At 73.3% G+C, this 57,671-nt stretch carries 47 protein-coding genes and 1 pseudogene (1 of these 48 running past the window's edge); 19 read left to right on the top strand and 29 right to left on the bottom strand.

Translation table 11 applies throughout. The features are described from left to right. The 15 genes from ACF068_RS10860 to ACF068_RS10930 form a co-directional block, all read right to left on the bottom strand. A partial coding sequence (locus tag ACF068_RS10860; RefSeq protein WP_392273876.1) for a flavodoxin-dependent (E)-4-hydroxy-3-methylbut-2-enyl-diphosphate synthase occupies positions 1-510 on the bottom strand: 510 nt, incomplete at its 3' end. 4 nt (positions 511-514) lie between these two features. Further along, complete coding sequence (hpnH, locus tag ACF068_RS10865) at positions 515-1,537, bottom strand: adenosyl-hopene transferase HpnH (RefSeq protein WP_392273877.1); 1,023 nt, start codon at positions 1,535-1,537, stop codon at positions 515-517. 5 nt (positions 1,538-1,542) lie between these two features. Beyond that, positions 1,543-2,244, bottom strand: a complete 702-nt coding sequence (locus ACF068_RS10870; RefSeq protein WP_392273878.1) for a 1-hydroxy-2-methyl-2-butenyl 4-diphosphate reductase — start codon at positions 2,242-2,244, stop codon at positions 1,543-1,545. After that, positions 2,244-4,253, bottom strand: a complete 2,010-nt coding sequence (shc, locus tag ACF068_RS10875; RefSeq protein WP_392273879.1) for a squalene--hopene cyclase — start codon at positions 4,251-4,253, stop codon at positions 2,244-2,246. The genes ACF068_RS10870 and shc overlap by 1 nt, the downstream gene beginning before the upstream one ends. 117 nt (positions 4,254-4,370) lie before the next feature. Beyond that, complete coding sequence (locus ACF068_RS10880; RefSeq protein ID WP_392273880.1) at positions 4,371-5,471, bottom strand: polyprenyl synthetase family protein; 1,101 nt, start codon at positions 5,469-5,471, stop codon at positions 4,371-4,373. Next, on the bottom strand, positions 5,468-6,868 hold the full coding sequence (gene hpnE, locus ACF068_RS10885; RefSeq protein WP_392273881.1) for a hydroxysqualene dehydroxylase HpnE: 1,401 nt from the start codon (positions 6,866-6,868) through the stop codon (positions 5,468-5,470). Before hpnE ends, ACF068_RS10880 begins: the two co-directional genes overlap by 4 nt. 104 nt (positions 6,869-6,972) lie before the next feature. After that, on the bottom strand, positions 6,973-7,893 hold the full coding sequence (gene hpnD, locus ACF068_RS10890; RefSeq protein ID WP_392273882.1) for a presqualene diphosphate synthase HpnD: 921 nt from the start codon (positions 7,891-7,893) through the stop codon (positions 6,973-6,975). Positions 7,894-7,919: 26 nt separating this feature from the next. Continuing rightward, a complete protein-coding gene (gene hpnC, locus ACF068_RS10895) occupies positions 7,920-8,825 on the bottom strand; it encodes a squalene synthase HpnC (RefSeq protein WP_392273883.1) in 906 nt (301 codons plus the stop codon). Between the two features lie 363 nt (positions 8,826-9,188). Beyond that, positions 9,189-10,001, bottom strand: coding sequence for an ABC transporter ATP-binding protein (locus ACF068_RS10900; RefSeq protein WP_392273884.1), 813 nt, complete (start codon positions 9,999-10,001; stop codon positions 9,189-9,191). After that, a complete protein-coding gene (locus ACF068_RS10905; RefSeq protein ID WP_392273885.1) occupies positions 9,994-10,923 on the bottom strand; it encodes an ABC transporter permease in 930 nt (309 codons plus the stop codon). The genes ACF068_RS10900 and ACF068_RS10905 overlap by 8 nt, the downstream gene beginning before the upstream one ends. Before the next feature lie 116 nt (positions 10,924-11,039). Further along, positions 11,040-11,912: a glycosyltransferase family 2 protein gene (locus ACF068_RS10910; protein WP_392273886.1), complete on the bottom strand. Its 873-nt coding sequence runs from the start codon at positions 11,910-11,912 to the stop codon at positions 11,040-11,042. An 8-nt stretch (positions 11,913-11,920) separates the two neighbouring features. Next, complete coding sequence (locus tag ACF068_RS10915; protein WP_392273887.1) at positions 11,921-12,700, bottom strand: CDP-alcohol phosphatidyltransferase family protein; 780 nt, start codon at positions 12,698-12,700, stop codon at positions 11,921-11,923. After that, positions 12,678-13,739, bottom strand: a complete 1,062-nt coding sequence (locus ACF068_RS10920; protein WP_392273888.1) for an iron-containing alcohol dehydrogenase family protein — start codon at positions 13,737-13,739, stop codon at positions 12,678-12,680. The genes ACF068_RS10915 and ACF068_RS10920 overlap by 23 nt, the downstream gene beginning before the upstream one ends. Then, positions 13,727-14,476, bottom strand: coding sequence for a sugar phosphate nucleotidyltransferase (locus ACF068_RS10925; protein ID WP_392273889.1), 750 nt, complete (start codon positions 14,474-14,476; stop codon positions 13,727-13,729). Before ACF068_RS10925 ends, ACF068_RS10920 begins: the two co-directional genes overlap by 13 nt. Continuing rightward, positions 14,473-16,398, bottom strand: a complete 1,926-nt coding sequence (locus tag ACF068_RS10930) for a DUF5941 domain-containing protein (protein WP_392274357.1) — start codon at positions 16,396-16,398, stop codon at positions 14,473-14,475. The genes ACF068_RS10925 and ACF068_RS10930 overlap by 4 nt, the downstream gene beginning before the upstream one ends. Before the next feature lie 272 nt (positions 16,399-16,670). Here ACF068_RS10930 and galE point away from each other — a divergent pair, with 272 nt between their 5' ends. From galE to idi, 4 genes are all read left to right on the top strand, one after another. Further along, on the top strand, positions 16,671-17,660 hold the full coding sequence (gene galE / locus ACF068_RS10935; RefSeq protein ID WP_392273890.1) for a UDP-glucose 4-epimerase GalE: 990 nt from the start codon (positions 16,671-16,673) through the stop codon (positions 17,658-17,660). Between the two features lie 164 nt (positions 17,661-17,824). Next, a complete protein-coding gene (locus ACF068_RS10940; protein WP_392273891.1) occupies positions 17,825-18,766 on the top strand; it encodes a cation diffusion facilitator family transporter in 942 nt (313 codons plus the stop codon). Between the two features lie 208 nt (positions 18,767-18,974). After that, entirely contained in the window at positions 18,975-20,231 is a 1,257-nt protein-coding gene (locus ACF068_RS10945; RefSeq protein WP_392273892.1) for a GNAT family N-acetyltransferase, read from the top strand. 101 nt (positions 20,232-20,332) lie between these two features. Next, entirely contained in the window at positions 20,333-20,926 is a 594-nt protein-coding gene (gene idi / locus ACF068_RS10950; RefSeq protein ID WP_392273893.1) for an isopentenyl-diphosphate Delta-isomerase, read from the top strand. 121 nt (positions 20,927-21,047) lie between these two features. Here idi and ACF068_RS10955 read toward each other — a convergent pair. Next, positions 21,048-21,500 (bottom strand): annotated as a pseudogene (locus ACF068_RS10955) (ATP-binding protein); the annotation flags it as partial. A gap of 197 nt (positions 21,501-21,697) precedes the next feature. Between ACF068_RS10955 and ACF068_RS10960 the strand changes: the two are divergent. Continuing rightward, a complete protein-coding gene (locus tag ACF068_RS10960) occupies positions 21,698-22,444 on the top strand; it encodes an enoyl-CoA hydratase/isomerase family protein (RefSeq protein WP_392273894.1) in 747 nt (248 codons plus the stop codon). Here the strand turns inward: ACF068_RS10960 and ACF068_RS10965 are convergent. Then, a complete protein-coding gene (locus tag ACF068_RS10965) occupies positions 22,428-23,105 on the bottom strand; it encodes a DJ-1/PfpI family protein (RefSeq protein ID WP_392273895.1) in 678 nt (225 codons plus the stop codon). The two genes, ACF068_RS10960 and ACF068_RS10965, sit on opposite strands and share 17 nt — an antisense overlap. Before the next feature lie 138 nt (positions 23,106-23,243). Continuing rightward, on the bottom strand, positions 23,244-24,212 hold the full coding sequence (locus ACF068_RS10970) for a GlxA family transcriptional regulator (RefSeq protein ID WP_392273896.1): 969 nt from the start codon (positions 24,210-24,212) through the stop codon (positions 23,244-23,246). Between the two features lie 140 nt (positions 24,213-24,352). Here ACF068_RS10970 and ACF068_RS10975 point away from each other — a divergent pair, with 140 nt between their 5' ends. The 3 genes from ACF068_RS10975 (at position 24,353) to ACF068_RS10985 (ending at position 28,054) form a co-directional block, all read left to right on the top strand. Further along, positions 24,353-25,219 carry a hypothetical protein gene (locus tag ACF068_RS10975; RefSeq protein WP_392273897.1) on the top strand — a complete coding sequence of 289 codons (867 nt, stop codon included), beginning with the start codon at positions 24,353-24,355 and terminating at the stop codon, positions 25,217-25,219. 173 nt (positions 25,220-25,392) lie between these two features. Next, complete coding sequence (locus tag ACF068_RS10980) at positions 25,393-25,524, top strand: LPFR motif small protein (protein WP_344362847.1); 132 nt, start codon at positions 25,393-25,395, stop codon at positions 25,522-25,524. Positions 25,525-25,609: 85 nt separating this feature from the next. Continuing rightward, complete coding sequence (locus ACF068_RS10985; RefSeq protein WP_392273898.1) at positions 25,610-28,054, top strand: Tex family protein; 2,445 nt, start codon at positions 25,610-25,612, stop codon at positions 28,052-28,054. Between the two features lie 302 nt (positions 28,055-28,356). Here ACF068_RS10985 and ACF068_RS10990 read toward each other — a convergent pair whose 3' ends face one another. Then, positions 28,357-29,121 carry a helix-turn-helix domain-containing protein gene (locus ACF068_RS10990; protein ID WP_392273899.1) on the bottom strand — a complete coding sequence of 255 codons (765 nt, stop codon included), beginning with the start codon at positions 29,119-29,121 and terminating at the stop codon, positions 28,357-28,359. Between the two features lie 233 nt (positions 29,122-29,354). On the opposite strand from ACF068_RS10990, the gene ACF068_RS10995 reads away from it, so the two are divergent. Further along, positions 29,355-30,026: a DUF4097 family beta strand repeat-containing protein gene (locus ACF068_RS10995; RefSeq protein ID WP_392273900.1), complete on the top strand. Its 672-nt coding sequence runs from the start codon at positions 29,355-29,357 to the stop codon at positions 30,024-30,026. A 9-nt stretch (positions 30,027-30,035) separates the two neighbouring features. On the opposite strand, the gene ACF068_RS11000 is transcribed toward ACF068_RS10995, so the two are convergent. Then, a complete protein-coding gene (locus ACF068_RS11000) occupies positions 30,036-31,676 on the bottom strand; it encodes an ABC-F family ATP-binding cassette domain-containing protein (protein WP_392273901.1) in 1,641 nt (546 codons plus the stop codon). 18 nt (positions 31,677-31,694) lie between these two features. Further along, positions 31,695-32,858, bottom strand: coding sequence for an oxidoreductase (locus ACF068_RS11005; protein ID WP_392273902.1), 1,164 nt, complete (start codon positions 32,856-32,858; stop codon positions 31,695-31,697). A 44-nt stretch (positions 32,859-32,902) separates the two neighbouring features. Between ACF068_RS11005 and ACF068_RS11010 the strand changes: the two genes are divergently transcribed. Continuing rightward, positions 32,903-33,925 carry an FAD-dependent oxidoreductase gene (locus tag ACF068_RS11010; protein WP_392273903.1) on the top strand — a complete coding sequence of 341 codons (1,023 nt, stop codon included), beginning with the start codon at positions 32,903-32,905 and terminating at the stop codon, positions 33,923-33,925. Positions 33,926-34,020: 95 nt separating this feature from the next. Here the strand turns inward: ACF068_RS11010 and ACF068_RS11015 are convergent, their stop codons facing one another. From ACF068_RS11015 to ACF068_RS11025, 3 genes are all read right to left on the bottom strand, one after another. Beyond that, entirely contained in the window at positions 34,021-35,772 is a 1,752-nt protein-coding gene (locus tag ACF068_RS11015; RefSeq protein WP_392274358.1) for a BCCT family transporter, read from the bottom strand. Between the two features lie 109 nt (positions 35,773-35,881). Next, positions 35,882-37,312, bottom strand: coding sequence for a M14 family metallocarboxypeptidase (locus ACF068_RS11020; protein ID WP_392273904.1), 1,431 nt, complete (start codon positions 37,310-37,312; stop codon positions 35,882-35,884). Beyond that, positions 37,309-39,339: a Xaa-Pro dipeptidyl-peptidase gene (locus ACF068_RS11025; RefSeq protein WP_392273905.1), complete on the bottom strand. Its 2,031-nt coding sequence runs from the start codon at positions 39,337-39,339 to the stop codon at positions 37,309-37,311. The genes ACF068_RS11020 and ACF068_RS11025 overlap by 4 nt, the downstream gene beginning before the upstream one ends. Before the next feature lie 211 nt (positions 39,340-39,550). Between ACF068_RS11025 and ACF068_RS11030 the strand changes: the two genes are divergently transcribed. Further along, positions 39,551-41,059, top strand: a complete 1,509-nt coding sequence (locus tag ACF068_RS11030) for a M1 family metallopeptidase (protein ID WP_392273906.1) — start codon at positions 39,551-39,553, stop codon at positions 41,057-41,059. Positions 41,060-41,272: 213 nt separating this feature from the next. Here the strand turns inward: ACF068_RS11030 and ACF068_RS11035 are convergent, their stop codons facing one another. Then, complete coding sequence (locus ACF068_RS11035; protein ID WP_392273907.1) at positions 41,273-41,704, bottom strand: DUF3995 domain-containing protein; 432 nt, start codon at positions 41,702-41,704, stop codon at positions 41,273-41,275. Between the two features lie 312 nt (positions 41,705-42,016). Here ACF068_RS11035 and ACF068_RS11040 point away from each other — a divergent pair, with 312 nt between their 5' ends. Further along, complete coding sequence (locus tag ACF068_RS11040) at positions 42,017-43,066, top strand: LacI family DNA-binding transcriptional regulator (protein ID WP_392274359.1); 1,050 nt, start codon at positions 42,017-42,019, stop codon at positions 43,064-43,066. 10 nt (positions 43,067-43,076) lie between these two features. Here the strand turns inward: ACF068_RS11040 and ACF068_RS11045 are convergent, their stop codons facing one another. Continuing rightward, the gene (locus tag ACF068_RS11045) at positions 43,077-45,875 is read right to left on the bottom strand and encodes a glycosyl hydrolase (protein ID WP_392273908.1); all 2,799 of its coding nucleotides are present in this window, start codon (positions 45,873-45,875) and stop codon (positions 43,077-43,079) included. A 281-nt stretch (positions 45,876-46,156) separates the two neighbouring features. On the opposite strand from ACF068_RS11045, the gene ACF068_RS11050 reads away from it, so the two are divergent. The 4 genes from ACF068_RS11050 to ACF068_RS11065 all read left to right on the top strand — a co-directional run bounded on the left by ACF068_RS11050 (position 46,157) and on the right by ACF068_RS11065 (position 50,885). After that, positions 46,157-47,491 (top strand): extracellular solute-binding protein, encoded by a 1,335-nt coding sequence (locus ACF068_RS11050; RefSeq protein ID WP_392273909.1) that lies wholly within the window; start codon positions 46,157-46,159, stop codon positions 47,489-47,491. Between the two features lie 216 nt (positions 47,492-47,707). Beyond that, positions 47,708-48,634, top strand: a complete 927-nt coding sequence (locus tag ACF068_RS11055; protein WP_392273910.1) for a carbohydrate ABC transporter permease — start codon at positions 47,708-47,710, stop codon at positions 48,632-48,634. Further along, entirely contained in the window at positions 48,631-49,470 is an 840-nt protein-coding gene (locus tag ACF068_RS11060) for a carbohydrate ABC transporter permease (protein WP_392273911.1), read from the top strand. Before ACF068_RS11055 ends, ACF068_RS11060 begins: the two co-directional genes overlap by 4 nt. Before the next feature lie 44 nt (positions 49,471-49,514). After that, positions 49,515-50,885, top strand: a complete 1,371-nt coding sequence (locus tag ACF068_RS11065; protein WP_392273912.1) for a GH1 family beta-glucosidase — start codon at positions 49,515-49,517, stop codon at positions 50,883-50,885. On the opposite strand, the gene ACF068_RS11070 is transcribed toward ACF068_RS11065, so the two are convergent. Continuing rightward, positions 50,857-51,741, bottom strand: coding sequence for an oxygenase MpaB family protein (locus ACF068_RS11070; protein WP_392273913.1), 885 nt, complete (start codon positions 51,739-51,741; stop codon positions 50,857-50,859). The two genes, ACF068_RS11065 and ACF068_RS11070, sit on opposite strands and share 29 nt — an antisense overlap. Before the next feature lie 224 nt (positions 51,742-51,965). On the opposite strand from ACF068_RS11070, the gene sph reads away from it, so the two are divergent. Both sph and ACF068_RS11080 read left to right on the top strand, forming a co-directional pair. Further along, positions 51,966-52,976, top strand: coding sequence for a sphingomyelin phosphodiesterase (sph, locus tag ACF068_RS11075; protein ID WP_392274360.1), 1,011 nt, complete (start codon positions 51,966-51,968; stop codon positions 52,974-52,976). Positions 52,977-53,056: 80 nt separating this feature from the next. Further along, positions 53,057-54,082: a cation diffusion facilitator family transporter gene (locus tag ACF068_RS11080; protein ID WP_392273914.1), complete on the top strand. Its 1,026-nt coding sequence runs from the start codon at positions 53,057-53,059 to the stop codon at positions 54,080-54,082. A 42-nt stretch (positions 54,083-54,124) separates the two neighbouring features. Here the strand turns inward: ACF068_RS11080 and ACF068_RS11085 are convergent, their stop codons facing one another. After that, positions 54,125-54,604 carry a macro domain-containing protein gene (locus ACF068_RS11085; RefSeq protein ID WP_392273915.1) on the bottom strand — a complete coding sequence of 160 codons (480 nt, stop codon included), beginning with the start codon at positions 54,602-54,604 and terminating at the stop codon, positions 54,125-54,127. A 112-nt stretch (positions 54,605-54,716) separates the two neighbouring features. Between ACF068_RS11085 and ACF068_RS11090 the strand changes: the two genes are divergently transcribed. Next, positions 54,717-55,469 carry a MerR family transcriptional regulator gene (locus tag ACF068_RS11090; RefSeq protein WP_392273916.1) on the top strand — a complete coding sequence of 251 codons (753 nt, stop codon included), beginning with the start codon at positions 54,717-54,719 and terminating at the stop codon, positions 55,467-55,469. A 167-nt stretch (positions 55,470-55,636) separates the two neighbouring features. Here ACF068_RS11090 and ACF068_RS11095 read toward each other — a convergent pair whose 3' ends face one another. Beyond that, positions 55,637-57,671, bottom strand: the 3' portion of a protein-coding gene (locus ACF068_RS11095; RefSeq protein WP_392273917.1) for a 3-hydroxyacyl-CoA dehydrogenase NAD-binding domain-containing protein. It continues 140 nt past the right edge of the window; the window shows 2,035 of its 2,175 coding nt (coding positions 141-2,175); its start codon lies off the right edge, out of view; the stop codon is at positions 55,637-55,639.

Genomic DNA, 57,671 nt, shown 5'->3' on the forward strand with positions numbered 1-57,671 from the left:
CTCCACCAGCGCCTCCGGAGTGGCCTTGCCGTACTTCTCCAGCAGCCTCCGGTCCAGCGACCCGGCGTTCACCCCGATACGGATCGGGGTACCCGTCTCACCGGCCGCCTTCGCGATCTCCCTGACCTTGTCGTCGAACTGCTTGATGTTGCCCGGGTTCACCCGCACCGCCGCACACCCCGCGTCGATCGCGGCGAACACGTACTTCGGCTGGAAATGAATGTCCGCGATCACCGGGATCTGCGACTTCTTCGCGATGGTCGCCAGCGCGTCCGCGTCGTCCTGGGTCGGACACGCCACCCGCACGATCTGACAGCCCGACGCCGTCAGCTCGGCGATCTGCTGAAGCGTGGCACCGATGTCCGAGGTCCGCGTCGTCGTCATCGACTGCACCGACACCGGCGCGTCACCACCGACGGCCACCGAACCGACCTGGATCTTGCGACTGACACGGCGGTCGGCCGGCCGGGGCACCGGCACGGGCAGCCCGAGGTCCACGGGTTCCGGCATCACCTCACCCCCGGCTTCCGGAGACCGTCTCGCGGGCGGCGCGCAGGGACTCCTTCAGCGAGCCCATGGTGGCGAGGACGGCGGTCGGCTCGTAGCCGCAGTGCGCCATGCAGTTGGCGCAGCGCGGGTCCTTGCCGCGGCCGTACTTGTTCCAGTCGGTCTCCTCGATGAGCTGCCGGTACGTCGGTACGTAACCGTCGGCCATCAGGTAACAGGGGCGCTGCCAGCCGAAGAGCGAGTAGTTGGGGATCGCCCAGGCGGTGCAGGCGAAGTCGGCCTTGCCCTCCAGGAAGTCCAGGAAGAGCGGGGAGTGGTTCAGCCGCCAGCGCCGGCGGTTGCCGCCGGCGAACGACTTCCGGAACAGTTCGCGGGTCTGCTCGACGCCCAGGAAGTGCTCCTGGTCGGGCGCCTTCTCGTAGGCGTAGGCGGGCGAGATCATCATCTCGTCGACCTTGAGGTCGTCGTTGAGGAAGTTGAGCACCTCGATGACGGTCTGCGGGGTGTCGGTGTTGAAGAAGGTGGAATTGGTGGTGACCCTGAAGCCGCGCCGCTGGGCCTCCTTGATGGCCTCCACCGCCTCGTCGAACACGCCCTCCTTGGCGACCGACTCGTCGTGCCGTTCGCGCAGGCCGTCGATGTGCACGGCGAAGGCGAAGTAGGGCGAGGGCGTGAACAGGTCGATCTTCTTGCGCAGCAGCACGGCGTTGGTGCACAGGAAGACGTACTTCCTCTTGGCGACGAGCTGGCGCACGATCTCGTCGATCTGGGGGTGCATCAGCGGTTCGCCGCCGGCGATGGACACCATCGGGGCGCCGGACTCCAGGACGGCGCCGACCGCCTGGGCGACCGGCATGCGCTGCTTCAGCACCCCGGCCGGGTGCTGGATCTTGCCGCAGCCCTCGCACGCGAGGTTGCAGGCGTAGAGCGGCTCCAGTTCGACGATGAGCGGGAACTTGTCACGCTTGCGCAGCTTCTGTTGGAAGAGATACGTCCCTACCCGGATGGTCTGGCGAAGCGGCATGGCCATCTGGCTCACCTCCTGGGGAGCAGCAAAGAACGGTGCCATTCGAAGAATGCGGGGAGCACGGAGCGAAGAACACGGAAGGCCGATATTCCCCCGCGCACCGTGCCGATGCGGACGAGTTCGTGCTCGGGGGCGTCCACGATCACTCGTACGGCCGCGACGGGGCGGGACCGCACCCCCGTGCTGAGCGCGCTGCGGAGGGTGGCGGCGGACTCCATGTCGACCGCGATCGCCCCCGTGCCGCGCAACTGGACGCGCTCCTGGCCGCGCACCACGTGGTCGGAGCCGGTCAGCGGGCCGGTGTGGACCGTGCGGCCGGGGACCGCCCGCTCCAGGGCCTCGACCAGCAGCTCGGTGCCCGTGCAGGGGGTGGTGCCACCGGGGCCGCGGGTCTCGTCGGCGACCACCAGGTCGCCCGGGTGCATGCCGGGCTCCAGTCCGGCGCAGAAGCCGGACGCGACGACCGCGGCGCCCCGCAGGTCGCCGCCCTCCAGCGCCCGGGTGACGGCCCGCTGGGCGTTCGCGGGGCCCATGCCCGTACGGAGCACGGTGACCGGGCCGGGTGACGCCGAGCCGTGGCGGCGGCGCCCGCTGCGCAGCGCGAGCTGCTCGATGCCGAGCGCGCAGGCGATGAGCATCGGCGCCCCGGCCGGGGCGGGTACGGGGCCGGGCGCGGAGGCGGAACCGGAGGGCTCCCGCCCAGCCGCCATCACGCCCCCTCGCCGAGCCGGCCGACCACCGGTCCGCCGTTGACGTACCGGCCGAGCGCGGTCAGCGGGAACACCTGCCGGTAGAGGTGGTAGTTGATGGAGAAGTCCCAGGGGAAGCCGGTGCCGGTGAAGTACGGCTCGTCCCAGGATCCGTCCTCCCGCTGCGTCGCGGTGAGCCACCGCACGCCGCGCTCCACGGCCCCGGACGCCCGCTCCCCGGCCGCCAGCAGGGCCAGCAGCGCCCACGCCGTCTGCGAGGCGGTGGAGGCGCCGTGCCCGATCCACTCCTGCTCCCGGTAGGACCGCAGGTCCTCGCCCCAGCCGCCGTCCTCGTTCTGGACCGATTCCAGCCAGGTGACGGCGCGCCGGATGGCGGGGTGCGTCGTGGGCAGCCCGGCGGCGGTGAGGGCGGGCACCACGGAGCCGGTGCCGTAGATGTGGTTGACGCCCCAGCGTCCGAACCAGGCGCCGCTGGGCTCCTGTTCGGCCAGCAGCCAGGCGACGCCGCGGCGGGTGCGCGGGTGGTGGGCCTTGCCTTCGTGCGCCAGCATCTCCACCACGTGCGCGGTCACGTCGGCGGACGGTGGGTCGATGACCTCGCCGAAGTCGCAGAACGGGAGCCGGTTGGGGAAGGGGCTGGTGTTGTCGGCGTCGAAGGCGGCCCAGCCGCCGTCCCGTGACTGCATCCCGGCGGTCCAGGTGGCGCCGCGCCGGACGGCGGCCTCGATCTGTTCCGGGTGGGGGTGGCGGACCCGGCGCAGGGCGAGGATGACCTCGGCGGTGTCGTCGATGTCGGGGTAGTTGTCGTTGTGGAACTCGAACGCCCAGCCGCCGGGGGCGAGTCCGGGCCGGCGGACGGCCCAGTCGCCCGGGCGGACGATCTCCTCGCCGAGCATCCAGTCGGCGGCCTTGACCAGGGCGGGGTGGTCGGGGCGCACCCCGGCGTCGGCGAGCGCGATCACGGCCAGGCAGGTGTCCCAGACGGGCGACTGGCAGGCCTCGACCATGCGGGCGCCGTCGTCGCGCCGTACGGCGAACCGGTCGAGCGACTCCAGGCCCGCCCGCATCACCGGGTGCTCCAGGTCGTAGCCGAGCAGGTGGAGGGCGATGAGGGAGTACACGGCGGGTGGCTGGATGCCGCCCCAGCAGCCGTCGTTCTCCTGCCGTTCGACGATCCAGCGGGCGGCGGTGTTCATCGCGGCGCCGCGCAGCCACCGGGGGGCGACGCGGCGGTAGGCGTGCAGTGCCTTGTCCAGCCGCTGGAAGGCCCCTTCCCAGGTGCCCGCCGGGGCGAGCCGCCGGGGCGGGTTGGGGACGCCGGGGTCGGTGTGCAGTTCGTCCAGCGCGAAGGGCGCGGGGCGCACGGGGCGCTTGGCGGAGACGACGGTGAGCGGCACGATCGTCTGCCGGGCCCAGCAGCCGAAGTCGTAGATGTTGAGGGGGAACCACGGGGGCAGGAAGATCAGCTCGGGTGGCAGCTCGGGCAGGTCCTCCCACTTCCACCAGCCGAAGAGCGCCAGCCAGATGCGGGTGAAGACGCGGGCCGCCGCGATGCCGCCGCGCTCCCTGATCCAGGCGGCGGCGCGCGCCATGTGCGGCTCGTCGGGGCGGTCGCCGGCCAGGCGGAGGGCGACGTACGCCTCGACGGTGGCGGACAGGTCGCCGGGGCCGCCGTAGAAGGTGGCCCAGGTGCCGTCGCCGCGCTGCCGGCCGCGGATGTGCAGGGCGGCGGCGTGGGTGGTCGCCTCGTCCTCGATCCCGAGGAACTGCCGCAGCAGGAGGTCCTCGGCGTCCATGGTGACGTTGGTCTCCAGGTCGCCCTTCCACCAGCCCTCGTCGTCCTGGCGGGACAGGAGGTGGTCGATGGAGCGCTGGGCGGCCCGCGCGGCGGCTTCCCGGACGTCGCTCGCGCCGGGGGCGGTGGTGGTGGTCGTTCCGGTGGTGGTCCCGGTGGCCGAGGGTGCGTGGGGGCCCAGGGCCCCGGTGCTTCCGTCGGTCGTCGCTGTCATGGCTTCCCCTTCGTGCAGTGGGCGTGCTGCGGCTGCGGGTGGGCCGTCGGCCGGTGCGCGGAGGCACCGGCCGGCGACTAGCGATTCATATGGTGCGGGTGTGCTTCCTGATGGTGGTCATCGCTTTCGTACGACGACGAAGTCCGCGAGGGCGGTGAGCTGGGCGCGGATCCGTTCCGGCATGTCGACGTGGTGGAGCGCGTCGATCGCGACGCTGTGCTGGCGGCGGGCCTCCTCGGAGGTCCACTCGCGGCCGCCGGCCTCCTCGATGAGGGCGGCGCGCATGGCGAACTCCTCCTCGGAGAAGCTGTCGAGGTCGGGGTTCTTGGCGTCGGCCGCGAGCAGTTCGCCGAGGCGCTCGGAGGCCTCCCCGCCCGCGGCGAGCGCGGCGACGACCGGCAGGGACTTCTTGCGCTGGCGCAGGTCGCTCCAGGTCTGCTTGCCGGTGGTGACCGGGTCGCCCCAGATGCCGAGCAGGTCGTCGACGGCCTGGAAGGCCAGGCCCAGGTGGTAGCCGTAGGCCTCCAGGGCGTCGGCGGTGCGGTCGTCGGCGCCGCCGAGGACCGCGCCGATGGAACAGGCGCAGGCGATGAGGGCGCCGGTCTTGTTGCCCTCCATCATCAGGCACTCCTCGACGGTCACCCGCTCGCGGTGCTCGTAGGAGATGTCCTGGGCCTGGCCGTCGATGAGCTTGCGGGTGGCGGTGGTGAGCCGGCGGGTGGCGCGGCCGGCCTCCACGGTGCCGAGCTCCAGCAGCAGCTCGTTGGCGAGGGCGAACAGCGCGTCGCCGACGAGGATGGCCTGCGCCGGGCCGTGGACCTTCCACACGGTGTCGCGGTGGCGGCGCTGCTCGTCGCCGTCCATCAGGTCGTCGTGCAGCAGCGAGAAGTTGTGCACGAGCTCCACGGCGACCGCGCCGGGGATGCCGACCTCGGGGGCCGCTCCGGCCGCCTCCGCGGACAGCAGGGCGAGGGCGGGGCGGACGGCCTTGCCGCTGTCGCCGTCGGCGGGCCGGCCGTGGGCGTCGATCCAGCCGAAGTGGTAGGCGGCCACGGTGTCCATGGGCGGCGCGAGCCGCTGCACGGCCGTGCGCAGGACAGGGGTGGACATGGTCCGGCCCCGCTCCAGCAGTGCGGTCACGTCCGCGGTGTCGACGGCCGGGTTCGCCGGGGGCACAGTCGGCACGGTCTCTCCTCTGGTTCCAGTACTCAGGCTCATGCCGCCTCCTCGAGCGGATGTACATGGGGGCGGCCGAGGGCCGAGAGGGCCGCGCCCGCGGCGGTGAAGCCGCTGCGTACCGCGCCCTCCATGGTCGCGGGCCAGCCGGTGGCGGTCCACGCACCGGCCAGGTGGAGGCCCGGCGCGTTGGTGCGGGCGCCCGGCCGCAGCCGGCCGACGCCGGGGGCGGGGGCGAACGTCGCTGTCCGCTCCCGGGTGACGAAGAAGTCCCGGACCTTCGCGCCGCGTGCCGCGGGCAGCAGCCGCTCCAGTTCGGGCAGGTAGCGCTCGCGGAGTACGGAGACGGGCTCGTCGATCTCGTCGCCGGCGGCCGACTGGGACAGCGCGAGGTACTGGCCGTCGGTGTAGCCGGAGGCGTCGGTGCGGTCGAAGACCCACTGGACCGGGGAGCCGAGCGCGGCGAAGAACGGGCGGCGCAGCACCGCGCGGTCGTAGAGGACGTGCACGTTGAGGATCGGGGCGGTGCCGATGTCCAGGAGCGCGCCGGGGTCGTCGAGCGCGCCGTGCGGCAGCAGGTCGTGCGCTTCGCGCTGGGGTACGGCGAGGACGACGGTGTCGGCCTCCAGCCGTTCGCCGGGCACGTCGACGGCCCAGCGGCCGTGGGCACTGGGCAGGACGGCGGTGGCCTTGGCGCGCAGTTCGGTGCGGACGCCGGCGGCGTCGAGGGCCTTGCGGGCGAGGGTGTCGTGCAGGTCGCCCAGGGGGACGTGGGCCCAGCCGATGTCGGCGGCGCCGGGCTCGGTGAGCAGGGCGGTCTTGAAGACCATGGCGGCCAGGCCCATGGAGGAGTGCGGGGCGGTGGCGTTGAGGGTGGCGACGCCGATCAGGTCCCACAGGGCTTCGACGGAGCGCGCGGACTGGCCCTGGCGGGTGAGCCAGGTGGCGAAGTCGATGCCGTCGAGGGCGGGGTCGGCCGGGTCGAGCCTCTTGAGGGCGAGGGCGGCGCGGCCGACGGCGGCGCGCTCGGGGAGCGAGAGGTGCGGGTAGCCGGCGAGGCTGGCGGCGAGGTGGAGCGGTACGGGCAGGGCGGTGCGGCGCAGCCGGCCGAGGCGGGGGCCGCGGGGGTGGGCGACGTCGAGGACCGGGACGTCGAGGCGGTCCTGGAGGGGCGCGAGGTGGCTGCCGCCGACGCGGTCGAGGAACCAGCGGTAGGCGGTGCAGCAGCGGAGGTAGACGTGCTGGCCGTTGTCGACGGTGAGGTCGCCGCGCTTGAAGGAGAACGCGAGGCCGCCGAGGCGGGGCCGGCCTTCGAGGAGGGTGACGCGCAGTCCGGAGTCGGCCAGGCGCAGGGCGGCGGTGATGCCGGCGAGGCCGCCGCCGACGACCACGGCGTGCCGCCGCGCGGCAGCGCCCGGTGTCGGGTCGTCGTCGCTCATGCGGTCTCCCGTCGGGTCGTCGCAGTCCGGGACGCGGTGCGGTGGCGGAGGGTTGCGCGCCGATTGTGCCGGTTCGCGCGCCGGGTGTCCGGCATGGTGGCCATCTAGGCGCGCCTCCTGGTCCGCTGCCGGGAGGCGGTGCGGGCGTCGAGGCCGGAGAGGCCGCGGACGGCGACGTACGCCTTCTCGTGTCCGGGCAGGGAGACACGACCGCGCAGCACGGCCCGGGGGTCGCGTTCGATGCGGTCGAGGAGACGGTGGTAGATGCCGGCCATGGCGGCGACGCAGGCGCCGCTGCGCCGGTCGAGCATGGGCAGCAGCCGGTAGCCCTCGGCGAACAGGGCCCGGGCGCGCCGTACTTCGTAGTGGACGAGGCCGGTGAAGTCGGCGCCGGGGGGCGGGGTGGCGGTGCGGAAGCCGTCGGAGCAGCCGAACTTGGCCAGGTCGTCGGCGGGCAGGTAGGTGCGGCCGGTCCCGGCGTCCTCGCGGAGGTCGCGGAGGATGTTGGTGAGCTGGAGGGCGAGGCCGAGCGTATCGGCGTACTCGGGGGCGCGTTCGGCGCCGGGCGCGCCGGGTGTGGTGCCGAAGACGGCGAGGGAGAGGCGGCCGATGGCACCGGCGACGCAGCGGCAGTAGACCTTGAGGTCGTCCCAGGTCTCGTAGGTCTCGCCGCGCACGTCCATCAGGACGCCGTCGATGAGCTCGTCGAGGCTGTCGAGCGGCAGCGGGAAGCGGCGTGCGGCGTCGGCGAGGGCGACGGCGACCGGGTCGGTGTCGTCCTCGCCGACGGCTCCCTTGCGGATCCGGTCGAGCAGGTCGCGGGTGGTGCCGAGCCGGTCGGCCTTGGCCTCGGGGCCGAGGGCCCCGTCGCCGATGTCGTCGACCCGGCGGGAGAAGGCGTACAGCGCCGACATGGCCAGCCGCTTCTCGGCCGGCAGGAGCCGGATGCCGTAGGCGAAGTTGCGGGCCTGCCCGCCGGTGACGGCCTCGCAGTAGCTGTAGGCGGCGGCCACCGGCGCGGACATCCGCGCGTGTCCTTCCACGGTCCCGTTCACCCCTCTCCACGCGCTCTGCGCCATACGGCTCCCACCGCGCGCAGCAGGTTCGGTCCGCCGGCCCTGGGGGGTCCGGGGAGTACGTCGTGTCCGGCGGCCGTGATCGCGTCCAGGGCCGCGTGTCCGCCGCCGACGAAGCCGGCGAGGAGGAGCCGGAGCCTGCCGTGCACGCCGGCGACGAGGGGGATGCCCTCGTCGAGGAGCCGGCGGGCGCGTTCGGCCTCGTGGGCGATGAGGGAGCGGACCGGCGCGCCGGCGGTGGGGCGGGCGAGGTCGGCCTCGGTGACGCCGAACCGTTTCATGTCCTCGGCCGGGAGGTAGATCCGGTCGCGGGCCAGGTCCTCGGCGACGTCCTGGAGGTGCTCGACGATCTGGAGGGCGGTGCAGACGGCGTCGGAGCGGCGCACGCGTTGGGGGCTGGTGGTGCCGGTGACGGCCAGGACGAGGCGGCCGACGGGGTTGGCGGAGAGTTCGCAGTAGGCGACGAGGTCGTCGTAGGTCTCGTAGCGCCGTACGAGCTGGTCCTGGCGGTTGGCCGCGATCAGGCCGAGGAACGGCTCGGGGGTGAGCGCGTGGCGCCGCACGGTGGGTCGCAGGGCGCGCAGCAGCGGGTGGGACGGGGTGCCGTCGAAGACGCGCCGCAGGTCGGCCTCGAAGGCGTCGAGGAGGGCGAGCCGGTCGGTCTCGCCCTCGGCGCCCAGATGGCGGGCGTCGGCGCCGCCGGGGGCGAGGTCGCCGTCGCCGATGTCGTCGACGAGCCGTGCGAAGCCGTAGACGGCCATCAGGTCGCCGCGCCAGGCGCGGGGCAGGAAGAAGGGGGCCACGGGGAAGTTCTCGTGCGCGGCCTTGTCGAGTGTGGTGCGCGAGGAGGCGTCGCGGCGCACCTGCCGGGTACCTGTCACTGCGGACGACCCGGCGCGGGGACGGCGGGACCCTCGTGGACGCGGGGCTGGGGATTCACCGTCATTGCCGTCACGTCTCCCGTTCTACACTGCTGACCCAAAACATCCTATTTCGGACACGCCGCCGGTGCCGCGAGTGAGCCGCCGCCCCGGCCCGGGGACCCCAGGGGGAAATCGCCCCACTTGCCGCGAATCAGCACCGGTACAGCTTACGTTGTACAACGTCCGGGGCCGTGCCGGGGTGTCACACGCACGCGAACTGTCCCGTTCGCGACGCCAACCGCCCCTTCGGGGGCGGTACTTGACCGGAACGGGACGTCCGGGAGCGCGGGTACGACCCGCGCGTGCCCGCGTGCGGCGGGGTTACCTGCCGGTCTCCTTCTCGTACGCCCGCAGGACCTCGTCCGTGGGGCCGTCCATCAGCAGCTCGCCCTTCTCCAGCCACAGGACGCGGTCACAGGTGTCCCTGATCGACTTGTTGCTGTGGCTGACCAGGAAGACCGTGCCGGCCTCCTTGCGCAGCTCGCGGATGCGCTCCTCGGAGCGGATCTGGAACTTGCGGTCACCCGTGGCCAGCGCCTCGTCGATCATCAGGACGTCGTGGTTCTTGGCGGCGGCGATGGCGAAGCGCAGCCGGGCGCCCATGCCGGAGGAGTACGTCCGCATCGGCAGGGTGATGAAGTCGCCCTTCTCGTTGATGCCGGAGAAGTCGACGATGTCTTGGTAGCGCTCCCGGATCTCCTCGCGCGACATGCCCATGGCCAGACCGCCCAGGATCACGTTGCGCTCACCGGTGAGGTCGCCCATCAGCGCCGCGTTGACCCCCAGCAGCGAGGGCTGGCCATCGGTGTAGACCTTGCCCGACTCGGTGGGCAGCAGGCCCGCGATGGCCCTCAGCAGGGTCGACTTCCCCGATCCGTTGGTGCCGATGAGGCCGATGGCCTCGCCCCGGTACGCGGTGAAGGACACACCCCGGACGGCGTGCACCTTGCGCACCCCGCGGGACTCGCCCGTGTCGCGGCGCAGGATCCGGCTGAGCGCCGCGGTGGCGCTGCCCTTCCCGCCCCCGCCGCCGTTGACGCGGTACACGATGTGCACGTCGTCCGCGATGACGGTGGGGATCCGCGCGCCGCCGGCCACGGCCGCCGCGGTGACGTCCTCGGTGTGCTCAGCCACGGCCGTACCGCTCCTCTGCCTTCCAGAAGTACACGAAGCCCGCCGCGCCGACCAGGACGGCCCACAGCAGGGCGGCCGGCCAGACGTGCGCGGGCAGGTTCTCCGAGCCGTACCCGTCGATCAGCGCGAACCGGATGAGGTCCATGTAGATCGCCGCCGGGTTGTACATCAGGACGTCCGCGATCCAGGCCGGCTTGTCCTTGAGCATGATCGGGATGGAGAACATGACGCCCGAGCCGTACATCCAGGTGCGCATGATGAAGGGCATCAACTGCGCGAGGTCGGGCGTCCTGCTGCCGAGCCTGGCCATGATCAGCGACAGGCCGACGTTGAAGAGGAACTGGAGCGCCAGTGCCGGGACGATCAGCAGCCAGGCGAGCGAGGGGTAGCTGCCGAACACCGCCGCGATGACGAACAGCACGATCATCGAGAACAGGAGCTGCTGGAGCTGCTGGAGCGCGAAGGAGACGGGCAGGGAGGCGCGCGGGAAGTGCAGCGCCCGCACCAGCCCCAGGTTCCCGGAGATCGCCCGGACCCCGGACATCACGGAGGTCTGGGTGAACATGAACACGAAGACACCCGTCACCAGGAACGGGATGTAGACCTCCTTGTCCATGCCCCGGCCGGCGTTCAGGATCAGGCCGAAGATGAGGAAGTAGACCGCCGCGTTGAGCAGCGGGGTCGCCACCTGCCAGAGCTGGCCGAGCTTGGCCTGGCTGTACTGCGCCGTGAGCTTCGCCTGGGAGAACGCCAGGATGAAGTGCCGGCGGCCCCACAGCTGACGGACGTACTCGGCCAGGCCGGGCCGGGCACCACTGACCGACAGGCCGTACTTGGCGGCGAGCTCCGCCGGGGACAGGCCCGCGTCCACGGATGGCGGGGCGGTCACGGCGATCGCTCCGTCATGGGTTGTCTCACTCACAGGCTGAAACTTTCGTGTCCAGATGCGCGGCAGATGGGGGGCGGGCGGGTCAGGTGGCGGCCGGGCCCCGGGTGCCCCGTGCTCGTCGGTGACGAGCGTGTCGGATTCCGAGCTTGTCAGATGACGGGCGGGCGGCCCAGTCTCGTCAGGCGCCACACCGTACGCCACCTCATGGGCCGGCGCGGCCCGCACGGAGAGGTCCAGCCCTCCCGGAACCCGCCGAACCAGGCCTTGAGCGCCGGCACCGACGGGCGCCGGGCCAGCGTGAGCAGCAGCCAGACGCCCAGGTACACGGGTACCAGGGGCGCGGGCAGATTGCGGCGGGCCAGCCAGACGCGGTTGCGGGCGATCATGCGGTGGTAGACGGCGTGCCGGGAGGGGGCGGTCGTGGGGTGGAACAGGACCATGTCCGCCCGGTAGTCGATCAGCCAGCCGGCGTCGAGCGCCCGCCAGGCGAGATCGGTCTCCTCGTGCGCGTAGAAGAACTCGTCCGGCAGCCCGCCGACCTCGGCGAACACCTTCGTGCGGACGGCGTTCGCGCCGCCGAGGAAGGTCGTCACCCGCGAGGAGCGCATCGGGTCGGAGGCACGCAGCCGCGGCACGTGCCGGCGCTGGGTGACACCGGTGTCCGGGTCGGCGATGCGGAAGCTGATGATCCCCAGCCGCGGGTCGGCGGTGAACGCCTGGCGGACCAGCTCGGCCGTGTCGGGGTTCGGCAGCAGACCGTCGTCGTCGAGGAACAGCAGGGCGTCCACGTCGGTGCCGCCGGGACCGAAGGCCTCGATGCCGGCGTTGCGGCCGCCGGGGATGCCCAGGTTCTCCGGGAGGTCGACGGTGCGCACGCCGTCGGGGACGCCCGTGACGGGGGCGCCGTTGCCGACGACGACGATCTCGACCGGGTCGCCGTCCTGCTCGCGGACGGACTCGATGAGCGCCCGGAGGTCGTCCGGGCGGTTGCCCATGGTGATGATGACGGCGCCCAGTTTCATCGGCGTCCTCACTTCAGCCTGCTCGACGCGAGGATGGACACGAGGTGCAGCACCGTCTGCAGCAGCGCGATGCCGGCCAGCACGGCGACGCCCAGGCGGGAGAAGTACAGGTCGCCCCGGACCGTGTCCAGGACCGCCAGGACCACGATGAGCAGCGACGCCTCGATGCCGAGGACGAGCCGGTGGAACTTCAGCGCCGCGGCGGCCTTGCGGGCCAGCGCCATGCCGGACGAGCGGGGCTCGGCGGCAGACTCCGCGACCGGCGGCAGGCCGCCCTGGTGCCGGGCGACACCGACCAGGTCGGTCTCGGCCTTGATCAGGATGGCGCCGAGCGCGGCGAGGGTGCCGAGGAAGGCCCACAGCCAGTCGATCCGGCCGCTGCCCCACAGGTCGGCGGCGCGCAGGCCGAAACCGGTCAGCACCGCCGCGTCGCACAGGTAGGCGCCCACCCGGTCCAGGTAGACCCCGCCCAGGGAGAACTGCTTCTTCCAGCGGGCGACCTCACCGTCGACGCAGTCGAGCAGCAGGTAGAGCTGGACCATGAGCGCGCCGAGCAGCGCCCCGGGGATGCCGGGGATCAGCAGGGCGGGGGCGGCGAGGACGCCCGCGAGCGTCATCACGTACGTGAGCTGGTTCGGGGTGACCCGGGTGGTGACCAGGAGACGGGTGATGCGCAGGGAGATCTCGCGCATGTACAGGCGGCCGCCCCAGTGTTCGCCGCTGCGACGGTCCTTCACTCCCGCCGGATGGACGACCGGGCGGAGTTCAGCTACGGATGGTCTGGGCATAGTCGGCGTACGCGTCCCTGATCTGGTCGGTGGACAGGTCGAGGTGCTCGAGGATGGTGAAGCGGCCGGGGCGGGTCTGCGGTGCGTACTCCACCGCCGCGACGAACTCCTCCGGGGTGAACCCGATCTCGTCGGGCAGGACCGGCAGGCCGTGCCGGCGGAGGACCTCGGCGAAGAGCCCGGACTCCTCGTGGGCGCCGCGCAGGTGCATCGCGAAGGCGGCGCCGAGTCCGACCTGCTCGCCGTGGAGCGCGGCGCGCGCCGGGTGCAGCAGGTCGAAGGCGTGGGAGATCTCGTGGCAGGCGCCGGACGCCGGCCGGGTGTCGCCGCTGATCGACATGGCGATACCGGTCAGGACGAGGGCCTCGGCCAGCACGATGAGGAACTCGTCGTCCGCCACGGACCCGGGGTGGCGCAGGACGGCCTCGCCCGCCGTACGGGCCATGGCGGCGGCCAGGCCGTCGACCTGCTCGCCCGTGTGCCGGTGGGAGAGCTCCCAGTCGGCGATGGCGGAGATGTTTGAGATCGCGTCGCCGATGCCGGAGCGGACGAACCGCGCGGGGGCCTCGCGGATCACATCGAGGTCGATGACCATGGCGATCGGCGAGGGGACGCCGTAGGAGCCGCGGCCGTTGTCGTTGTCGAGGGTGGAGACCGGCGAGCAGATGCCGTCGTGCGACAGGTTGGTCGCGACCGACACCATGGGCACGCCGACCCGCGCCGCGGCGTACTTCGCCACGTCGATGATCTTGCCGCCGCCGAGGCCGACCACGGCGTCGTAGCGCTTGCCCTTTATGGCGTCGGCGAGGCGGACGGCGGAGTCGATGCTGCCGTCGGCGACCGGGTACCAGTCGGCGTCCGGCAGCAGCGGCGCGAGCTTCTCGCGCAGCGCCTGGCCGGAGCCGTTGCTGATCGCCATGGCCAGCTTGCCGGAGGCGGAGATCCGCTGGTCGGCCAGGAGGCCGGCCAGGTCGTCCATCGCCCCGCACGCGATGTCGACGACGACGGGTGAGGGGATGAGCCGGGTCAGTACAGGCACGCGATCTCACGGCCCTTCGCGAGGTCGTCGTGGTTGTCGATCTCGACCCACTTGACGTCGCCGATGGGTGCCACGTCGATCTGGAAGCCGCGGTGGACGAGCTCCTGGTAGCCGTCCTCGTAGTAGAGGTCCGGGTCGCGCTCGAAGGTGGCCTTCAGCGCGTCCGCGAGGGCCTCGGCGGCCTCGGGCTCGATGAGGGTGACGCCGATGTACTCGCCGGTGGCGGTGGCGGGGTCCATCAGCTTGGTGATCCGCCGGACACCCTGGCCGTCGGCGGTGATGACCTTCATCTCCTCGTCGGCGAGCTTCTTCACCGTGTCGAGGGCGAGGATGATCCGCCGGCCGTCGCCGCGGGCGGCGAGCAGGGTCCGCTCGACGGAGACCGGGTGCACGGTGTCGCCGTTGGCGAGGATCACGCCGCGCTTCAGCACGTCACGGGCGCACCACAGGGAGTAGGCGTTGTTCCACTCCTCGGCCTTGTCGTTGTCGATGAGCGTGAGCTTCAGCCCGTACGTGGCCTCCAGCTCGGCCTTGCGCGCGTAGACCGCTTCCTTGCGGTAGCCGACGACGACGGCGGCCTCGGTGAGGCCGACGGCGGCGAAGTTGGCGAGGGTGAGGTCGAGGACCGTCTTCTCGCCGGTCCCGGCGGGGTCCACCGGCACGAGGGCCTTCGGGAGCGTGTCGGTGTAGGGGCGCAGACGCCGTCCGGCACCGGCTGCCAGTACAAGGCCGATCATGCGGGTTCTCCTTCGTCGTGTACCGCGGGCGCTCCGGAGGACACCCAGAAGCGGATGGACTCCACGAGCACGACCAGTGCGACGGCCACCGCGAGGGCGGTGAGCGCGAGGGTGAAGCCGTTCCCGGACGCCAGGACCGCGGCGAGGACCGCCACCACCAGCGTGCGGCCCTCGTGGCCGCCGATCGTCCGCACCAGCCACGCGGGCGGCGCGCCGGTGCCCCCGCGGATGCGGTAGACCGTGTCGTAGTGATGGTAGGCGACGGCCGCCACCAGGCCGAATGCGGCGGGGAGGGCCTGCGGGGCGTCCGAGCGGGCGGCCAGGACCAGGACCGTGACGTACTCGGCGGCCCGGAAGACGGGCGGGACGAGCCAGTCGAGGGCGCCCTTGAGGGGGCGGGCGACGGCGATGCCGGACGTCAGCGCGTACCCGAGGGCGGCGACGACGGGCCAGGGGCCGCCGAACGGGGTGAGGGCGGCGGTGGCGACGACGGCCGCGGCGCCGGCCAGGGCGGTGACGGGCACAAGGGTCCGGGGGGCGTTCCGGAACGCCGCGGCGAAGCCCTGGGCCAGCGGGCCCGAGTCGGCGAGGTCGGCCAGGGCGCGGGCGGCCCGGTCGGTGCGGCGGGCCTTGCGGGTGAGGGAGCGCAGCAGGCGGCCGGCGGTGGTGTAGCAGGCGGCGAAGGCGCAGCCGATCAGCAGGGCCCAGAAGACGACGCGGGGGGTGGTGACGGCCGTCAGGACGGCGATCATGGCCCAGCGTTCTCCGATGGGCAGGACTATCATCCGGCGCACCCAGACCGTCCAGCCCCGGCTGTCGAGCTTGTCCGACAGGGCGGCGGTGGGGCTGGTGTTCGCGGTGGCGTCGTGGTTGGCCTCGTTGAAGGAGAAGTCCACGACGTGGCGGCAGGTCTGGAGGACCATCGCGCCGAGGGCCAGGGCCCATACGTCGTCCCCGCCGCGTGCGGCGCCGAGGGCGAGGCCCGCGTAGTAGGCGTACTCCTTGGCCCGGTCGAACGTCGCGTCGAGCCAGGCGCCCATGGTCGAGTACTGGAGCGAGTAGCGGGCGAGCTGCCCGTCGGTGCAGTCCAGGACGAAGGAGAAGAGGAGGAGCAGGCCGGCGGCGACGTACCCGCCGCGGGTGCCGGTCGCCGCGCATCCGGCCGCGACGAGCGCGGTGAGGAGGGAGGCGGTGGTGACCTGGTTGGGCGTGAGGCCCCGGCGGGCGCACCAGCGGGCGATGTAGCGCGAGTAGGGGCTGATGAAGAAGGTGGTGAAGAAGCCGTCGCGTGCCTTCACGGCGGAGCGGAGGCGCACGGCCTCGTCGTCGACGGCCGCGACGGCGTCCCGGGTCTCCTTGCGGCTCTGCGGGTCGGCCGGCACGGCGGCGACCAGCGACCCGAGCTCGGGCCGGTGCACGGCCACGCCCTCGGCGCTCAGGGCGTCGGCCAGGAGGTCGGGCAGCGGCCGCGGCTCCCCGCCGGCCGCCCGTACGGGCGCCGCCCCGGGGGCGGTGGTGCCGGGGGCGGCCTCCGGGCCGGTGGCGTCGGGGCCGGTGGTGCTGGGGGCGGTGGTGCCGGGGGCGGTCTCCGGGCCGGTGGCGTCGGGACCGGTGGGGGTCGCCGGGCCGGTTGCGGCGGTCGCGCCGGTGGCCGGAGTCGGGGCGGACCGGTCCGGGGCGTCCGGGCCGGCCGTGAGCGCGCGGACCAGGGCGGGGCGTGCCTCCGGCTGGGCCGTGAGGGCGCCCGGGGCGGTCGCGGCGGGGAAGCGGGGGTCCGTCAGGGCGAGCCGCAGCGCGTGGACGTGGCCCACGAAGCGCGGGTCGACGACCGCGACGCGCTCCGCGGCCGGGACGGCGGCGAGCAGCGCGGCCGTCTCCCGCTCGTCGGCGGCGATCCGGACGTCGAAGCCCAGCGACCGCAGATCGCCCTCGAGCGGCGATCCGGGTACCGGAGGACCGGTGAGGATGGCGGTCGACAGACGAACTCACTCCTTGGAGCTGAACGGGGCTGGTGCACGGCGGCTCGGCCCGGTCACGGGCGGCGGCACGTCGGCAGAGGCTATCGGATGAACGGAAGCGCGAGTTCACTGAGGTTTCCCGGCACCCGGCGGCCGTCCGCCAGGACGCGATCATCATGGTCGATGGGCACCTCGCCCCACAAACCGCCCTCCGACCACCGCATAGGCTGGCCGCCATGACGTGGTTGATCACAGGCGGTACGGGATACATCGGCGCCCATGTGGCACGGGCGATGACGGAGGCGGGCGAGCGGGTGGTCGTCCTGGACGACGTCTCCTCGGGCGTCCCGGAGCGGCTGCCGGCGGACGTCCCGCTGGTGCGGGGGTCGCTCGGCGACCGCGACCTGGTGGACCGGACGCTGGCCGGGCACGGGGTGACCGGTGTGGTGCATCTCGCGGCGAAGAAGCAGGTCGGGGAGTCGGTCGAGCAGCCGCTGCGCTACTACCGCGAGAACGTGCACGGGCTGACCGTGCTGCTGGAGGCCGTGGTCGCCGCCGGTGTCGAACGGTTCCTCTTCTCCTCCTCGGCCGCCGTCTACGGCGTACCGGACGTGGAGCTGATCGCCGAGGACGCTCCGGCGGTGCCGATCAATCCGTACGGCGAGACCAAGCTGGCCGGCGAGTGGCTGGTCCGGGCGACCGGCCGGGCGCACGGCATGGCGACGGCGTGCCTCCGTTACTTCAACGTGGCCGGGGCCGTGCGGCCGGAGCTGGCGGACGTCGGGGTGTTCAACATCATCCCGATGTTCTTCGACCGGATCACGCGCGGGGAGGCCCCCCGGATCTTCGGTGACGACTATCCGACGCCGGACGGCACCTGCGTACGCGACTACATCCATGTCGCCGACGTCGCGGACGCGCACCTCGCCGTCGCCCGCCGCCTGGGCGAGCGGCGGGGCGACCTGACGCTGAACGTCGGCCGGGGCGAGGGCGTGTCCGTGCGGCAGCTCGCCGACGTGGTGGCCGAGGTCACCGGCCACGGTCTGGAGCCGGTGGTGGAGGCGCGGCGGCCGGGGGACGCGGCGAAGGCGGTCGCGTCGGTCGGGCGGATCAACGGGGAGCTGGGCTGGCGGGCGTCGCTCGGCGTGCGCGAGATGGTGGAGTCGGCGTGGGAGGGCTGGTGCCTCCGCCACCCCGAGGCGCGGGCGGCCGCGGCGCGGCGCTGATCGACGGCTTCCTCCGGCCGACGGTGCCGGCTGTGGCCGCACCGGCCTGACCAGCGGGCATAACCCCAGGTCAGGGCATATGACAACGGTGTTCAGTACCGGCTTGCGGGTACCCCCCTCCCGTAGTTCACTGGCCGGTGTCGTCGATCAGCGGGAGGCGTCCGATGGGGGCAGGGCACGATCATGGGCACACGCACGGAGGTCCGCCGCCGACCGGTACCGCGGCCGCCGCGTACCGGGGGCGGCTGCGGATCGCGCTCACGATCACTCTCGCGGTCATGGTGGCCGAGATCGTGGGCGGGGTCGTCGCCGACTCGCTCGCCCTGATCGCGGACGCCGCCCACATGGCGACCGACGCGGTGGGTCTGGCCATGGCCCTGCTCGCCATCCACTTCGCGGGCCGTCCGGCCGACCAGCGGCGGACGTTCGGGTTCGCGCGGGCCGAGATCCTGGCCGCGCTGGCGAACTGTGTGCTGCTCCTCGGCGTCGGCGGCTACCTGCTGTTCGAGGCGGTGCAGCGGTTCATCACCCCGGCCGACACCAGGGGCGGGGTGGCGATCGCGTTCGCCCTGTTCGGCCTGGTGGCCAACATGGTGTCGCTCTCCCTCCTGGTCCGCGGGCAGAAGGAGAGCCTGAACGTCCGGGGCGCGTACCTGGAGGTGCTGGCGGACGCGCTGGGTTCGGTGACGGTGCTGATCGCGGCCGGGATCATCCTGGCCACCGGGTGGCAGGCGGCCGACCCGATCGCGTCCCTGGTGATCGGGCTGATGATCGTGCCGCGCACCCTGAAGCTGCTGCGCGAGACGCTCGACGTGCTGCTGGAGGCCGCCCCCAAGGGCGTGGACATGGCGGAGGTACGGGCCCACATACTGGCGCTGCCGGGTGTGGAGGACGTCCATGACCTGCACGCGTGGACGATCACGTCCGGGATGCCGGTGCTGTCGGCCCATGTGGTGGTGCACCAGGAGGCGCTCGATTCGGTGGGGCACGAGAAGCTGCTGCACGAACTCCAGGGCTGCCTGGGCGACCACTTCGACGTCGAGCACTGCACGTTCCAGCTGGAGCCGAGCGGTCATGCCGCGCACGAGTCGAAGCTCTGCTACTGACCGCTGCTAGGGTGTTCGTCCGAACGCCGTACCCGCCGGAGCGCGGGACGGCGCGGGCAGCGGTGAGAGGAGCTGAGGTCGATGACCGTCGCGGTGACGGCCGCCCCGTGCGGCACCCGGTCCAGCATCGACTTCGGCTGCCGGGTTCTCGGCTGACCTCTTCGTACGCGTCGGCCGGAACCCGCCCACACCACAAGGGTTTCCCACGTTGTCCGACAACGACCTGTACGACGCTTTCTTCGCCCTGCACCACGGCCTTCCGCGGCAGGGCCCCGGTTCCGACGACACCACCCGCCGGCTCCTCGCCCTGGCGTCCCTCGCCGGTCCGCGGCCGCGGCGGCCGCGCGTGCTCGACCTGGGCTGCGGCCCCGGCCGGTCCGCGCTGCTGCTGGCCGCCGAGGCCGGGGCGGACGTGACGGCCGTCGACCTGCACGAGCCGTTCCTGGCCGAGCTGCGGGCCGCCGCCGGCGCCCGCGGGCTCGGTGACGCCGTCCGCACCCTCAACGCCGACATGGGCCGGCTCCCCCACCCCGACGGGTCGTTCGACCTGGTGTGGGCGGAGAGCTCGGCGTACTCGATCGGCTTCGACCGGGCGCTGCGCTCCTGGCGCCGGCTCCTCGCCCCCGGCGGGACGCTGGTCGTCACCGAGTGCGAGTGGACCACCGACGACCCGAGCCCGGCGGCACGGGCCTTCTGGGACCGGCACTACGCGCTGCGCACCACCGCGGCCAACACCCGGGCGGCCGTCGACGCCGGCTACCACGTCGTCGGGACGTACCCCCAGCCCGAGAGCGACTGGGACGCGTACTACGGTCCGCTCGGCGAACGGGCCGACGCGGCCGACCCCGCCGCACCCGGGATGGCGGAGGCCCTGGCCGCGACCCGGGCGGAGATCGCGGTGCGCCGCGAGCACGGGACCGAGTACGGCTACACCGGGTACGTGCTGCGGCCGGCCGACCCCCGGTGGCGCACCCGGCCGGAGACGGAGGCGGACACCGCCGCCGTACGGGCGGTCGTCGGGGCCGCGTTCGGGTCGGACGAGGAGGCCCGGCTGGTCGACCGGCTGCGCCGGGACCCGACCGCGTGGCTGCCGGGCCTGTCGTACGTCGCCGAGGCGCCGGACGGCACGGTCGCGGCCCACGCGCTGGTCACCCGGTGCCGGGTCGGGGACGCCCCGGCCGCCGCGCTGGCGCCGGTCTCGGTCGCGCCCGGGTACCAGCGGCGGGGCGCCGGGCAGGCGGTGGTGCGGGCGGTGCTGGACGCGGCGCGGCGCGGCGGCGAGCGGCTGGTCCTGGTGCTCGGTCATCCGGAGTACTACCCGAGGTTCGGTTTCGTGCCGGCCTCGCGGTACGGGATCGAACCCTCCTTCGAGGTGCCGGACGAGGCGATGATGGCCCTCGACCTGGAAGGTTCCGGGCGAGTGCCGGTGGGCACGATCCACTACCCACCGGCGTTCGGCGTCTGACCCGACATGACGGGTGCGGGTCGTCGTGTGCCGACAAGCGGCTTTTGTACGGCAGACTGAACGTTGCCCCACAGGGCCGAGAACCGAAGCGAAGGATGGTTATGCCGACCACACCAGCCACCGCGGCGAACAGCTCGTCGAACGGGACCGCGCCGTCGATCATGCTCGAACTGGTCGACGAGAACGGCACCACCATCGGCACCGCGGAGAAGCTGGCCGCCCATCAGGCGCCCGGGCAACTGCACCGGGCGTTCTCGGTGTTCCTCTTCGACGAGGAGGGGCGGCTGCTGCTCCAGCGCCGGGCGCTGGGGAAGTACCACTCCCCCGGTGTCTGGTCGAACACGTGCTGCGGGCACCCCTATCCGGGCGAGGCGCCGTTCGCGGCGGCCGCGCGGCGGGTCCATGAGGAGCTGGGGGTCTCGCCGTCGCTGCTCGCCGAGGCGGGCACCGTCCGGTACAACCACCCGGACCCGGCGTCCGGGCTGGTGGAGCAGGAGTACAACCACCTCTTCGTGGGGATGGTGCAGGCCCCGCTGCGGCCGGACCCCTCGGAGGTGGAGGAGACGGCGTTCGTGACAGCGCGTGAGCTGACCGAGCGGCACGCCTCGAACCCGTTCTCCGCCTGGTTCATGACGGTCCTGGACGCGGCGCGTCCGGCGATCAAGGAGCTGACAGGGGAGACCGGGGGCTGGTGACCCCCGGCCCGCCGGGTCTCTCGTCCGGTCTCCCGTCCGGCCCTCCGGGCCCCGGGAGGCCGGACGGGACGGCGGTCGCGAGCGGTACGACGGAGGGGACGGGCACGGCGGGAGCGGGAGCCGCCGCGGGGCCCAGGGGCAGCGCCGCCCAGATGATCTTGCCGCCGGTCGCGGTGTGCTCGACGTCGCACTCCCCGCCGGCCTCCTTGGTCACCTCCCTCACCAGCAGCAGGCCGCGCCCTCCCGTACGGCCGCAGTCGGCCTCCAGCGCCTTGGGGCGGTACGGGTGGTTGTCCTCCACGGACACCCGGATCCACTCGGCGCCGATCGCGATCTCGACCGCGAGCTCGGGCGACAGCAGGGCCGCGTGCCGCACGGCGTTGGTCACCAGTTCGGACACGATCAGCAGGACGGCGTGCGTCACGTCCTCGCCCATCGGCACGCCTTGACGTTTCAGCAGATCCCGGACGGCACGCCTGGCCTGCGGTACGGAGACGTCGACGGCGGGAGCCGTGAACCGCCAGACCCCTTCGTACGAGGGAGGCCCGGCCGGGACGCTCCCGCGGCTCTCGATGGTCCGGTTTCCACCCTCGTGCTCGATTTTCGCCACGTCTCGAGTGTTGGTACCGCGAGGCAGCCGTCAGGCCTACTGACCAGAAGTCAACAGCTATTCGACGGGTTCCGACCGGATACTTACGGCAGGCCCCTGAGTTCGACCGTTACGGCCCCTTCTTGATCGGTCCTCCCACCCCGCCGGATAGCATCCGGCGCATGGAGCAGCCGCAGCTTGAGCAGTCCGTCGCGGACGGTGTCGCCACCGTCGTCATCAGCAACCCCGCCAAGCGCAACGCCATGACGGCCGGTATGTGGCGCGCGCTGCCCGGGCTGCTCGCCTCGCTGGCCGCCGACCGGAGCGTACGGGCCCTGGTGCTGACCGGCGCGGGGAACACGTTCTGCGCGGGGGCCGACATCGCGACGCTGCGCGAGCCGGGCGACGAACAGCAGTCCCTCGCCGTGCGCGCCGAGGAGGCGCTGGCCGCCTTCCCCAAGCCGACGCTGGCCGCCGTGCGCGGCTACTGCGTGGGGGGCGGCAGCCAGCTCGCCGCCGCCTGCGACCTGCGGTTCGCCGAGGAGGGCGCCCGGTTCGGCATCACCCCGGCGAAGCTCGGCATCGTCTACCCGTCGTCCTCCACCCGGCGGCTGGTGTCGCTGGTGGGCCCGTCGGCCGCGAAGTACCTGCTCTACTCCGGCGAGCTGATCGACAGCGGGCGGGCGTTGCGCACCGGGCTGGTGGACGAGGTCCTGCCGGCGGGCGAACTGGGGCGGCGGGTCGCGGAGTTCACCCGGGTGCTGGTCTCCCGCTCGCTGCTGACGCAGTCGGCGGCCAAGGAGTTCGCGGCGGGCCGGACCGACCGGGACGCGCACTGGACGGAGCAGGCGCGCGGCAGCGGCGACACCGCCGAGGGCATCGCCGCCTTCCTGGAACGGCGGGCACCGCGCTTCACCTACGGGGGGTGACGTCCCCGGCCGCCCCCGCCGGGGAGGTCACCGGCCTTCCCGCCGTCTCGGCGCGCCAGAATGCGACGATTTCGGCCGGGGCCTTGTCCGGGGAACCGGCGTCGTACGGCGGCTGGGGGTCGTACTCGGTGAGGAGCTGGACGATCCGGGCGTGCCGGTCGCCGGCGATCCGGCCGACCAGGTGCAGGCCCATGTCGATGCCGGCCGAGACGCCGGCGGCCGTGACGTACTTGCCGTCGAAGACGACCCGCTCCCCCGTCGGGTCGGCCCCGTGCTTCTCGAGCTCGCCGAGGGCGAGCCAGTGACTGGTGGCGCGGCGGCCCTTCAGAAGGCCGGCGGCGGCCAGGATGAGTGAGCCGGTGCACACGGACGTGGTCCAGGTGCTGGTGGCGTCCGCCGTGCGGAGCCAGTCGAGGGTCTCCCGGTCCCGGGTCACCGGGCCCCAGTCGCCGGTGCCGGGGACGACGACGATGTCGGGCCGGGGCACCTCGGCGAGGGCGCGGTCGGCGACGAGGGCGAGGTTGCCCTGGTCGTTGCGGACGGGTCCGGCCTCCTTGGCGACGAACACGGTCTCGGCGCCGGGCAGCCGGCTGATGATCTCGAAGGGGCCCACGGCGTCGAGGGTGGTGAAGCCGGGGTAGAGCAGGATCGCGATCCGCATGGTGGCGGTGTCCTTCCGTCGGTGGGTGGGCATGACCGGTCGCGGGCGGGCGGGCAGGGCCGCCCGCCCGGCGGTGCGGGTGGGTGGATGGATGGATCGGGGCGCGTGCCCGGCCGCCGCGCGGGCCGGGGGTGGGCGTCAGCGGCCGGGGAGGGGGGCGTGGAAGCGCCGGCGGTAGTCGGCGGGCGAGGTGCCGAGGGCCTTGGCGAACGCCCGGCGCATCGCCTCCGGCGTGCCGTACCCGCACGCGCGGGCGACCTCGTGGACCCCGCCCCCGGTGTCCTCCAGCAGGCGGCGGGCGTGTTCGAGGCGGACCCGCTCGACGTAACGGCCGGGCGTGGTGCCCGTCTCCGCCCGGAAGGCGCGGGCGAAGTGCCGCGGCGAGAGCCGGGCGCGGGTGGCCAGGGCGTCGACGCTCAGATCGGCCCCGGGGTGCTCGGTGATGAACTGCTGCACCTCGCGCAGCGGTCGGCGCGAGGCGGTCTGGGCGGCGAGCTGGGCGCTGAACTGCGCCTGGTTGCCGGGCCGGCGGAGGAAGACCACGAGGTGCCGGGCGATGGTGAGCGCGGCGTCACGGCCGAGGTCCTCCTCCACCAGGGCGAGGGCGAGGTCGATGCCCGCGGTGACCCCGGCGGAGGTGGCGAGCCTGCCGTCCCTGACGAAGATCGGGTCCGGGTCGACCCGTACCTCGGGATGGTGGCGGGCGAGGTGGTCGCAGAACGCCCAGTGGGTGGTGACCCGGTGGCCGTCCAGCAGGCCGGCCGCGGCGAGGAGGACGGCGCCGGTGCAGACCGAGACCAGGCGTTCGACGCGCGGGGCGTGCTCGCGCAGCCACGCGACCAGCCGGGGATCGGGGTCGCGGGTGCCCTCGCCCCCGGGGACCAGCAGGGTGTGCGGCAGGGCCGCGTCGGCCAGCGCGCCGTCGGCGGCCAGCCGCAGGCCGCTCGGGGTGCGCACGGGCCGCCCGTCGAGCGAGGCGGTGCGGATCGGGTACGGGGCGGGACCGCCGCTGAGGTGGTCCGCCCCGGCGAACACCTCCACCGGTCCGGTGACGTCCAGGCTCTGCACGCCGTCGAAGAGGACGACGAGTACGGGTCGTTGCGTCATGTCCTCCATCCTTGGGGCCGCGGCGGATGGCCGCAATGACGAGGACCCCGCCTTTCCTGCCATCCGCGGCCCCGCCCCCCGGGCGAGGGACCGAGACCCCTCCCCCGGACGACGTACCAACCAGTCGGTAGCCTTCGGGCATGACGACGACTCTGCCGCCGCGCGCCGGCCGCCGCTGCCACAACGCCCTGAACCCGCTGCACTCGACCGTCTACTTCTCGCCGGACTTCACGCAGGAGCTGGCCGCGCTCGGCGTCACCGACTCCGACGCCGCCTACTTCGCGGGCCGCGCCGCCGCCATGGGGGCGGTCGGGCCGGGGGCCGTCACGGCGTCCTTCTACAACTTCAACCACGAGCTCGTCGCCCGGCACCTGCCGGCCGTGTGGGACACCGCTTCCCCCGAAGCCGTCCTGGCGGCCCGCTGGCGCGCGGCCGACACCACGCTGCGGCGGCTACTGGGCGACGCGGCGGTCGCGTCCGACGAGATGGCGGAGGCGGCCCGGCTCGCCCTCCGCGCCGCCGAGGCCTGCACCCGGCACGCCCGCCCGCTCTACGCCGCACACGCCGACCTGCCGGTGCCCGAGGAGCCGCACCTCGCCTACTGGCACGCGGCGACCCTGCTGCGCGAGCACCGGGGCGACGGACACCTGGTCGCGCTGCTGTCCGCCGGGCTCGACCCGCTGGAGGCCCTCGTCAGCCACACGGCGACCGGCAAGGGCATGGCGCCCCGCTGGATCCTCGCCACCCGTGGCTGGCGGCGCGCCGACTGGGACGCGGCGGCCGGGCGGCTGCGCGGGCGCGGTCTGCTGGACGGGCGGGGCGAGCTGACGGACGCGGGCTCCGCCCTGCGCGCCGAGCTGGAGGAGCACACCGACCGCCTGGACGCGGCCCCCTACGAGCACCTCGGCGCGGCGGGCGTCGAGCGGCTCACCGAGCTGGGGCGCGGCTTCCTGATGGCCGCCGTGGCGGCGGGCGCGTTCCCGCAGGACCTGGCCGGCAAGGGCTGAGGACCCGCGGCGGGACGGACACCCGGGGGCCGGCCGCCGGGCGGCCGCCGGCGGCGGGGGGCCGCCGGTGGTCGCCGGGGGGCCACCGGCGGCACGGCCCGGGGGCACGGACGTTTCGGCGGGGGCGCGGCGGCAACCCGCACAGCGCAACCGACAGCACACGGAGGTTCCCCTTGCGTACCATCGCCGACTTCTTCCGCATGATCGGCTCGGCCGTCGCCACCGTCGTCACCCTGCCGTTCCGGCTGCTGGCACGGCTCTTCGGCGGCGCCTCGCACGGCGGGGGCCGGGCGCGCCGCGCCTGACGACGGGGCAGACGGACACGTCCCACGGTGACCCGGCAGAATGCAACCTCAAGCTGGCAGGCACGAGAAGGCGAGTCGGGACACCGTGACGACGTCCATCGAAGGCAGGATCGCCGAGGAGCTCGGCGTACGCGAGCGGCAGGTGAAGGCGGCCGTCGAGCTGCTCGACGGCGGGTCGACCGTGCCGTTCATCGCGCGCTACCGCAAGGAAGCGACCGAGATGCTCGACGACGCGCAGCTGCGCACGCTCGAGGAGCGGCTGCGCTACCTGCGGGAGCTGGAGGACCGGCGGGCCGCCGTCCTCGACTCCGTACGCGAGCAGGGCAAGCTCACCGACGAGCTGCGGGAGCGGATCCTCGGCGCCGACACCAAGGCGCGGCTGGAGGACATCTACCTGCCGTTCAAGCCCAAGCGGCGAACCAAGGCCCAGATCGCCCGCGAGGCCGGACTCGAACCGCTGGCCGACGGGCTGCTCGGCGACCCGTCGGTGGACCCGCTCGCCGCGGCCGCCGCGTTCGTGGACGCGGACAAGGGGGTGGCCGATCCGCAGGCCGCCCTCGACGGCGCCCGGGCGATCCTGACCGAGCGGTTCTCCGAGGACGCCGACCTCATCGGCGAGCTGCGCGAACGCATGTGGACGCGCGGGCGGCTGGCCGCGAAGGTGCGGGACGGCAAGCAGGAGGCGGGCGCCAAGTTCGCCGACTACTTCGACTTCGCCGAACCGTTCACCGCCCTGCCCTCGCACCGGGTGCTGGCGATGCTGCGCGGCGAGAAGGAGGAGGTCCTCGACCTGACCCTGGAGCCGGAGGAGCCGCCGGCGGAGGGGCCGTCCTCGTACGAGGCGATCGCCGCCTCCCGGTTCGGGATCGCGCAGCGCGGGCGGCCCGGCGACAAGTGGCTGGCCGACACCGTCCGGTGGGCGTGGCGCACCCGGATCCTCGTCCACCTCGGGATCGACCTGCGGCTGCGGCTGCGCACGGCGGCGGAGGACGAGGCGGTACGGGTCTTCGCCGCGAACCTGCGCGACCTGCTGCTCGCGGCGCCCGCCGGGACGCGCGCGACGCTCGGGCTGGACCCCGGTTTCCGTACCGGGGTGAAGGTGGCGGTCGTGGACGCGACCGGCAAGGTCGTCGCCACCGACACGATCCACCCGCACGTCCCGGCCAACAAGTGGGACCAGTCGCTGGCGACCCTGGCGCGGCTGTGCCGCGAGCACGCCGTCGAACTGGTCGCCATCGGCAACGGCACGGCCTCGCGCGAGACGGACAGGCTGGCCGCCGACCTGATCGCCCGGCACCCGGAGCTGGAGCTCACCAAGGTGATGGTGTCGGAGGCGGGCGCGTCGGTGTACTCGGCGTCCGCGTTCGCCTCCCAGGAACTGCCGGAGCTGGACGTGTCGCTGCGCGGCGCCGTCTCGATCGCGCGCCGCCTCCAGGACCCGCTGGCCGAGCTCGTGAAGATCGACCCCAAGTCGATCGGCGTCGGCCAGTACCAGCACGACCTGTCCGAGGTGAAGCTGTCGCGGTCGCTGGACGCGGTGGTCGAGGACTGTGTGAACGGTGTCGGTGTCGACGTCAACACCGCGTCCGCGCCGCTGCTTTCGCGTGTGTCCGGCATCGGGGCGGGCCTCGCCGAGAACATCGTGGCGCACCGGGACGCCAACGGCCCGTTCCGGTCGCGCAAGGCGCTCAAGGAGGTGCCGCGCCTCGGCCCGAAGGCGTACGAGCAGTGTGCGGGCTTCCTGCGGATCCGGGGCGGTGACGACCCGCTGGACGCCTCCAGCGTGCACCCCGAGGCGTACCCGGTGGTGCGGCGGATGGTGAAGACGACGGGCGGTGAGGTCGCTTCACTGATCGGGAACACCTCGGTCCTGCGGTCGCTGCGCCCGGACGACTTCGTGGACGGGACGTTCGGCCTGCCGACCGTGACCGACATCCTGCGCGAGCTGGAGAAGCCGGGCCGCGACCCGCGTCCGGCGTTCCGGACGGCCACCTTCAAGGAGGGCGTCGAGAAGATCGGCGACCTGGAGCAGGGCATGGTGCTGGAGGGCGTGGTCACGAACGTGGCCGCCTTCGGCGCCTTCGTGGACGTCGGCGTCCACCAGGACGGACTCGTCCACGTGTCGGCGATGTCGCGCACCTACGTCAAGGACCCGCGCGAGGTGGTGAAGCCGAGCGACGTGGTGAAGGTGAAGGTGCTGGACGTCGACGTCCCGCGCAAGCGGATCTCGCTGACCCTCCGGCTGGACGACGCCCCCGCCGACGCGGCCTCCGGCTCCGGCGCGCCGAAGCGCGAGCGGGGCGGGCGGCCGCCGCAGCAGCGGCAGGGCGGCGGTGGCGGTGGCGGTGGCGGTGGGGACCGGCGCGGTGCCGGGGCGGCGAAGGGCGGCGGCCGCCCGTCACAGGGCTCCGCGCCCGCTCCCGGCAACAGCGCCATGGCGGACGCGCTGCGGAAGGCGGGCCTCCTGGGCGGCGGCTCCGGCGGCCCCGGTTCCGGCGCTTCCGGCCGGAGCGGCCGCGGCGGCCGCTGAGGCGGTGTGGCGGCTGGGGCGGCCGGGGCGCTGTAACGCTCAGGCGCTGTGACGGCTGGGTACTCGTGGCCGGTGAGGCGCCGGGGCCGCCGAGGCCCCGTGGCCGGTGAGGCGCTGGGGCCGCCGAGGCCCCGTGGCCGGTGAGGCGCTGGGGCCGCCGAGGCCCCAGCGCCGGTGAGGCCCGGCGGCGTGCGTTCGGCCCGGTGACCGGTCCGGCTCCTGAGAGGGGTGCGGCGGTCACCGGGCCGGGCGGTGCGGCGTGACGGCCCGGCGCCGAAGCCCGGGTGGGCGCCCGGCGGCGGTCACGCGCCCCCGGGGTCCGGGTCGGTGATGCCGTCCCGGGTGGCCGGGGGTGTCGTGGCAGCGGCGTGGAGGACCTCGCGGGCCTGCTGCGCGGCGCGGGTGATGCTCTCGGAGACGAAGGCGACGAAGCGGGCGATGTTCTCCAGGCGGACGGCGGCCGGGGTACCGGGGCCGAGGATGCCGACGCCCTGGCGCGCGGTGTCGACGAGGTGGGCGGTGGCGCGGGCGCTGGCCATCATCGACTGGTACCAGATGTCGTCGTCGACGACGTAACGCTCGCGGCGGCGTTCGTCGCGTTCCCGGCGGACGAGGCCCTGGCTCTCCAGGAACGCGATCGCCTTGGACACGGAGGCCGGACTGACCTGGAGGCGCTGGGCGAGTTCGGACGCCGTGAGGCTGCCGGTGTCCGTGAGGGTCAGGCAGGCCAGTACCCGGGACATCATCTTGGGCATGCCGGAGGCCATGAGGACGGTGGTGAACGTCTCCTCGTACGCCCGGACGGCCTCGGGGTCGCGCCCATGGGGCTGCGCGGGTGCCGCCGGCGCGCGGGGAGCGGTCTGCTTGCGCCGGTGGGCGCGTTGTTCGGTGGCGCGGTGGGCGAGGTCGGCACGGTAGGCGGTGGGGCCGCCGTTGCGCATCACCTCACGGGTGACCGTGGAGGTCGGGCGGTCGAGCCGTCGGGCGATCTCCGCGTAGGCGAGGCCGTCGGCCAGCCCCAGCGCGATCTGCTGACGTTCCTGCTGGGTGAGCCTGCCTCCCGGCATCGCGGTCTCCTTCGGCTGTGCGTGGATGGCGTCACTGTAGCGTTCACCCGCACCCCGTTGCAACAGACGCACGACACTCTGTTGCGTTACCTTCTGGCCTGTTGCAACGATTTTACGCGTCTGAACTGCGCAAACGTTGCTTGTACGCAACGAACTCATTGCCGGAACCTCGAATGCAACGTAGCGTTTCTGTTGTTCGAAACGAAGAGTCCACGAGTTGCAGGAGAAACATCATGCTGACGTTCGACACCCCCGCCCCGGTCTCCGCCGTCCTGGACGTCCCGGCCGGCCACATCCGCTTCATCGCCGCCGACCGGACCGACACCACGGTGGAGATCCTGCCCGCGGACGCCTCCAGGAGCCGGGACGTCAAGGCCGCGGAGCGGACCACGGTCGACCATGCCGACGGGGTCCTGCGGATCACCGGCCCGACGGCCACGAAGCAGCTCCTGGGCCCCTCGGGAGCGGTGGAGATCACCGTCCGGCTGCCCGCCGGCTCCCGCGTCCGGGCCACGGCGTCCAGCGCCGAGTTCCGCGGCGTCGGCCGCCTGGGCACCGTCATCCTCGACGCCGCCCACGGCACCGTCACGCTCGACGAGACCGCCGACGCCACGCTCACCCTCATGGCCGGCGACATCACGGTCGGCCGCCTGGGCGGCCCCGCCGACATCTCCACCACCAAGGGCCACATCAGTGTCGCCGAGGCCACCCACGGCGCCCTCACCCTGCGCACCGAGCACGGCGACATCAGCGTCGGCGCCGCCCGCGGCACCTCCGCCACCCTGGACGCTGGCACCTCCTACGGCCGCGTCCACAACGCGCTCAGCAACACCGACGGCCCCGACGCCGGCCTGACCATCCACGCCACCACCGCCTACGGCGACATCACCGCCCGCAGCGTGTGAGGCCTCCGCTCACAGCTCGGTCACCTTGCCGCCGGCGACCTCGACGCGCCGGGTGGTGCGCACCGCGTCGAGCATCCGCCGGTCGTGGGTGACCAGCAGCAGCGTTCCGGTGTACGAGTCGAGGGCGGACTCGAGCTGTTCGATGGCCGGCAGGTCCAGGTGGTTGGTCGGCTCGTCCAGGACGAGCAGGTTCACGCCACGCCCCTGGAGCAGGGCGAGCGCGGCCCGGGTGCGCTCACCCGGTGAGAGCGAGGTGGCTGAGCGGGTGACGTGCTGGGCCTTGAGGCCGAACTTGGCCAGCAGGGTGCGGACGTCGGCCGGCTCGGTGTCCGGTACGGCCGCGCAGAACGCGTCCAGCAGGGATTCCTGCCCGTGGAACAGCTTGCGCGCCTGGTCGACCTCCCCCACGACGACGCCCGAGCCGAGCGAGGCGTGCCCCGCGTCCAGCGGGAGGCGGCCGAGCAGGGCGGCCAGCAGGGTCGACTTGCCCGCGCCGTTCGCGCCGGTGATGGCGACCCGGTCGGCCCAGTCGATCTGGAGGGAGGCCGGGCCGAAGCGGAAGTCGCCGCGCACGGCTTCGGCGTCGCGCAGGGTCGCCACGACCGAGCCGGAGCGCGGAGCGGCGGCGATCTCCATCCGCAGCTCCCACTCCTTGCGGGGCTCCTCGACGGCGTCGAGCCGCTCGATCATGCGCTGGGTCTGGCGGGCCTTGGCGGCCTGCTTCTCGCTCGCCTCGCTGCGGAACTTGCGGCCGAGCTTGTCGTTGTCGTCGCCGGCCTTGCGGCGGGCGTTCTTGACGCCCTTGTCCATCCAGGAGCGCTGCATCTGGGCGCGGCCTTCGAGGGCGGCCTTCTTGTCGGCGTACTCCTCGAAGTCCTCGCGGGCGTGCCGGCGGGCGGTCTCCCGCTCCTCCAGGTACGCCTCGTAGCCGCCTCCGTAGAGCCGGATCCGCTGCTGGGCCAGGTCCAGTTCGAGGACCTTGGTGACGGTCCGGGCGAGGAACTCGCGGTCGTGGCTGATGACGACGGTCCCGGCGCGCAGGCCCTGGACGAAGCGCTCCAGTCGTTCGAGGCCGTCCAGGTCGAGGTCGTTGGTCGGCTCGTCGAGCAGGAAGACGTCGTAGCGGGACAGCAGCAGGGAGGCGAGCCCCGCGCGGGCGGCCTGGCCGCCGGACAGGGAGGTCATCGGCCGGTCGAGCCCGACGGTGAGGCCGAGGGTTCCGGCGACCTCCTCGGCGCGCTCGTCGAGGTCGGCGCCGCCGAGGCCGAGCCAGCGCTCCAGGGCGGTGGCGTACGCGTCGTCGGCGCCGGGAACACCGTCGACCAGGCCCTGGGTGGCGTCGTCCATCGCGGTCTGGGCGGCGGCCACACCGGTGCGGCGGGCGAGGAAGCCGCGCACGGTCTCGCCCTCGCGGCGCTCCGGCTCCTGCGGGAGGTGGCCGACGGTGGCGGTGGGCGGCGACAGCCGCAGCTCACCGTCCTCGGGGGTGTCGAGCCCGGCGAGCAGCCGCAGCAGGGTCGACTTGCCGGCCCCGTTGACGCCGACGAGGCCGATCACGTCACCGGGGGCGACGACGAGGTCCAGACCGGAGAAGAGGGAGCGTTCGCCGTGGCCGGCGGCGAGGTCCTTGGCGACGAGGGTTGCAGTCATCAGGGGGTCGATCCTAGGTCACGGCCGGTGCGGCGGTGGCCCCACCGGGACGACGAGCACGCCCCCCGAGGTGCGGGCCACGAGGCAGGAGCGTCCGGCCGCCGTCCGGGCGTCCAGCGGGACGCGGTGGGTGCCCGGTTCCAGCAGGCCGTCGTACAGCTCCCGGGCGCGGGTGCGGTGGAGGCGGTCCAGCCGGTACGCGACGACCTGGACCCGGCACGTGGAGGTGACCTCCACGATCGCCTCGCCGCCGGAGACGGCCAGGCCGGTCAGACGTCGCCGCTCCGGCGGGGTACGGTCCAGGGCCTGCTCGACCTGGGCGACGAGCACGGGGACGACGGGCGCGAGCCCCTCGACGTACACGACGTCCGCGCCGGCCCGCTCGAACGCCTCCCGCACGGCCGCGCGCCGCTCCTCCCCCACCGCCCGGCCGAAGGCCACCGCCCCGTACGCGCGCAGTTCCTCGCCGGTCACGGTGGTGGTCTCCTCGGCGATGTCGGCGCCGACGCCGATGCCGCGCAGCGCGGCGGCCAGCCTGGCGAGGACGGCGACCCGGGCGCCGACGAGCAGGACGCGGCGGCGGGCGGGGGCGCTGGGGAGCAGGCGCTCCAGCTCGGCGCGGTACTCGGCGGCGCGGAAGCGGAACGGGCCTATGCCGTGGTAGCCGTTCAGGGCGAGGTCGGCGGACTCGTCGGTCTGCCAGGCGAAGTCGCGCCAGACGACGTCGTCGCCGTCCCGCTCGATCACGGCGGTGACGGCGCCGCAGCCCAGGCTCTCGCACTCGGGGCAGCCGTAGACGACGTACCGCCCGTCGGGCAGGGGCGGTTCGGCCTCCAGCAGCAGGCTGCGTACATGACCGGTGAAGACGGCGGGCGGTACGTCGGAGGCCAGCGGGGAGACGGCGTCGAGGTCGGACAGCCGGTGCAGCAGGGAGCGGCCGTCGACGACGAAGTCGACGTAGTCGCGGTGCGCCTGGTACGCGCCGTCGGCGAGGACGGCACCGGTCCGGGTCGCGGGCGCGAGGACGAAGGACACGTGGGCGGGGTGGCCGGGGCCGGCGGCGGGGTGGCCGGGACCGGCGGCGGGGTGGCCGGGGCCGGCGGGAAGACCGGCGGGGTCGCGTACGGCGTCGTGTTCGGGCACGGGCGCGGTCTCGGGCTCGGGCTCGGGCTCGGGAGGCATGTCGGGTGTATTCCCGTCCGTGGGGTCTCCGCTACCGTCCCGGCATGAGCGGTGACGTGATCGTGGTGGGCGGCGGGGTCATCGGGCTGACGACGGCGGTCACGCTGGCCGAGCGGGGCCGTCGCGTGCGCGTCTGGGCGCGGGACGCGCCGGGCCGCACCACATCGGCGGTGGCGGGCGCGCTCTGGTGGCCGTACCGCATCGAACCGGCGAAGCGGGTGGGCACGTGGGCGCTGGAGTCGCTGCGCGTGTACGAGCGGCTCGCCGCCGCTCCGGAAGCCACCGGCGTGCGGTTGGTGGCGGGTGTCCACGCGGGCACCGAGCGGGGGGCGCTGGGCGCGTGGGCCGGCGAGGTGCCGGGGCTGCGGCAGCTACCGTCGGGCGGCCTCGCGGCGGTGCTGCCGCTGATCGACATGCCCGTCCATCTGGAGTGGCTGGCTGCCCGCCTGGAGGCGGCGGGCGGGGTGATCGAGACGAGGACGGTGCGGTCCCTGGCGGAGGTGCCCGCGCCGGTGGTGGTCAACTGCGCCGGGCTGGGCGCGCGGGACCTCGTGCCGGACGGGGCCGTGCGACCGGTGCGCGGCCAGTTGGTGCTGGTGGAGAACCCGGGCGTGGAGGAGTGGTTCACCGCGCCGGACACCCCGGGGAGCGGGTCGACCTACTTCTTCCCGCAGCCGGGGCGGTTGGTCCTGGGCGGTACGGCGGAGGAGGACGACTGGCGGACCGCGCCGGACGCGGGGACGGCCGCCGCGATCGTCGCCCGGTGCGCCCGGGTCCGGCCCGAGATCGGCCGCGCCCGCGTGCTCGGCCACCGGGTGGGCCTGCGCCCGGTGCGTACGGGCGGGGTGCGCCTGGCGGCGGAGCCGCTGCCGGGCGGCAGGCTGCTGGTCCACAACTACGGTCACGGAGGCGCGGGAGTGACCGTCGCCTGGGGTTGCGCCGGGGAAGTGGCCCGTGCGCTGCCGCCCGCATCCGCCTCCGGCCCGGGCGGCGGACCCGGCCCGAGTGACGGTCCCGGCCCCAGTGACGGTCCCGGCCCGGGCGGCGGCCGACCCGGGGCGGACTGAGCGGCGGCGCCTCCCGTGGCCGGGGCACGAGGGCCGGGGCGCACCCAGGGGGCGCGTGCCCCGGCGCCCGGGAAGCCCCGGGCGCCGGGGGGGCGTCAGCCGGCCGGCGGCGGGTTCCCGGGGTCGTCGCGGTACCGGTCGTCACGGTGCCGGTCGTCAGGGTCCCCGGCGTGTCCGGACGGTTCGTCCTGGGCCGGGCCGATGCGGATCTCGAACTCGCCCGCGTACTTCTCGTGGCCCGCGATCACCGCCTCCTCCACGGCCTCCTCGGCGAGTTCACCGCGCACGATCAGCGGGTCACGGCGGAGGTCCCGCATCAGGGACCAGCACATGCCGATCATCACCAGCACGAACGGCGCCGCGACCAGGATGGTCAGGTGCTGGAGGCCGGCGAGCGCGTCGCCCTTGCCCTCGCCGACCAGCAGCATCACGGCCGCCACGCCGCCGGTCACCACGCCCCAGAAGACGACCACGAACCGGGCCGGTTCGAAGGTGCCCTTCTGGGAGAGGGTGCCCATCACGATCGAGGCGGCGTCCGCACCGGAGACGAAGAAGATGCCGACCAGGATCATCACCAGCAGGCTCATCACGCCGGCGATCGGGAACTCCTGGAGCACTCCGAAGAGCTGGGCCTCGGGCGTGGTCGCGCCGCCGAGGTCGCCGCGCTCCTTCAGGTGCATGGCGGTGCCGCCGAAGACCGCGAACCAGATCAGGCTGACGGTGCTGGGCACGAGGATGACGCCGCCGATGAACTGGCGGATCGTCCGGCCCCGGCTGATGCGGGCGATGAACATGCCGACGAACGGCGTCCAGGAGATCCACCAGGCCCAGTAGAAGACCGTCCAGCTACTCAGCCAGTCGGCGACGTCACCGCCGCCGGTGGCCGCCTCGGTGCGGCCGGCGAGCTGCGGCAGCTCGTCGAGGTACGCGGCGAGCGAGGTCGGGACCAGGTCGAGGACGAGGATCGTGGGGCCGGCGACGAAGACGAAGACGGCGAGGACGACGGCCAGCACCATGTTGGTGTTGGACAGCCACTGGATGCCCCGCTCCACGCCGGAGACGGCGGAGAAGACGAAGCACACCGTCAGGACGCCGATGATGCTGACGAGCAGCCCGGTGCCGGCCTTGTCCAGCCAGCCGACCTCGTGCATGCCGCTGCCGATCTGGAGCGCGCCGAGCCCCAGGGACGTGGCGGAGCCGAAGAGCGTGGCGAAGATCGCCAGGATGTCGATCACCCGGCCGACGACTCCGTCGGCGTGCTTCTTGCCGATGAGCGGGATGAAGACGGCGCTGATCGTCTGCCGCCTGCGGCGGCGGAAGGTGCTGTACGCGATGGCCAGTCCGACCACCGCGTAGATCGCCCAGGGGTGCAGGGTCCAGTGGAAGAGGGTGGTGGCGAGCGCCGTCTGCATGGCGTCCGCCGAGTCGGCGGGGTCGGTGCCCGGCGGCGGGGTGGTGTAGTGCGCGAGCGGTTCGCTGACGCCGTAGAACATCAGGCCGATGCCCATGCCGGCGCTGAACATCATGGCGACCCAGGAGACGGTGCTGAACTCGGGCTTCTCGTGCTCCTGGCCCAGTTGGATCCGGCCGTAGCGGCTGACGGCCAGCCAGAGCGCGAAGACGACGAAGCCCGAGGCGGCCAGGACGAACGCCCAGCCGCCGTTGTGCATCAGGCCGTTCAGCATCGAGTCCGACACGCTCTCCAGCGAGTCGGTGGCGGTGGCGCCCCAGACCACGAAGGCGAGGGTGAGCACGGCCGTCACGCCGAACACCACCCGGTCGGTGACGGGCGGCTCGTTCTCGTACGGGTGGCGGCCCGGCAGAGCCGCCTTCACGGGCAGCCGCATCCGTTGCCCCGGTTTCCGTTGCTCCTGAGACACAGGCGGCACCTTTCGCGATCATGGCCTGATTTCGCTCTTGGTACCCCCTACCACGTCAGGCACACCTGCACCGGGATCAACAGGCGTCCAGCGGCTCCCCGTCCGTGAGGCGGTACGCCGCGCGGGTGTCGAGCAGCAGCGGCACCAGCGCCCGCTGCGACTGCCGCAGCGGTACGAAGGCGGTGCCGTCGGCCTCCACCCGGGCGGCGACGCCGTGCAGCGCCAGCTCGTCGCGGACCCCGGCGTACCGGTCCGCGGTCAGGCGGTAGCCGCACGGCGGGTCCTGGAGGGTCTCGGGGGGCTCCGGCGGATCGTTGTCGGCGCCGCCCAGGAAGACCGGGCCCCGGTCGCGCAGGCCGGCCAGCCGGGCCGCCGTGGTGACCGCCCCGATGGTGCCGCGCCGGTCACCGACGTACCGGAAGAGTCCGTCCAGGGCGGCAAGCTGGGTGTCCACGCGGCGCCGGTTGTTGAGGGCCGGGTCCTTCTTCTCCTCCTCGGTGAGCGGGTCGACGCGGGTCTCGACGAGCAGGCCGACGGAGTGCTTGACGCCCACCGTGTTGCGGAGGATCCGCTCCTGGCCGTCGCCGGCGACCTGTTTGACGGGTTCCCCGGTGACCGGGTCGGTCCAGATGCCGTAGACGCCGCTGTCGAAGCCGGCCCGTGCGGCGGCGGGGCGGACGTACGCCTCGGAGAGGGTGTGCGCCTCGTCGTGCACGCGGGAGCCGGTGTTGGGGTTGCGCGGCCAGAGCGCGAGCAGGTCCTTGTCGTAGTAGGGCGGGGTGGCGCCGTACTCGTGCAGGTCCTGGACGACGTCGGGCCGGTGGTCGCGGATCACCGCGGCGAGGGCGCGGGCCTCGGGCGTCCGCAGGGCGATGTGGTCGCGGTTGACGTCCACCCCGTCGGCGTTGCCCCGGGTGCCGGCTGCGCGGCCGTCGGGGTTGGCGGTGGGGACGACGAGGACGGTCGTACGGGCGAGGAGGCGGAGGGTCTCGCGGTCCTTCGCGTGGGCGAGGTCGCGGACGGTGGACAGGCAGGCCTCCCGGCCGGACGGTTCGTCCCCGTGCTGGCTGCAGATCAGCAGCACGGTGGTGCGGGCGGTGCTCCCGCTGCCGGGCGGGGTGCCGGTGCCGGACGGGGACTCGGTGGCGGCTCCGGTGCCGGGCGGGGTGCCGGTTCCGGGCGCGGTTCCGGTGCCGGGCGCGGTTCCGGTTCCGGGCGCGGTTCCGGTTCCGGGCGCGGTGGAGATCCGTACGAGCCGCAGTGGGCGGCCCTGCCGGGTCGTGCCCACCCGGGTGACCGACACCCGGTCGCTCCCCCGGTCGACGGCGTCGAGGAAACGTTGCTCCTCGCGCTCGTCCGTCCAGCGGGCGCCGTTACTCGCCTCGAACCCGGTGCGCGGCGGCGGGGTGGGTGAGGCCTGGGCGGGTGCGGTGATCAGCGGGAGGCCGAGGGCGGCCGCGGTGACGGTCACGGCGAAGGCGCGGGCGCGTGCGGCGCGTGGGGTCATCGGGGCGTGCCTCCGGGGATCTGCGCGGCGGGGCGCGGGGCGGTGACGCCGGCCGGCGGGGCGGTGCGCGGGGCGGCGGGGTGCACGGTACCGGTGGTGGCGCGGAGGAACGCGGGGACCCCGCCGACGAGGGGCAGCCGGGCGGAGGTGCGGGCCAGGTCGAGGGTGAGGGTGGGCTTCGCCGCCGGAGGGTCGATCAGGTTCCGGTCGGTGCCGGCGACGAGGAGCGCCAGGCGGTGGCCGGCCGGGACGACGTGGTCGGTCGCGGCGAGGTCCACGGTGATGGTGTGGGGCCGGCCGGGGGTGAGGGGGCGTCCCTCCCGGGCGTCCGCCCAGGTGCCGAGGTCGGCCCAGCCCCGGCTGAACACGGTGGCGCCGACGTCGGTCGTCCTGGCCCGGGTCTCCTTGTAGCAGGCGCTGTCGCCGGTGGTGCTCGCGCCCCAGCAGGTGCGCTCGGCGAGGGTGGTGATGCCCTCTCCGGCGGCTCCGTAGTCCCGGATGGTGGCGGGACCGAGGTCGACCAGGACGGCGGTGAGGTGGGCGCTGGTGGCGTCCGGGGTGGCGGTGACGGTGACCCGGGAGGAGCCGGAGAGCCGCAGGTCCCGGGTGAGCGGGCGGGTGATGAAGCCCGCCTTGGCCGGGGTGGTGGTGCCGGCGGCCGACGCCCAGTCGAGCTCGCCGAGGGCGGGATCGTCGGTGAACGTCTCGGTGGCGCCCGGGCGGGCGGGGACGAGCCCCAGGGTGCCGACGCCGGGTGCCGCGCCCCGGCGGGGACGGAGCGTGGTGGGGGCGGTGGCGCGGGGCGGCCAGACGCGGTCGGTGGACCATTGGCCGGGGGCGCGCTCGACGTCGGCCATCGGCGCGCGGTCGACGCCGTTGTCGTAACCGAGGAGGTAGTGGTCGAACCAGTGGTGGAGGGTGGTGACCCACTCGGCGCGGCGGAAGTCGAAGGGGTCGACGTGGCCGGTCTGCGAGAGCCAGATCTTGCGTTCCACCCCGTGGGCGGCGAGCGCGTCCCACCACGGGCCGATGTGCTTGGCGCGGACGTTGAGGTCCTGCTGTCCGTGGACGAGGAAGACGCTGGCCCTCACCTTGTGGGCGTTGCGGACGTAGTCGCGCGTGTCCCACAGCGGCGTCATGTCGCCGGTCCGCGGGGCGCCGTCGACGAGGCGCTGCTGCACATGGGCGCAGCGGGCGCGGGCGTCGGGGCTGTTGACGTAGTCCGAGAGCCACTCGGGGCCGGAGTCGTACAGCGGGGCGCCCTGGGCGAAGTAGTAGTCGTACCAGGAGGAGATGGCGCCGATGGGGACGATGGTCTTCAGTCCCTCGACGCCGGTGGCGGCGACGCCGTTGGCGATGGTGCCGTCCCAGCTCTTGCCGATCATGCCGGTGTCGCCGGTGGACCAGCCGGTGGCATGGGCGCGCCGGGTGCCGGTGCGGGTGGTGTAGCCGCGGCCCCGGCCGTTGAGCCAGTCGACGACGGCCTTGGCGGACTGGATGTCGGAGGGGCCGCCGACGTCGTCGCAGCCGTCCGAGCGATTGGTTCCGGCGAGGTCCACGGCGGCGAAGGCGTAGCCGCGCGGAACGAAGTAGTTGTCGTAGTACAGAGGGAACTGGACGGGGCGGCCGTCGGCGTCGTACGTCTTCTTCTGGCTCTCGTTGCCGCGCCCGCAGCAGGAGTAGTAGGGGCTGGCGTCCATGATGACCGGGACCTTGCGGCCCCGGTCGGCCGCCTCGCGCGGCCGGACGATGTCGACGGCCACCCGGTCGGTACGGCCGTCGCGGTCGCCGTCGAGGCCGGTGTCGACCCAGACGGACTCACGGACGGCGTCGGCGTACGAGTGGACGGGCCGCGACTCGGGGACGGGGGCGGGTCGCGCCGTGGCGGGGGAAGCGGGTCGCGCTTCCCGGGCGGGGGCGGCCGGCGCCGCGCTCGCGGGCTGGACCAGTGCGGTCATCAGGGCGGCGGTGGCCGCCGTCACCAGGACTCTGCTCGACATGGGGGTTCTCCGCGCACGTATCGGCATGGGCGGAACGTACACGCGCCAACTGCCGGATGACAGAGGGCACTACGGGGGCGAAGCGGACGGAGGGGGCGGAGGGGACGGTGGGGCCGATCATCGTTCATGTCGGCCACATGGCCATCTCGTGACAGGTGGGGCCATGGACATGACGGGGGCGGGAGCGGCTGAATAGCCTTCAAGAGATCTTCCGTCCATACGACTTGGAGAGCTTGACGTGCACCGCAGACTGATCGTCCCGAGCGCACTCGCGGCCTCGCTGTTGCTGGCGATCCCGGCATCGGCGGCCGACTACCGGCCCGGGGCCCCGGGCATCGGCGACCCCTACTACCCGGCCAGCGGCAACGGTGGCTACGACGTGTCGCACTACGACCTGCGTCTGAAGTACCAGCCGAAGACCGACCTGCTGGAGGGCACGGCGACGCTCATCGCCACCACCACCCAGGATTTGTCCCGCTTCAACCTCGACCTCGGGCTCAAGGCGAGCGAGGTGCTGGTGAACGGCAAGAAGGCGCGCTTCGCCGCCACCGGCGACCACGAGCTGGAGATCACCCCGGCCGCACCGCTGGCGAAGAACCGGGCGATCTCGGTCGTCGTGCGGTACGCGGGCAAGCCCTCCGAGCTGAAGATCGGCGGCTGGACCGCCTGGCACCGCACGCCCGACGGCGGCGTCGCCGCGCAGGAGCCGGACTCCGCCATCTGGTGGTTCCCGTCCAACGACCACCCGCGGGACAAGGCGACCTACGACATATCGGTCTCCGTGCCGGACGGCACCCAGGCCATCAGCAACGGCGTCCTCCAGTCGCAGTCGTCGCGCCTGGGCTGGACACGCTTCAACTGGCGCTCCAACAAGCCGCAGGCGTCCTACCTCGCCACGCTCGCGATCGGCAAGTTCGACATCACCACGGACAAGACCGACAAGGGGCTGCCCGTCCTCAACGCGTACAGCAAGGACCTCGGTGACAACGCGGGTGCGGCGCGGGCCAGCATCGAGCGCACCGGAGAGGTCGCGGAGTGGCTGGAGGAGGTCTTCGGACCGTACCCCTTCAACGCGCTCGGCGGCTACGTCCCCAACGTGACCAGCGGCTACGCGCTGGAGACCCAGACGCGGCCGTTCTACAGCCCGCGCCAGTTCGCCAACGGGGCCAACGTGTCGGTGGTCGTGCACGAGCTGGCGCACCAGTGGTACGGCGACAGCGTGTCGGTCGACGGGTGGAAGGACATCTGGGTCAACGAGGGCTTCGCCCGGTACAGCCAGTGGCTGTGGTCGGAGAAGGAGGGCGAGGGCACGGCCCAGGAGCTGGCGGACTACGTGTACGCGCAGCACCCGGCCGACGACCCGTTCTGGACGGTCGAGCCGGGCGACCCGGGCCCGGACAAGCAGTTCGACATCGCGGTGTACGACCGGGGCGCGCTCGCCCTCCAGGCGCTGCGCAACGCGATCGGCGACGAGGACTTCTTCGCCGTCCTGAAGGGCTGGCCGACGGAGCACGCGTACGGCAACGCCAAGGTGTCCGACTTCGTGAAGTACGCGGAGCGGGTCTCCGGCAAGCCGCTCGCCGGGCTGTTGGACACCTGGCTCTACACGCCGTCCAAGCCGGCGGCCCCGGCGGCGGCCGGCGCGCGGATCGCCCGCTCGGCGGCGGGCACGGCGCAGCCGGTCCAGCCGAAGTCGTGGAAGAAGATCGCCGCGACGAACACGATCCACGACCACGACCACCACTGACCCGAGACGGTCGGCACGAGTCGTCACCACTCCCCCGTCCACGGCCCGGCGCCGCGGGCGGGGGGTCCGGCCAGCGCCGTGGCCCCAGGCCGGCTTAGCGGCCCGGCCCCGCTGGAACCGGTCAAAGCCGTGGCGCCCATGGCCGGCGCACGGCCGCGGGCACCGGATCACCGGATGATCACCGAGCGCACGCTCCCCGCGACGTGGCAGCCCTCACCGCCGGACCGCTGCCACCGCCACGATCAGCGAGAGCAGGCAGAGCAGGAGGCACAGCGGCGAGTAGAGCACTGAGTTCCAGCGCTGGAACTCCGGTGGGGCGCCGGAGTTCATGAGGTAGCCGCCCGCTCCTCGGACGAACATGACCAGGGCGAATCCGAACATGCCGGTCAACTGGAGCCAGTCGGGCCCGACTCCGGGGATCGTGCCGTTGACCATGAGCGTCAGCACGCCGGCGCCGATCAGGGCCGCACCGACCAGCATGGAGTCCAGGGCGCGCGGCATCCGGCCGTCGTCCGTGCCACCGACGGTCCTGGTGAAGGTCACCGGGTCGCTCCACGGCCAGGGGGAGAAGGCCCAGACGAAGTGCAGAAGCCCTACGGCGATGACGACGAAGCAGAGCAGGCCTGGGGCCAGGGTACGGATCATTCGTCCACCTTCGCTCCGGAGGGGCGTAGCCACTGTTGGGCTGAACGCCTTCTCAGCTCGTCATATACGGTGGCGTATATGACGGGTCCCGCTCATCGTACGGTCGGATGCGAGAGCGACGGGGGCGGGGGGTGTCGCCACCGACCGGCGGGGCCGGCGGGGGGACACGGGCGGCACGCATGGCGCTCCTGGTGGATCGTGGGCACCGATGGCTCTTCTGCGCAGAGAGCGCTCTCAACCGGCCGGGCCGACCGGCTACCCTGCTGCTGTACACAGCATTCGCCGCGCCGTCGAGGAGCACCCTTGTCCAGCATGTCCGAACCGGCCCCCGGCTCCCGTCCCACCCTGGAGGCCGTCGCGGCGCGTGCCGGGGTGTCGCGGGCGACGGTCTCGCGTGTCGTGAACGGGGGCGCGGGGGTCCGGCAGGCGCTGGTGGACAAGGTGCGGGAGGCGGTGGAGGAGCTGGGGTACGTGCCGAACCACGCGGCCCGCACCCTGGTGACGCGGCGGAACGGCGCGGTGGCGGTGATCATCGCGGAGCCGGAGTTCCGGGTTTTCTCCGACCCCTTCTTCGAGCAGCAGGTGCGGGGCATCAGCCGCGAGCTGACCGCGCACGACTCACAGCTCGTGCTGTTGTGGGTGGAGGGGCCGGGCGACTACGACCGGATCGGCCGGTACCTGGGCGGGGGCCATGTCGACGGCGCGCTGGCCTTCTCGGTGCACGACGACGACGAGCTGCCCGCCATCATCCGGCGGGCGCAGGTGCCGGCGGTGTTCGGGGGGCGGCCCGGGGGGCCGGGGACGGCGGGCGACCTGGCGGTGCCGTACGTGGACGCGGACAACCGGGGCGGGGCGCGGGAGGCCGTGCGGCACCTGCTGTCGCTGGGCCGGGAGCGGGTCGCGCACATCGCGGGCCCGCGTGACCAGACCTCCGCCACCGACCGGCTGGACGGCTACCGGGACGTCCTGCTGGACGCGGGCCCCGGGCTGATCGCGCAGGGCGACTTCACGGAGGGGAGCGGGGCCCGGGCGATGGCGGAGCTGCTGGAGCGGCGGCCCGACCTGGACGCCGTGTTCGCCGCCAACGACCTGATGGCCTCCGGCGCGCTGCGCGTGCTGCGGGAGCGCGGGCTGCGGGTGCCGGAGGACGTGGCGCTGGTCGGCTTCGACGACATGACGTCCATCGCGGAGGCCACCGATCCGCCCCTGACGACCGTCCGCCAGGACATCGAGGGCATGGGCCGGCTGATGGTGCGGCTGCTGATGCGGGTGCTGAACGCGCGGGAGACCGAGCCCGGGGCGGGCGGCGCCCCGGGCTCGGTGATCACCCCGACGGAACTGGTGCGGCGGGCGTCGGCGTAGCGCTCACCGCTCAGCCGTACGGGATGACCAGGACGGACCGGTCCGTGCCGGTCTGTACCCGGGCCGTGCCGTTGCCGATGGCGGGCCACACCTCCAGGCGTACGGTGCCGCCCCTGAGGTCCCCCAGCGCGCCGGTCGCCGACTTCAGGCCGCGCGTGTGGGCGTACTCCTCCCAGCCGGCCACCGGGTCGGTGGCGAAGTAGTGGTACGTCTCGGTCCGTTCGAAGGTCCCGTCACCCGTCAGGTCGTAGCTGACGCGGGCCTGCTGGCCGAGGCCCACCGTGGTGCCCGCGTCGACCTGGAGCCGGAAGGCGGTGGCGGCGCCGGGCTTCAGCGTGCCGGTGACGCCCCGGGCCTCGTACACCAGCGGCTGGTACGGGGTGCCGTCGTGGTTGGTGCCGCCCGCCGAGGCGATGGTGTCGCCGCCGGCCGTCCCGTTCGTGGCGGTGGTCAGCGTGCCGCCGGTGCGGAGCTGGAAGGTGTCCCCGGTGGACGGGCCCGGCTCGCCGGGGTCGCCCGGGTCGCCGCCCGTTCCGGTGCCGGTTGCCGTCGAGCGCGCGGGGACGGTGAGCCTGGCGCCGTCGGAGAAGGTCACCGTGCGGGCGGTGGAGCCGTGGTTGTGCGCCGCGTAGGTGCGTACCGTGCCCTTGGTGAAGACCGCCGAGGTGGGGAGGTCACCGGTGACGGTCGCGTCGGGCGCGCCGAGCGCGTCCAGGCCGGCGATCCAGTGGTAGGTGTGCGCCCTGGACTCCCCCGCTTCCGGGGTGTACGAGGCGTTGCCCGCGTCCCACCTGGCCCTGGCGGCGGCGGGGTCGGCGAGGGACTGGAACTCCCAGAGGATGTCGCGCCATTCGACGGCGGGGCCGCCGTTCTCGCGCTCCATCTCGGCGATGTTGCGGCGGACGGCCGCCTGTTCGCCCCCCAGGTGCAGTGAGCCTCCGGTGACGGGCAGGACGTTGATGCCGTGGATCTCCTCGGGGTTGGCGGTCCACCAGGTGGCGTAGGCGGCGCCGCTGCCCCACACCATGCCGGCGGTGTCATGGCCGAAGGAGGCGGGGAAGACCTGCTGGTCGGCGTCGAACCAGTACTGGGCGATGGCCTCGGACTCGGTGGTCAGCAGGTACGTCCCCAGGTCGCGCAGCGCGGTGTCACCGGTGGCCGCGCCCCACAGGACCAGGCCCGCGCTGAGGTTGGTGGACTCGGACGACGACTCCTGGTTGTTGCCGGCCGCGAAGCCCTGGTGGCCGGAGGCCCAGCTATGTCCGGCGTACACGTCGAAGCCCCGGAGGAAGGGGAAGGCGGTGTCGGTGCGGCTGGGGTTGGCGGCGTCGCGCACGAGCGTCTTCACCATGCCGCCCCAGGCGGAGTCGGCGGCCCAGGCGGGGTCGTACTGGGCGACGACGGCCGCCGCGTACACGTAGTAGGAGTAGTGGAAGTGGTGGTCGTTGAGTTCGGTGTCGCTGCCGTACGAGGCGGGGTAGCCGGTGAGGGTCTTCCAGGTGCGGTCGTAACTGAACTCGTTGGCCCCGCCGGCCGTGAACCAGTCCTGGAGCCGCCCCTTGAGCAGGCCGAGCAGTTTGTCACGGGTGGCGGTCTCACCGGTCTGGTCGGCCAGGGGCACGAGCTGGGCGAGGCGGCCGAGGGCCTTGCCGGTCCAGTAGGTGTCGGTGGCGCCGGCGAACGGGTCGGCGGCGTTCGCGGCCTCGTTCAGGTAGCCGCGCAGCCGGGCGGGGTCGACGCCCGAGGACTTCGGCAACCCCGGCAGTACGGCGGCCGCGCGCTGGCTCGTGGTGAAGGTGGTGGACGCCCGGACCTTCATCGTGCCGCGCGGGGAGACGTAGGTGTACGGGGTCAGGGCGTCGGTGGTGTGCAGCCACTGATGCCGGTAGAGGGCCTGGAGCGTGCCGGTCTGAGTGCCCTCCTGGGGCTGGGTGGTGAGGGTGTAGGTGGCCCTGACCATGCCTCCGGAGTAGCTCCAGTCGGCCTTGGATCCGGTGACGAAGCTGTAGGCGTAGGCGCGGTAGCCGGCCAGTGCGTCCGGGGAGGGCAGGACGGCCAGTGAGAAGTAGTCCTTGCCGCCCAGCCCGGCGGTCAGCGTGGAGCCGGAGACGGTCCAGTCGGTGCCGGTGGGGGCGAAGAGGCCGTAGTGGTGGCCGGCGACGGTGACGCCGAGGACGTTGCCCTGGTCGGCGAAGACGGTGGGGGCGGTGGCGGTGGTGATCCGGGCGTCGCCGCCGGTGCCCTTGGCGTACACGAAGGGCGAGCCGTGGCCGATGGTGGTGCGGAGGGTGCGGGTGCCGTCCGACCAGTAGGGGGTGACGGTCCAGTCGGACCAGGCGTCGGCCTTGGTGTCGGGCGAATCAAGGCCGGTCAGCCCGAGGGTGAGGTCGCGTGTGTGGGCGTACTCGTACTGTCTGCCGTCGCCGACGATCGCGGGGGTGGTGGGGTAGCCGACGTCGAGGCCGGCGGCGGTCGCCTGGTAGGTGAGCGGGTGGCCGTACATCGGGGTGGACCAGGGGTTGTCGCCGTAGCGCTGGAAGGCGAGTGAGGACCACCAGTCGTTGGTGGGCACCGGCTTGCCCTGGGCGGCGGGGGTGAGCTTGGGGGTGACGGGCGTGCCGGTGTCGGTGGTGGGGCCGGAGGTTCCGGGTGGACGGGTGTCGGAGTAACTCCCGGCTCCGACCGGGACGGTGGCGGCCTCGGCGGGGCCGGCGGTGGTCGCGGTGAGGCCGAGGGCGGCCAGGGCGGTGGCGAGGAACAGTGCGGCGGGGCGGCTGCGGGGGGATGGCCGGGTGCGGGGGGATGGCATGTCGGCACCTCGAATGGATGGCGGGAGAGCGGGTTCGAGAGCGCTCTCAGGTGCCCTGGAACGTAAAACTCCTGAAACGGGACTGTCAATACAGGTGACAGCCCGGGGAGTTGCCGTGAGCGGCGGTCGTTATGCGTTCGAGTCTTGACGGGGACAGGGTGGGCGGGGCACGCTCCACAGCAACTTTATGAGAGCGCTCTCAACCGCTGGCTCATCCCCCGCACCTCGTCCCGCACCTCGTCCCGCGTTCCGCGTCCCGCCGAAGCCAAGGGAGGCTTCCCATGCACATCGCCCGAGCCGCCACCGACCGGAGAGCCTCCGGCACCAGGACCACCGTCCGCAGGGGTCTGGTCCGCCTCGGGGCGGTCGCGCTGGCCGGGGCCCTCCTCGCCGCTTGCGGATCGGGCGCCTCGGACGGGGCCGCGTCCGACGGACGGGTCACGATCACCGTGGACCTCTTCGGCTCCTTCGGCTACAAGGAGGCGGGCCTCTACGCCGAGTACGAGAAGCTCCACCCCGGCGTCACCATCAAGCAGACCGACACCGAGGACGAGCAGGACTACTGGAAGTCCCTCCAGACCCGGCTCGCCGGTGGCGGCGGTCTCGCCGACGTCCAGGCCATCGAGGTCGGCCGCATCGCCTCGGTCACCCAGCAGCAGGCGGACAAGTTCGAGGACCTGACGCGGTACGGCGCCGACGGGCTGAAGGGGGCGTTCGCCGAGGCCAAGTGGTCCGCGGCGACGACCAAGGACGGCCGGGTGCTGGGGCTCGGCACGGACGTCGGGCCGGAGGCGATGTGCTACCGCACGGACCTCTTCCAGCAGGCCGGCCTGCCGACCGACCGCGACGAGCTGGCCCGGAAGTGGGCCACCTGGGACGGCTACCTGGAGCTCGGCAAGCAGTACAAGGCGAAGGCCCCCGCCAAGAGCGCCTGGCTGGACAGCGTGGGCAGCCTCTTCACCATCATGATCGGCCAGGAGGAGGAGCGGTACTACGACGCCTCCGGCAAGCTCGTCTACGAGTCGAACCCGGCCGTCAAGACCGCCTGGGACACCGCCACCGAGGCCGCTGCCGCGGGACTGAGCGCCAAGCTCGACCAGTGGTCCCCGCAGTGGAACCAGGCCTTCGCCGCCGGGTCGTTCGCCACGATCCCCTGCCCTGCCTGGATGCTCGGGTACATCAAGGGCCAGGCCGGTGAGTCCGGCAAGGGCAAGTGGGACATCGCCACCCTGCCCGGCGGCGCGGGGAACTGGGGCGGTTCGTATCTGAGCGTCCCCCGGGCGGCCGAGCACAAGAAGGAGGCGTACGAGCTCATCCAGTGGCTCACCGCGCCGGAGCAGCAGGCCAAGCTGTTCGAGAAGCAGGGCAACTTCCCCTCCTCCACCGGTGCCATCGCCAAGGTCGCCGGCGCCAAGGACCCGTACTTCTCCGACGCCCCCATCGGCCGCATCTTCGGCGACGCCGCCAAGGCGGCCCCGGTGCAGGTGCTGGGCGTGCACGACAAGAACGTCGCCGACCAGATCACCAACGCGCTGAGCGAGGTGGAGCGGAAGGGGACGTCACCGGACAAGGCGTGGTCGAACGCCCGCAAGGGCGTCGAGAACGTGACGGGCTGACCCTCGCGGGGCGGCCCGTCCGGGGCCGGCCCGGTGGGGCGGGTGCCCCGCACGGGCGGCTCTCCCGGGCCGGCCCGGTGGGGCGGGTGCCCCGCGCGGGGCGGCTCTCCCGGGCGGTCCACCCGCCCCCGCCGGTCGCGGCGAGAACGCCCGGCACCGGGCCGGTCTACACACACACCACGTCCGTACCGCATCCGACCCCCGAAGGGCCGCACCGTGACCCTCACCGCACCCGCCGGGACGGCGGCGCGCCGTGTATGGCGGACCGTCTCGCCGTACGCGTACATCGCCCCGTTCTTCACGCTGTTCGCCGCGTTCGGCCTGTTCCCGCTGCTCTACACGGCGTTCGTCTCGCTCTACCGCGTGGAGCTCCAGACGCCCGGCGACATGGAATGGCGCGGTCTCGGCAACTACGCCGCGCTGTTCACCGACGAGTTCTTCTGGCTCTCGTTGCGCAACACCTTCACCATCGGGGTGCTCTCCACCGTCCCGCAGCTCGTGATGGCCCTGGGGCTGGCGCACCTGCTGAACTACAAGCTGCGCGGGCGGACCTTCTTCCGTACGGCGATGCTGCTGCCGTACGCCACCTCGGTCGCTGCGGCGACGCTGGTCTTCGCGCAGCTCTTCGGCCGGGACTTCGGGCTGGTCAACTACGCGCTGGGGCTTCTCGGCATCGACCCGGTCGACTGGCAGACCGGGACGGTCGCCTCCCAGATCGCCGTGTCGACCATCGTCATCTGGCGGTGGACCGGCTACAACGCGCTGATCTACCTCGCGGGCATGCAGTCCATCCCGGCCGAGCTGTACGAGGCCGCGGAGATGGACGGGGCGTCGCGGTGGCGGCAGTTCTTCCACGTCACGCTGCCGGGCCTGCGTCCGACGATCGTCTTCACCACCGTGGTGTCCACGATCGGCGCCACCCAGCTCTTCGGCGAACCGCTGCTGTTCGAGGGGTCGGTCTCGGGAGGGATCTCCCACCAGTACCAGACGCTCGGGCTCTACATGTACGAGCAGGGGTGGGGCTTCTTCCACCTCGGCCGTGCCGCCGCCATCGCCTGGGTGATGTTCCTGCTGATCCTGGTGTTCGTCGGAACCAACGCCCTGGTCGTACGCCGCCGTTCCGCCAAGGAGGCCGGCCGATGAGCGCCCGCCGAGCCGGTCGTACCCTGCACGGCGGCAGGGTCGCGTACGCCGTCCTGATCCTCGCCGTCCTGGTGTCGGCCTTCCCCTTCTACTGGACGATCGTCGCCGCCAGCCGCTCCAACGCCGATCTGGCGCGGGTGCCCCCGTCCCTGCTGCCCGGCCCGAACCTGTTCCGGAACGTCGAGGCGGTGATGGAGGAGGCGGACATCGGCAAGGCCCTGCTGAACTCGCTGATCGTCTCGGGGTCGATCACGGTCGGCACGGTGCTGTGCTGCATGCTCGCCGGGTTCGCCTTCGCCAAGCTGCGCTTCCGCGGCCGGGGCGCGCTGCTCGCGGTCACGGTGGGGACCATGATGATCCCGCCGCAGCTCGGGGTGATCCCGCTGTTCATGCTGGTCGCGGAGCTGGGGTGGGTGAACCAGCTCCAGTCGGTGGTCCTGCCCGGTCTGGTGTCGGCCTTCGGGGTCTTCTTCATGCGGCAGTTCCTGGTGCAGGCGCTGCCGGACGAGCTGATCGAGGCGGCGCGGGTGGACGGGGCCTCCTCCGCGCGGATCTTCTGGTCGATCGTGGTGCCGATCGCCCGGCCCGGTATGGCGGTGCTGGGTCTGCTGACCTTCATGGCCGCCTGGAACGACTTCTTCTGGCCGATCGTCGCGCTGTCCTCGCAGAACCCGACCGTGCAGGTCGCGTTGCGCCAGCTCGGCGGCGGCTATGTGCACGACCAGTCCGTGATCATGGCGGGCACGCTGCTCGGCACGCTCCCGGTGCTGCTGGTCTTCGGCCTGCTGGGCCGGCAGATCGTCGGCGGCATCATGCAGGGCGCCGTCAAGGGCTGACGGCCCTCCCCGTTCCTCCACTTCGTGTTGGGAGTCTTCCGCTCATGACCGAGCTCCTCTTCCCGGCCGGTTTCCGCTGGGGCACGGCCACGGCCGCGTACCAGATCGAGGGCGCCGCGACCGAGGACGGCCGGACGCCGTGCATCTGGGACACCTTCAGCAGGACGCCGGGCGCGGTCCGCAACGGCGACACCGGTGACATCGCGGCCGACCACTACCACCGGATGCGCGAGGACGTCGCGCTGATGAAGGACCTGGGGGTGACGGACTACCGGTTCTCGGTCGCCTGGCCGCGGGTGCAGCCGGCCGGGCGGGGCCCGGCCGTCGAGAGGGGCCTGGACTTCTACCGGCGGCTCACCGACGAACTGCTGAGCGCCGGCATCCGGCCGGTCGTCACGCTCTACCACTGGGACCTGCCGCAGGAGCTCGAGGACGCGGGCGGCTGGCCGCACCGGGAGACGGCCGAGCGGTTCGCCGAGTACGCCGGGCTGGTGGCCGGTGCGCTGGGCGACCGGGTGAGCACGTGGACGACGCTCAACGAGCCGTGGTGCGCGGCGTTCCTCGGGTACGCCTCCGGGGAGCACGCCCCGGGGCGCAGGGACCCGGTGGCGGCGCTGCGCGCGGCCCACCATCTGAACCTGGCGCACGGGCGTGCCGTCCAGGTGCTGCGTGCCGCGCTGCCGGCGGCCGCGGAGGTGTCGCTGACGCTCAACCTGCACGCGGTGCGGGCCCTGTCGGAGGCCGAGGAGGACCGTGAGGCCGCCCGGCGGGTGGACGCGCTGGGCAACCGGATCTTCCTGGACCCGGTCTTCCACGGGCGGCTGCCGGAGGACCTGGTGCGGGACACGGCGGGGCTGACGGACTGGTCGTTCGTGCGCGACGGGGACCTGGAGGCGATCGCCGCGCCGCTGGACTCGCTGGGCATCAACTACTACTCCCCCACGGTCGTCGGGGCGGGTACGTCCGGGTCGCCGTCGCCCTGGCCGGGTGCCGAGCCGCACGTGCGGTTCGTGCCGGCGCCGGGTCCCCGGACGGCGATGGACTGGCCGGTGGACGCGGACGGCCTGTACGAGCTGCTGGTCCGGCTGCGGGACGAGCTGCCGGGGGTTCCGCTGATGGTGACGGAGAACGGGGCGGCGTACGACGACTACGCCGACCCGTCGGGCGAGGTGCACGATCCGGAGCGGGTCGCCTACCTGCGGGACCACCTGGCGGCGGTGCACCGGGCGCTCGCCGACGGGGTGGACGTCCGGGGCTACTTCCTGTGGTCGCTGCTGGACAACTTCGAGTGGGCGTACGGCTACGGGAAGCGGTTCGGCATCGTGCACGTGGACTTCGCGTCGCAGCGCCGTACGCCGAAGGACAGCGCCCGCTGGTACGCGGACGTCATCGCCCGGGGCGGGCTGCGCGGGTGAGCCGGTCGCGGCGGCGGGCCTCCCGTGCGAGCGGGAGGTAGCGCAGCCGCTCGGGCAGTGCGGGGACGACAGCCCGGACGACCCGGCCGAAGCGGCGCAGCCGGCGTTCCTGCGCGTCCGTCCACTCCAGGCCGATGGCCTCCCTGGCGTCGGGCGGCATGAGTCCGACGGTGAGGAAGCGGCGGAAGCGGGCGAAGGGCGGGAGCAGGACGGGCCACAGGACGCGCAGCAGGAGCCGCAGCGGCAGGGGGCCCCGGTCGAACGGGGGCAACGGGACGTCCGCCGAGGCGAGTTCGCGCGCGACGGCGGTGGCCTCGATCTCGTCGGCGAGGACCTTGCGGTAATAGGGCCAGAACTCCTCGATGGTCTGCGGCATGTCGCGGTCGTGGATGCCGAGGACGCGGCCGACCTGGAGCCACTCGGCATATAGCTGCCGCTCCTGGGCTTCGGTCAGCGGTCTGATCAGGTAGCGGGCCGCGTGCCGGTAGACCGGGAACCCGGTGGCGTGGACCCAGGCGTAGTTCGCGGGGGCGAGGGCGTGGTAGCGGCGGCCCCGGGTGTCGGTGCCCTGGACGGCGGAGTGGAGCCGGCGCAGCCGGCGGCCCTCCTCGGCGGCGGTCTCGCCGCCGTACACCCAGAGCTGGAGCGAGCGCAGGGAGCGCTCGCCCCGGCCCCACGGGTCGGTCCGGAAGACGGAGTGTTCGTCGACGCCGGCGCCGACGGCGGGGTGGGCGACCTGGAGGGTGAAGGCGGCGGGCAGCACGAGCAGGCCCCGGACGTCGCCGGCGAGGCTCCAGAGCACCCCGCCGGACGGGGGTGGGGCGGGAGCGTCGTGCGGGGCGGGTGAGGTGCTCATGGTCCCAGTATCCGCGTATCCGCCGTGGAGAAGTTGGCCCGGTGGTCCGGGGTCCGCAGGATTCCCGGCACCCGATGGCTACCGGAAAGTAACCGCGGCTGATTTGATGTGCCGCGCGAAGGTCCAACCCCCCACTTCCGTCAGGAGTTTCCGTGCCGCGATCCCCGCAGCGCCCGGCCCGTCCGACCGCTTCCCCCGCTTCCTCCACCGCCTCCTCCGGCGCCCTGCCCGCCGTGCTGTTGGCCGCGCTGTCCACCGTGCTCGCCGCCGCCGCGGTGACGGTGGCGGCGCCGGCCGCCACGGCGGTTACGGCGGCCGGGGTCTCCGCCGAGGCGGGGGCCTCCGGGGAGGCGGGGGCGCCGGCGCTCCGGGTGCTGACGTACAACTCGTTCCTGTTCAGCAAGACCCTCTACCCGAACTGGGGGCAGGACCACCGGGCGAAGGAGATACCGGCGGCGCCGTTCTTCCGCGGCCAGGACGTGGTGGTGCTCCAGGAGGCGTTCGACAACGCGTCCTCCGACGCGCTCCTGCGCAACGCCGCCGCCCAGTACCCGTACCAGACGCCGGTGATGGGCCGGAGCAAGAGCGGCTGGGACGCCACGAGCGGCGCCTATTCGGCGACCACGCCGGAGGACGGTGGGGTCGCCGTGCTCAGCAAGTGGCCGATCGTCCGCAAGGAGCAGTACGTCTACAAGGACGCCTGCGGCGCCGACTGGTACTCCAACAAGGGTTTCGTCTACACCGTGCTCGATGTGAACGGCTCCCGGGTGCACGTGGTGGGGACGCACGCCCAGTCGACGGACCCCGGGTGCTCGGCGGGTGAGGCGGCGCAGACGCGCAGCCGGCAGTTCAAGGCCCTGGACGCGTTCCTGGACGCCAAGAACATCCCGGCGTCCGAGCAGGTGATGGTGGCGGGCGACTTCAACGTCGACTCGCACAGCGGCGAGTACGCCACGATGCTGGCCGACGCGGGGCTGGCGGGCGCGGACGCCCGTACGGGCCACCCGTACTCCTTCGACACCCAGGACAACTCGATCGCCTCCGAGCGCTACCCGGACGACCCGCGCGAGGACCTGGATCACGTGCTGCACCGCGCCGGGCACGTGAAGCCGTCGGGCTGGACCAACGAGGTGGTCAAGGAGCGGAGCGCGCCCTGGACGGTGTCGAGCTGGGGCAAGCAGTACACCTACACGAACCTCAGCGACCACTACCCGGTCGTGGCGTCCGCGCAGTAGCCCCCGCCCCGCAGCCGCAACGGCTTCGCAGCTGGTCGGAGGCCGCTTTTCGGCAGTGGCCGCAAGGCGGTCCGGCTGTCATGGTGGTGTTCATGATGGGTCATGGACACCACCACGGGCGCCGTCGGCACCTTCCCGGCCACCACCATCACCATCATCACGGCGAACGGATCGACGCCGCCCTGGAGGGGTCGGCCGCCGGGCTGCGGACGCTGTGGTTCTCGTTCGCGGTGCTCGCCGCCACCACGGGCGTCCAGGCGGTGATCGCCGGGCTCTCGGGCTCGGTCGCGCTCCTCGGCGACACGGTGCACAACGCCACGGACGCCCTGACCGCGCTGCCGCTCGCGCTCGCCTTCGTGCTGGGCCGGCGGGCGGCGACCCGCCGCTACACCTACGGCTTCGGCCGGGCGGAGGACCTGGCGGGGGTGTTCGTGGTGCTGGTGATCGCCGCGTCGGCCGCCTTCGCCGGGTACGAGGCGGTGCGGCGGCTGCTGGACCCGCAGGAGGTGGGCCATCTGCCGGCCGTGGCGGCGGCCGGGCTGGTGGGGTTCGCCGGGAACGAGTGGGTGGCCCGAGCCCGGATCCGCACGGGCCGGGCGATCGGATCCGCCGCCCTGGTCGCCGACGGGCTGCACGCCCGCACCGACGGGTTCACCTCGCTGGCGGTGCTGCTGGGCGCGGGCGGCGCGGCGCTGGGCCGGTGGTGGGCGGACCCGCTGGTCGGGCTGGTCATCACGGGCGCGATCCTGCTGGTGCTGCGCGGGGCGGCGCGGGAGGTCTGGCACCGGCTGATGGACGCGGTGGACCCGGCGCTGGTGGACCGCGCGGAGCGGGTGCTGGCGGGGGTCGACGGCGTACGGGGCGTGGGGGCCGTGCGGATGCGGTGGCTGGGGCACGCGCTGCGCGCGGAGACCTCCGTGGTGGTGGACCCGGTTCTCACGGTCGTCCAGGCGCACGCGGTGGCGGTCGCGGCGGAGCACGCCCTGCTGCACGAGGTGCCGCGTCTGACCGAGGTCACCGTGCACGTCGACCACGCCGCCACGGCGGGCCCGGACCCCCACGAAGCGCTGGCCCACCACCGTCCCGCTCAGGGCACGTACGTATAGGCGGGCACGGCACGGGGCGGGCGGTCGTGGCCGGGCGGGCGCTCAGTCGCCGTGGTCGTACACCGTGACCGGTACGCCCCGGGCGAGCAGGCGCTCGGTGATCAGGGGCTCCACCCTGGACCACTTGCCGCCGGCGAGCCCGCAGCCGATGCGGGGCATGTGGACGGAGGCGCCCAGCCCGGCCGCCCGGTCGGCGAGCCGGCCCAGCGCGGTGTCGATCGCCTCGTACCGCACGGGCACGCCCTTGCTGCCCGTCCGTGTCCCCCGCTGGCCCACCATGTTGGCCACCCACAGGTACGGACCGACCTGGACGAACTGCACGGCGCCCAGGCCGAAGTCATTGCCCGCGCGGCCGCGGTGCCAGCGCCGGTAGGCGGCCTCGGGCTCGGGCCAGCGGCGGGAGAGGGCCAGGACGAAACCCTTGCCCCAGCCTCCCAGGTCGTTGCAGACATGCGCGATGATCTTGACGCCCTTACCGGCCGGCGCGGTGGCGTCCCCCCGTACGTACGCGATCCCCGTCATACGCACCACCGTACGGGCCGCCACCGACAACAGCCCGTGACTTTCACAGCGTTGGTGAGACAGCAATACTGTTGTACCGATGCAGCGCACCAGCCGGAAATGAGGCCCCCGCATGGCGACCGAGGCGACCGAGCCGACCGAGGCCGAGGAGCGGCAGCCGACGCTGACCGTCGACGAGCTGGCCGCCCGGGCCGGGGTCACCGTGCGCACCATCCGTTTCTACAGCACCCGTGGCCTGCTGCCGCCGCCGGTGATCGGACCGCGCCGGGTGGGGCACTACGGGCCCGAGCACCTGTCCCGGCTGGCGCTCATCGAGGAGCTCCAGCACCAGGGCATGACGCTCGCCGCGATCGAACGGTACCTGGAACAGCTCCCGCCCGATCTGAGCGCCCACGACCTGGCCATCCACCGGGCTCTGGTGGCGACCTGGGCGCCGGACGCACCGGAGGAGATGCCCCGGGCCGAGCTGGAGCGGCGCGCCGGCCGCACGCTCGGCGACGAGGACCTGGAACGGCTCGCCGCGATGGACGTGCTGGCCCGCACGGACGCGGACGACACCTACCGGGTCGACCCGGGGCTGCTGCGGCTCGGGCTGCGGCTGCTGGACGTGCCCATCGCGCACGAGACGATCCTGGCGTCCCGCACGGTCCTGGTGGAGCACACCCGGTCGGCGGCGCAGGAGCTGACGCGGCTGTTCCGCGACGAGGTGTGGGGCCCGTACCGGGAGCGGGAGTCGGACCCGGAGCACGTGGCGGCGATGAAGTCGCTGTCCGCGCACATGCAGCCGCTGGTGGTGCAGGCCCTGGTCACCGCGTTCCAGCGGTCGCTGAAGGAGGAGCTGGGCGCCGCCTTCCGCGCGGAGTGAGCCCGCACGGTGTCCCGCCGTTCCGGGCGGGCGCCGGGCCGCCACCGGGAGGCCCGCCGTGCCGGTGCGGGGCCGCCACCGGGAGGGCCCGCCGTGCCGGTGCGGGGCCGCCACCGGAAGGGCCGCCGTGCCGGTGACGGCCCTCCCGGTGACACCGCCAGGTGGCGTCAGTCGCCGAACGTCTCGCCCCGCTCGGCCTTCTCCACCAGCAGCGCCGGGGGCTGGAACCGCTCCCCGTACCGCTCGGCCAGCTCCCGCGCCCGTGCCACGAAGCCGGGCAGTCCGCCTTCGTAGCCGTTGATGTACTGGAGCACGCCGCCGGTCCACGCCGGGAAGCCGATGCCCATGACGGAGCCGATGTTGGCGTCGGCGACCGAGGTCAGCACGCCCTCCTCGAGGCAGCGGACGGTGTCCAGCGCCTCGGAGAAGAGCATCCGCTCCTTCATGTCCTCGAACGGGACGGCCGCGCCGTCGCCGGCACCGAAGTGCTCGCGCAGTCCGGGCCACAGGCCCTGCCGCTTGCCCTCCGCGTCGTAGTCGTAGAAGCCCGCGCCGCCGCTGCGGCCGGTCCGGCCGAACTCGTCGACCAGCCGGTCGATCACCGCGTCCGCCGGGTGCTCCTGCCAGGTGCCGCCCGCCTCCTCGACGGCGCGCCGGGTCTCGTTGCGGATCTTGCGCGGGAGAGTGAGGGTGAGTTCGTCCATCAGGGACAGCACCTTGGCCGGGTAGCCCGCCTGGGCCGCCGCCTGCTCGATGGAGGCGGGCTCCACGCCCTCGCCGACCATCGCCACGCCCTCGTTGATGAACTGGCCGATGACCCGTGAGGTGAAGAAGCCGCGCGAGTCGTTGACGACGATCGGCGTCTTGTTGATCTGCCGCACGAGGTCGAAGGCGCGCGCGAGGGCTTCGTCGCCGGACCGCTCGCCCTTGATGATCTCGACGAGCGGCATCTTGTCGACCGGCGAGAAGAAGTGCAGACCGATGAAGTCGGCCGGGCGCTCGACGCCCTCGGCGAGGAGGGTGATCGGCAGGGTCGAGGTGTTGGAGCACAGCAGCGCGTCGGGCTCGACGACGTCCTGGATCTCCTGGAACACCTTGTGCTTGAGCGCGGTGTCCTCGAAGACGGCTTCGATGACCGCGTCGCAGCCGGCCAGGTCTGCCGGGTCGGCGGTCGGGGTGATGCGGGCCAGCAGCGCGTCGCGCTCGGCCTCGGTGGTGCGGCCGCGGGACAGCGCCTTGTCGAGGAGCCCGGCGGAGTACGCCTTGCCCTTCTCCGCCGCCTCGGCCGACACGTCCTTCAGGACGACGTCGATGCCGGCCCTGGCGCAGGAGTAGGCGATGCCGGCGCCCATCATCCCGGCGCCGAGGACGGCGACCTTGCGGACCGTGCGGGGTTCGGTGCCCCGCGGGCGGCCGGCGCCGGAGTTGACCGCCTGGAGGTCGAAGAAGAACGCCTGGATCATGTTCTTGGCGGTCCGGCCGGTGACCAGCTCGGTGAAGTACCGGCTCTCGATGGTCAGCGCGGTCTCGAAGTCGACCTGGGAGCCCTCGACGGCGGCCGCGAGGATGTTGCGGGGCGCCGGGTAGGGCGCTCCGTTGAGCTGCTTCTTCAGGTTCGCCGGGAAGGCGGGCAGGTTGGCGGCGAACTTGGGGTGGGCCGGGGTGCCGCCGGGGATCCTGTGACCGGGGACGTCCCAGGGCTGCCGCGACTCGGGGTGGGCGTCGATGAACGCCCGTGCCCTGGCGAGCATGTCCTCGCGGGTGGCGGCCAGTTCGTGCACCAGGCCGTTGTCCAGGGCCCGCCGCGGGGAGTACTGGGTGCCCTGGAGGAGCACCTTCAGCAGGGCGTCGGCGACGCCCATCAGACGGACCGTGCGGGCGACACCGCCGCCGCCGGGCAGCAGGCCGAGGGTGACCTCGGGCAGGCCGATCTTGGAGCCGGGAGCGTCGAGGGCGATCCGGTGGTGCGAGGCGAGCGCGATCTCGTACCCGCCGCCCAGGGCGGCGCCGTTGATGGCGGCGACGACGGGCTTGCCGAGGGTTTCGATGCGGCGCAGGGCGCGCTTCATCTCCATGCCGGCCGCGAAGATCCGCGGGGCGTCGGCGGGCCCGGCCTTCATCATGTCCTTGAGGTCGCCGCCCGCGAAGAAGGTCTTCTTGGCGGAGGTGTAGATGAAACCGCGGATGGAGTCCTTCTCGGCC

It is taken from the genome of Streptomyces sp. NPDC016309 (genome assembly GCF_043077235.1).
Classification (GTDB): Bacteria; Actinomycetota; Actinomycetes; order Streptomycetales; family Streptomycetaceae; genus Streptomyces.

Coding starts and splice junctions, on each gene's coding strand:
- hpnH (WP_392273877.1), bottom strand. CDS start 1,537: ATGGCCATGCCGCTTCGCCAGACCATCCGGGTAGGGACGTATCTCTTC.
- ACF068_RS10870 (WP_392273878.1), bottom strand. CDS start 2,244: ATGGCGGCTGGGCGGGAGCCCTCCGGTTCCGCCTCCGCGCCCGGCCCC.
- shc (WP_392273879.1), bottom strand. CDS start 4,253: ATGACAGCGACGACCGACGGAAGCACCGGGGCCCTGGGCCCCCACGCA.
- ACF068_RS10880 (WP_392273880.1), bottom strand. CDS start 5,471: ATGAGCCTGAGTACTGGAACCAGAGGAGAGACCGTGCCGACTGTGCCC.
- hpnE (WP_392273881.1), bottom strand. CDS start 6,868: ATGAGCGACGACGACCCGACACCGGGCGCTGCCGCGCGGCGGCACGCC.
- hpnD (WP_392273882.1), bottom strand. CDS start 7,893: ATGTCCGCGCCGGTGGCCGCCGCCTACAGCTACTGCGAGGCCGTCACC.
- ACF068_RS10910 (WP_392273886.1), bottom strand. CDS start 11,912: ATGAAACTGGGCGCCGTCATCATCACCATGGGCAACCGCCCGGACGAC.
- ACF068_RS10915 (WP_392273887.1), bottom strand. CDS start 12,700: ATGCCCAGACCATCCGTAGCTGAACTCCGCCCGGTCGTCCATCCGGCG.
- ACF068_RS10925 (WP_392273889.1), bottom strand. CDS start 14,476: ATGATCGGCCTTGTACTGGCAGCCGGTGCCGGACGGCGTCTGCGCCCC.
- galE (WP_392273890.1), top strand. CDS start 16,671: ATGACGTGGTTGATCACAGGCGGTACGGGATACATCGGCGCCCATGTG.
- ACF068_RS10940 (WP_392273891.1), top strand. CDS start 17,825: ATGGGGGCAGGGCACGATCATGGGCACACGCACGGAGGTCCGCCGCCG.
- idi (WP_392273893.1), top strand. CDS start 20,333: ATGCCGACCACACCAGCCACCGCGGCGAACAGCTCGTCGAACGGGACC.
- ACF068_RS10960 (WP_392273894.1), top strand. CDS start 21,698: ATGGAGCAGCCGCAGCTTGAGCAGTCCGTCGCGGACGGTGTCGCCACC.
- ACF068_RS10965 (WP_392273895.1), bottom strand. CDS start 23,105: ATGCGGATCGCGATCCTGCTCTACCCCGGCTTCACCACCCTCGACGCC.
- ACF068_RS10970 (WP_392273896.1), bottom strand. CDS start 24,212: ATGACGCAACGACCCGTACTCGTCGTCCTCTTCGACGGCGTGCAGAGC.
- ACF068_RS10975 (WP_392273897.1), top strand. CDS start 24,353: ATGACGACGACTCTGCCGCCGCGCGCCGGCCGCCGCTGCCACAACGCC.
- ACF068_RS10990 (WP_392273899.1), bottom strand. CDS start 29,121: ATGCCGGGAGGCAGGCTCACCCAGCAGGAACGTCAGCAGATCGCGCTG.
- ACF068_RS10995 (WP_392273900.1), top strand. CDS start 29,355: ATGCTGACGTTCGACACCCCCGCCCCGGTCTCCGCCGTCCTGGACGTC.
- ACF068_RS11000 (WP_392273901.1), bottom strand. CDS start 31,676: ATGACTGCAACCCTCGTCGCCAAGGACCTCGCCGCCGGCCACGGCGAA.
- ACF068_RS11005 (WP_392273902.1), bottom strand. CDS start 32,858: ATGCCTCCCGAGCCCGAGCCCGAGCCCGAGACCGCGCCCGTGCCCGAA.
- ACF068_RS11010 (WP_392273903.1), top strand. CDS start 32,903: ATGAGCGGTGACGTGATCGTGGTGGGCGGCGGGGTCATCGGGCTGACG.
- ACF068_RS11015 (WP_392274358.1), bottom strand. CDS start 35,772: ATGCGGCTGCCCGTGAAGGCGGCTCTGCCGGGCCGCCACCCGTACGAG.
- ACF068_RS11020 (WP_392273904.1), bottom strand. CDS start 37,312: ATGACCCCACGCGCCGCACGCGCCCGCGCCTTCGCCGTGACCGTCACC.
- ACF068_RS11025 (WP_392273905.1), bottom strand. CDS start 39,339: ATGCCGATACGTGCGCGGAGAACCCCCATGTCGAGCAGAGTCCTGGTG.
- ACF068_RS11035 (WP_392273907.1), bottom strand. CDS start 41,704: ATGATCCGTACCCTGGCCCCAGGCCTGCTCTGCTTCGTCGTCATCGCC.
- ACF068_RS11040 (WP_392274359.1), top strand. CDS start 42,017: ATGTCCGAACCGGCCCCCGGCTCCCGTCCCACCCTGGAGGCCGTCGCG.
- ACF068_RS11045 (WP_392273908.1), bottom strand. CDS start 45,875: ATGCCATCCCCCCGCACCCGGCCATCCCCCCGCAGCCGCCCCGCCGCA.
- ACF068_RS11050 (WP_392273909.1), top strand. CDS start 46,157: ATGCACATCGCCCGAGCCGCCACCGACCGGAGAGCCTCCGGCACCAGG.
- ACF068_RS11060 (WP_392273911.1), top strand. CDS start 48,631: ATGAGCGCCCGCCGAGCCGGTCGTACCCTGCACGGCGGCAGGGTCGCG.
- ACF068_RS11065 (WP_392273912.1), top strand. CDS start 49,515: ATGACCGAGCTCCTCTTCCCGGCCGGTTTCCGCTGGGGCACGGCCACG.
- ACF068_RS11070 (WP_392273913.1), bottom strand. CDS start 51,741: ATGAGCACCTCACCCGCCCCGCACGACGCTCCCGCCCCACCCCCGTCC.
- ACF068_RS11080 (WP_392273914.1), top strand. CDS start 53,057: ATGGTGGTGTTCATGATGGGTCATGGACACCACCACGGGCGCCGTCGG.
- ACF068_RS11085 (WP_392273915.1), bottom strand. CDS start 54,604: ATGACGGGGATCGCGTACGTACGGGGGGACGCCACCGCGCCGGCCGGT.
- ACF068_RS11090 (WP_392273916.1), top strand. CDS start 54,717: ATGGCGACCGAGGCGACCGAGCCGACCGAGGCCGAGGAGCGGCAGCCG.